Origin of the sequence: Mycobacterium asiaticum DSM 44297, from assembly GCF_000613245.1 — a bacterium.
Taxonomy (GTDB): domain Bacteria; phylum Actinomycetota; class Actinomycetes; order Mycobacteriales; family Mycobacteriaceae; genus Mycobacterium; species Mycobacterium asiaticum.
The window spans coordinates 165,395-222,426 of sequence record NZ_HG964939.1 but is presented as its reverse complement, the minus strand read 5'-3'; the positions used below and the strand labels follow the sequence as shown (position 1 = coordinate 222,426).

Genomic DNA, 57,032 nt, shown 5'->3' with positions numbered 1-57,032 from the left:
GAACGCGCCGAATTCGGAAACAACTTCCGCGACAACGTCATCGACTCCGATCAGATAGTAGGCGTGGCCAGGTGCCACTCCGAGCTGTGACGCCTCGGTGAGTTCGGCGCCCGGCGATCCGTAGAGGACGACGTCGCTCACCGGGGCCCCGCCCTGCAGCGCCAGGCTGGTGGTCAGTGAGCCGTAGGAGTGTCCGAATGCGGTGATGTGTTGTCCGGCGGCATTGCCGGTGGCTGCCAGTCCCTTGAAGAACGTGTTCAGCGGCTGCGCGGCAGCACGTGCCTGCCAGTCGTGAACCACGTCGCGCAAGCTGTCGGGTGCGTCGTAACCCAACCACGCAATGGACGCAACCGCGTCGGCTCTCCGCAGGCCCGCCGCAGCTCGGAGTTCACTGGCTTTGTTGCGTTGTGCGGCGGCTTGTTTCACCATGCCCCCGACACTGGCGCTGACTCGGGTGTTGAGCCCTCCGACGGTTACGCCGACGCGTTCGGCATTGTCGACGTCTCCAACCCCAACCGCCGCCAGCACTTTTCGGGGATCGGCGGTGGTATCGAGCAGGATCAGGCTGGTGCCCGGGGTCGTCGTCAGCGCCTGTTGGAGTGCCCGCAGATCCGCCAGCTTGTCGGGGTCGGTGCGCCAGCCGTAGGCGCCGATCCAGCCATGGTCGAGGCGGTCGATTTCGCGTTGCAGCACAGCAGCATTGAGCTGGCTGCGGACAGCGATCGGGATGCCGTCGAGGTTGCGGATGGCCTCGGGTGCCCATTGTTTGGCGCGGTCCTGTTGGGCCGGGGTCAGGTCGTGCCACCACGCGCCGACCTGGTCGGGCGTGCCGCCCGCCTGCAGCACGGGCAGCAGGGCCGCCATCTTCGGTGCCTGATGACTGAGCTGTGCGTCGACCCGATAGGCGGGAAGGTCGCCGTCGCTGGCGCGGATCGCGGCGGCGAGATCCTCGTCTGCGACTTCGGCGTCGGACAGCAACTGCTGCAGCCGTTCGGTCAGCCGCACCGCGTCGTCGAGGATTCGTTGCTGCTCAGCGGGGGAGAAAGCGGACAGGGTGGGCGGCGGCAACGCAACGCCGGTCGCTTCGTCGATCACCAGGTGGGCTTCTCGCGCAAGGTCGCGAATGGCCTTTAGTCGCTCCTTGATGGCGGTGATCTCATCCGCCGACTGTCCGGCCGCCCGCGCGACCGCCTCGCACGCGTCGGCATGCTCGTCCAGCATTCCCGTGGTGCGTGCGCCGGCCGCGTGTGCCGCCTCGGCCGCATCGCCTCCGAAAGGCACCAGCCGCATCAGCTCGGTGATGGTTGCCGACGCCGTCCGGGTTCCGTGTGCGCGTCTGAGCGCGGCATCGAACACGGCCCTGACGGCCTCGGGATCCCAATGTTCGATATCGGTCACCGTAAGCGTCATTGTCAGCGTCATCGCAGCGATGCGGCGTTGCGCTGGTCAAGCTCGGCGCACTCGGCGGCGGCGGTCCGCAAGCCGCCGGCGTATTCGGCGATGTGGTCGAGGTGGCTCGCTCCTGCGGCGGCCCACCGATCCAGCAATCTCACCAACTCCACGGCCGACGAGCCGACCCAACCGCGTTGCGCGCCGTCGGCGTCGTCGTGGCAGAGCCGCTGCACCGCCAGCAGCGACTGCCCGTGGTCCGCCAGTTGGTTACCGACGTGGGACAGCATGTCGGGGTTCGCCCGCAACTCTCGCGCCACTGCGACCCGCTTTCGCCGATGCCAATGTTCGGCGGAAGTGTGGCACCACAGGAAACGTCGGGCCACTCACTCGGAGTGGCCGGTGTTGATTACTTGCGCGGCTTGCGCGGCTTGCGCTTGATGCCGACGCCGCCCCATAGGGAGAACCCGCGGATCTTGACCTTGGGCGCGCCCGGTGAGCCCTCACCGACCACCGCGTGGTCAAAGTTGCCCATCACGCCGCGCCCCTCGATCTCGACGTTGACCTCCGGGGGCAGCAGGATCGTTTGCGCGCCCATGATCGAGTACGCGTGGATTTCGACCTGCGTCGAGGTGAAGTCGGCGTAGCGCAGATCAACCACGCCGTTGCCCCACAGCGTGAACGTCGTCAGTTTCTTCGGTACGTTCCACCGGCCGCGGCGCTCGAACCCGCTCATGATGGCCAACAGCAATGTGGACGGCGCCGGATTGCACTGGCCACCGCGGCGCGGGCTCACGGCGGCGCCGGGCAAATCGGCCCGCAGCTGGTCGAGCTCCTGGTACGTGGTCGCGGCGTAGGCCTTGGTTAGCCGATCTTCGTACTCGTTGAGCTGCAGGCGGCCCTGCTCGGCCGCGTACGCCAGCAACTGCGCAATCTGGATGCGATCAGTGTCCTCCGCGCGTGAGAGGTCGTCGCGCGCGGTTTCTACGTCACGCTGGGCTGGGTTGGTCATCTCACCCGCGAGCTTACGACTTCAAGATTTTGCTGCAAGGGGTGTTGGCTAAACTGCAACGTTCACGCGGGCCCGGCGCCAGTCCTGCGGGCGCGTCATGAAGAGGAAACCCAGCTCGGGGGCCGTTTTTGCAGGAACGCCAGCATGCCCTCGCGGGCTTCGCTTGAAACGAACAACCTCGCCGACTCCTCGGTGAGCCGCTCCGCGTCGCGGTCGAACCCGGCCAGGACGGCGGCGGTGGTCAGCGCCTTGGACGCCGCCAGGCCCTGCGGCGACCCGCGACCGACGTCGGCGACCAAACCGGCCACCGCGGCGTCCACGTCCTCCGCGGCCAGGGTGACCAATCCGATTTCGGCGGCTTCGCTGGCGCCGAACGTTTCGCCGGTGAGGTAATAGCGTGCCGCCGCGCGCGCCGACAGTTTCGGCAGCAACGTCAGCGAGATGATGGCCGGCGCGACGCCGATGCGAGCCTCGGTCAAGGCAAACGTGCTGCGCGGTCCGGCCACGACCATGTCGCAGGCGCCGACGAGGCCGAACCCGCCGGCTCGCACGTGCCCATTGATGGCACCGATCACCGGGCGCGGCGACTCGACGATGGCGCGCAGCAGCGCGGTCATCTCCCGCGCCCGCGCCACGGCCACGTTGTATGGATCACCCCCGCCCGCCTCGCTCAGGTCCGCGCCCGCACAGAAGGTGCCGCCGGTGTGGCCGAGCACCACCACCCGCACCGCCGGGTCGGCCGCGGCGTCCCGCAAACCCTGGTGCAGTTGGTTCACCAGGGTGCTCGACAACGCGTTGCGGTTGTGCGGGGAATTCAGCGTCAGACGGGCGAGCGGGCCACCGGTCTCGGTTGGGCCCGAGTAATCGACGAGGGTGTCCATCAGTAGCTTCGGGGCAGACCCAGCGACGTCTGCGAAACGAAGTTCAGCACCATCTCACGACTGATCGGTGCGATCCGCGCCAACCGCGACGCGGTCAGCATTGCGGCCACGCCGTACTCCTTGGTCAGTCCGTTGCCGCCCATCGACTGGACGGCCTGGTCGACGGCGCGGGTCGAAGCCTCACCCGCCGCGTACTTCGCCATGTTCGCGGCCTCGGCCGCGCCCCCGTCGTCGCCGTGGTCGTAGAGCGTCGCAGCCTTCTGCATCATCAACTTGGCCAACTGCACCTCGATGTGACACTGCGCCAGCGGGTGCGACAAGCCCTGGTGCGCGCCGATCGGCGTGCCCCACACCTGGCGTGTCTTGACGTATTCGACGGCCTTGCCGAGCGCGAACCGGCCCATCCCCACGGCGCTGGCCGCGCCCATGATCCGCTCGGGATTCAGCCCGGCGAACAGCTGAGCGATGGCGGCGTCCTCGGCGCCCACCAGCGCGTCCGAAGGCAGCCGAACGTCGTCCATGAACACCTGGAACTGGCGCTCGGGGCTGATCAACTCCATCTCGATCGGCGTGTAGGTGAATCCGGGCGCGTCGGTGGGCACCACGAACAACGCCGGACGCAATTTGCCGGTCTTGGCTTCCTCGGTGCGCGCCACCACCAGCACCGCCTGGGCCTGGTCGATGCCGGAGATGTACACCTTCTGGCCCTTGAGCAGCCAGTCGCTGCCGTCGCGCCGCGCGGTGGTGGTGATCTTGTGCGAGTTCGATCCCGCGTCCGGCTCGGTGATGGCGAACGCCATCGTCAAGGTCCCGTCGGCGATACCCGGGATCCAGCGCTTCTTCTGCTCCTCGGTGCCGAACTTGCTGATGATCGTGCCGTTGATGGCCGGGGAGACCACCATCAGCAGCAGCGCGCTACCCGCGGCCGCCATTTCCTCCATCACCAGCGAAAGCTCGTACATGCCGGCGCCGCCGCCCCCGTACTCTTCGGGAAGGTTCACCCCCAGAAAACCGAGTTTGCCTGCCTCGGCCCACAATTCGTCGGTGTGTTCCTGGGCGCGTGCCTTCTTGAGGTAGTACTCGGCGCCGTAGTTGGACGCCCACTCGGCAACCGCCTTGCGCAGCGCCTGACGGTCCTCGCTCTCGATGAAGCTGGTGTCGCTCATGACGGATCTCCTTCTGCTTCAGGCGCTTCCACTTTCGCGAGGATTGCACCTACTTCCACTTGCTGGCCGGTCTTGACGTTGATTTCCGCGAGCACCCCATCGGTGGGCGCGGTGATGGTGTGCTCCATTTTCATCGCCTCCAGCCAGATCAGCGGCTGGCCGGCGGTGACGGTAGCGCCCTCCTCGGCGCCGATCCGGATGACGTTGCCGGGCATGGGCGCCACCAGTGATCCCTGCTCGACGGCCGAGCCCGGTTCGGGGAAGCGGGGCAACGCGACCAGGTGCACGGGTCCCCGCGCCGAGTCGACGTAAACGTCGTCGCCGAAGCGTGCCACCGCGAAGCTGAACGCCACCCCGTTCTCGGCAAGCACCACTTCGTTCGGCGACGCCGAGACCAGTTGCACCGTCGGATCGTCCGGCAACGCCAGAGCCGTTCTGGTGAAACGGTATCGGACGTTCTGCTCGGTGTCCGCGTCGTCACGGTAGGTCTTGGTCTGGAATCCCGACGGCAGGTTTCGCCAGCCGCTAGGGACCCCACGCAGGATTCGGTCGGTGGCGCGGTTGTGTGCGGCGTCGGCCAGGGCGGCTGCGATCGCAGAGACCCGCACCGTGGCTGCGTCGGCAAGCGATGCCGAGAGTTCGGTCAGGCCGTGTGTGTCGAAAAACGCTGTGTCCGTAGCGCCGTCAAGGAAGGCCGGGTGGCGTAGCACGTTCACCAGCAGTTCGCGGTTGGTGCGCAGGCCGTGCACCTGGGTGCGGGCCAACGCGTCGGCGAGCACCAGCGCCGACTGGCGGCGGGTAGGTGCGTAGGAGATGACCTTGGCCAGCATCGGGTCATAGAAGATCGACACCACCGAGCCGTCGATGATTCCGGAATCCAGCCGAATCCCGGTCCGGTGCTCCAGCGTGCGGAACTCGGTGCGCACCGCGGGCACGTGAATCCGGTGCACCGTGCCGGCCTGGGGTTGCCAGTCGTGCGCGGGGTCCTCGGCGTAGAGCCGCACTTCGATCGAATGACCCTGTGCCGTCGGAGGTTCCGCACTAAGCCGACCGCCGCTGGCTACCTCGATCTGCAGTTCGACCAGGTCCAGGCCAGCGGTTTCTTCGGTAACCGGGTGCTCGACCTGCAACCGGGTGTTCATCTCCAGGAAGAAGAATTCGCCGTCATCGTCGGCGAGAAACTCGACCGTGCCGGCGCCGGTGTAGCCGATTGCTGAGGCGGCCAGGCGGGCGGCCTCGAACAGTTTGGCGCGCATTCCGGGAATCCGCTCCACCAACGGCGACGGCGCCTCTTCGATGACCTTTTGGTGACGGCGCTGAATGGAGCATTCCCGTTCCCCGACAGCCCAGACCGTGCCATGGGTGTCGGCCATGACCTGAACCTCGATGTGGTGACCGGTGGGCAGGTAGCGCTCACAGAACACCGTCGGGTCGCCGAACGCCGATTGCGCTTCGCGTTGGGCCGCCTCGACTTCGCCGGACAATGCGGACAACTCCCGCACGACTCGCATGCCCCGTCCGCCGCCTCCGGCGGATGCCTTGACCAGCACCGGCAGCTGCGCCGCGCTGACGGTTTCGGGGTCGAGTTCCTCGAGCACCGGCACCCCGGCCGAGGCCATCAACTTCTTGGACTCGATCTTGGAGCCCATCGCGCGCACCGCATCCACCGGCGGCCCGATCCAGGTCAAACCTGCCCGTTGGACGGCGGCGGCGAATTCGGCGTTCTCCGAGAGGAAGCCGTAACCCGGATGGATTGCGTCGGCACCTGCGGCACGGGCGGCGTTGATGATCGCCTCGGCGTTGAGGTAGTCGTTGGTCTGCGCCAACCGCACCCGCGCGTCGGCTTCAGCGACGTGGGGCGCAGCGGCATCCGGGTCGGTGTAGACGGCGACGGTGCCCAGGCCCAGCCGGCGGCAGGTGGCGAACACCCGTCGGGCGATCTCGCCTCGATTGGCGACCAGCACTCGAGTAATCATGGGACTCACATCCGGAAGACGCCGAAGTTCGACGTCCCCTTGATCGGGCCATTGGCAATGGCGGACAGGCAGATTCCCAGCACGGTGCGGGTGTCGCGCGGGTCGATCACCCCGTCGTCGTAGAGCATCCCGGACAGCACCATCGGCAGCGACTCGGCCTCGATCTGGCCTTCGACGGCGGCCCGCATCGCGGCGTCGGCCGCCTCGTCGACCTGCTGGCCGCGGGCTTCTGCCGCCGCCCGGGCCACGATCGACAGCACGCCTGACAACTGGGCGCCGCCCATCACGGCAGATTTGGCGCTGGGCCAAGCGAATAGGAACCGGGGATCGTAGGCACGCCCGCACATGCCGTAGTGGCCCGCGCCGTAAGACGCACCGATCAGCAACGAGATGTGCGGCACGGTCGAGTTCGACACGGCGTTGATCATCATCGAGCCGTGCTTGATCATGCCGCCCTCTTCGTAGTCCTTGCCCACCATGTAACCGGTGGTGTTGTGCAAGAACAACAGTGGCGTATCCGAGCGGTTGGCGAGCTGGATGAACTGGGTGGCCTTCTGGGACTCCTCGCTGAACAGCACGCCGCGAGCATTGGCCAGGATGCCGATCGGATAGCCGTGCAGCTGCGCCCAGCCGGTAACCAGCGAGGATCCGTACAGCGGCTTGAATTCGTCGAACTCGGAGCCGTCGACGATGCGGGCGATCACTTCGCGCGGATCGAATGGGATGCGCAGATCGGCGGGCACGATGCCGATCAGTTCCTCGGCGTCGAACAACGGTTCGGTCACCGGGTTGGGCACCGGTCCTTGCTTCTTCCAGTTCAGTCGAGCCACGATGCGGCGTCCGATCCGGATAGCGTCGGGCTCGTCAATGGCGAAGTAGTCCGCCAAACCCGAGATGCGGGCGTGCATTTCAGCGCCACCTAGCGACTCGTCGTCGGATTCTTCACCGGTGGCCATCTTCACCAGCGGGGGACCGGCCAGGAACACCTTGGAGCGTTCCTTGATCATCACGACGTGATCGGACATGCCGGGAACGTAGGCGCCGCCCGCGGTGGAGTTGCCGAAAACCAGTGCGATGGTGGGGATTCCGGCTGCAGACAGCCGGGTTAGGTCGCGGAACATGCGGCCACCCGGGATGAAGATCTCCTTCTGGGTGGGCAGGTCCGCGCCGCCGGATTCCACCAGCGAGATGACCGGAAGCCGGTTCTCGAAGGCGATCTGATTGGCGCGCAGAATCTTCTTCAGTGTCCAGGGATTGCTGGTGCCGCCTTTGACGGTGGGATCGTTGGCGACGATCATGCACTCGACGCCCTCTACGACGCCGATCCCGGTGACCGTGCTGGCGCCGACCTTGAACGGGCTACCCCAGGCCGCCAGCGGGCTTAACTCCAGAAACGGTGAGTCCGCGTCGACCAGCAATTCGATGCGTTCCCGTGCCGTCAGCTTGCCGCGGGCATGGTGGCGTTCCACGTATTTGGGACCGCCGCCCTCGACGGCATTGGCGAATTCGGCGGCGATCTCGTCGAGCTTGGTGGTCGCGGCGGCTGCCGCCTCGGCGAAGGTGTCCGCGTTCGGGTCCAGCGTGGAGCGCAAGACGGTCATGACCACCTCCGACGATGCAGAACGCAGTGATGCTGAGGAGGAGGTGCGATCATGACTGATACCCCAGCAGCTTGGCCGCCAGCGCGGTCAGGATCTCGCTGGTCCCGCCGCCGATGCCGATGATCCTCATATCCCGGTATTGGCGTTCGATCTCCGATTCGGCCATGTAGCCCATGCCGCCGAACAATTGGACGCCCTGGTTGGCCACCCACTCGCCCGCCTCGACGGCGGTGTTCTTCGCGAAACAGACCTCGGCGATCAGGTTGGTCTCGCCGGCCAGCTGGCGCTCCACCACGTGCCGTGAGTAGACGCGGGCGACATCGATGCGACGTGCCATCTCGGCCAGGGTGTTCTGCACGGTCTGTCGCGAGATCAGCGGACGGCCGAAGGTCTCCCGGTCGCGGCACCACTGCGCAGTGATGTCCAGGCACCGCTGTGCGCTCGAATATGCCTGTGTAGCAAGCGCGATCCGCTCGGATACGAATGCCTGGGCGATCTGAGCGAACCCGCTGTTCTCGGCGCCGATCAGGTTCTCTACCGGCACCCTGACGTCGGTATAGGACAACTCCGCGGTGTCGGAGCACCGCCAGCCCATCTTGTCCAGCTTGCGTGACACCGCAAAGCCCGGCGTTCCCTTCTCCACGACGATCAGCGAAACTCCGGCCGCACCGGGTCCGCCGGTGCGCGCCGCGGTCACGACGAAGTCGGCACGCACCCCCGACGTGATGTAGGTCTTGGCGCCGTTTATCACGTAGTGGTCGCCGTCGCGCACCGCGCTGGTCCGCAGGTGGCCGACGTCCGAGCCGCCGCCGGGTTCGGTGATGGCCAGCGCGCCGATCTTCTCGCCGGCCAACGTCGGCCGCACAAAGGTCTCGATCAGCCGCTCGTCGCCGGATGCGATCATGTGCGGCACTGCGATACCGCAGGTGAACAACGAGGCGAAAACTCCGCCAGGCGCGCCGCAGTGGTGCAACTCCTCGCAGATCACCACCGCGTCGGCGCCGTCACCACCGCCGCCCCCGACCGACTCGGGAAAGTTGGCACCCAGCAGGCCCGCCTCGCCCGCCCGCCGGTGCAACTCGCGGGGCAACTCGCCGGCGCGCTCCCACTCGTTGACGTAGGGCATGATCTCGCGCTCGGTGAACGAGCGCATGGTCTTTCGCAGCTGCTCGCGTTCGGATGTGGTCCAGATATTCATAGAAGTTGCTCCGGGATATCGACGTAGCGGCTGCGCAACCATTCGCCCAGCCCCTTGGCCTGCGGGTCGAAACGCGCCTGATAGGCGACGCCTTGCCCGAGGATTTCTTCAATCACAAAGTTCACCGCCCGCAGATTGGGCAGCACGTGCCGGGTCACCGGCAGGTCGGCCGCTTCGGGAAGCAGGTCTTTGAGCAGCTCGACGGTCAGTGTGTTGGCCAGCCAGCGCCATTGATCGTCGGTGCGCACCCAGACACCGACGTTGGCGGACCCGCCCTTGTCGCCGCTGCGGGCGCCGGCGATCAAACCGAGCGGCACTCGCCGGGTCGGTCCGGCCGGCAGCGGTTCGGGCAACGCCGGTGCCTCGGCCGGCTTCAAAGCCAAAGTCTCTGTGGCGGAGGCGATTTCGCATCTGGTTCCATCGGGGTGGACCGCGATGTGGCGGCACCAGGCCGGCCTCGACATAGCCGGGGGTGAACACGCCGTACACCTGGCCGTCGCCGGGAGGGGTGGTGGCGGTGAAACCCGGATAGCTGGCCAACGCCAATTCCACTGCGGCGCCGGAGAATTTGCGTCCCACGTTAGCGGGATCGGGATCGCGCACCACGCAACTGAGCAGCGCGCTGGCGGCCTCTTCGGTGTCGGCGTCGGGGTGGTCGGTGCGGGCCAGCGTCCATTCCAGCTCGGCGGGCTTGACCGTCAGCGTGGCTTCCAGTTGGCGCCGCACCAATTCCGCCTTGGCTTCTATGTCCAACCCCGTCAGCACAAACGTCATCGCGTTGCGGAACCCGCCGACGCTGTTCAGCGACACCTTCAGGGTGGGTGGCGGCGGTTCACCCACCACTCCGCTGATCCGGACCCGGTCGGGTCCGTCGGCTGACAGCTCGATGGTGTCCATCCGGGCCGTCACGTCGGGGTTGGCGTAACGGGCCCCGGTGATCTCGTAGAGCAGCTGCGCGGTGACGGTGTCGACACTGACCAGGCCGCCGGTGCCGGGGTGCTTGGTGATGACCGAGGAGCCGTCGGCGTTCACCTCGGCCAACGGGAAACCGGCATAGGTCAGGTCAGGTATTTCGGTGAAGAAGGAGAAGTTGCCGCCGGTGGCCTGCACACCGCACTCGATCACATGGCCGGCCACCACGGCGCCGGCCAGCTGGTTGTAGTCGGTGCGGCCCCAGCCGAAGTGCGCCGCCGCGGATCCGACGATCACCGAAGCGTCGGTGACCCGGCCGGTGACCACGACATCCGCCCCGGCGTTGAGGCAGTCCGCGATCCCCCAGCCGCCCAGATAGGCGTTGGCCGTCAGCGGCGAACCGAGTCCCAACTCGGCCGCCCGCGGCTGCAGATCGTCGCCTTCGACGTGGGCTACCCGCGCCGGCACGCCCAGCCGCTCGGCCAGGGCACGCACCGCGTCGGCCAGGCCGGCCGGGTTCAAGCCACCGGCGTTGGCCACGATTCTCACGCCACGTTCGTGAGCCAGGGCCAGGCACTCCTCGAGCTGGGTCAGGAAGGTCTTGGCATAGCCGCGGTCGGGGTTTTTCATCCGGTCCCGGCCCAGGATCAGCATGGTCAACTCGGCGAGGTAGTCACCGGTGATGAAGTCGACGTCGCCGCCGGTGAGCATCTCGCGCATTGCGGACAACCGGTCACCGTAGAAACCGGAGCAGTTCGCGATACGCACGGCACCAGACTCGGGGGCCAATGCGCGTCCTCCCTCCATTGGGATGCGCGGCGAGCGCAGCAAGGTACCAACCAACCGGTAGGTTAGCGGGTGGGTCTGGTATCCCGCCAACCGGCTCGGCCGTTGGCCATTTTGGTGACCAGCGGCTCACCGACTACCCTGGATGACAACTGTCGCCGTTCGACCGTCCAGGTCATGGAGCGCGACACACCCGTCCGTAACCCCGACCGAGGAGTTAGGCCCGACCATGGCCGTACCTAAGCGCAGAATGTCGCGCTCGAACACCCGTAGCCGGCGCTCGCAGTGGAAGGCCACCTCGACCGAGCTGGTCGGGGTCACCGTCGCCGGCCAGAAGCACAAGGTGCCTCGTCGGCTGCTCAAAGCCGCCCGCCTCGGCCTCATCGACCTCGACAAGCGTTAGTACCTCGGCGCGCCTCTCAGGCCGCTCTCAGACGTTCGTACGAAACTAGGCTCCGTGCGAATACTTGTCGTCGACGACGATCGCGCGGTGCGTGAGTCGCTGCGCAGGTCCCTTTCCTTCAACGGCTACTCGGTTGATCTGGCCCACGACGGGGTTGAAGCGCTCGAGCTGATCGCCAGTGACCGGCCCGACGCGCTGGTTCTGGACGTGATGATGCCTCGGCTGGATGGCCTGGAAGTGTGCCGTCAGTTGCGTAGTACCGGCGACGACCTGCCGATCCTGGTGCTCACCGCCCGCGACTCGGTGTCCGAGCGCGTTGCGGGGCTGGACGCCGGCGCCGATGATTACCTGCCCAAGCCGTTCGCTCTCGAAGAGCTGCTGGCGCGGATGCGGGCGTTGCTGCGGCGCACCAAGCCCGACGACGCCACCGAGTCGGTGGCGATGACGTTCTCCGATCTGAGCCTGGACCCGGTCACCCGCGAGGTGATCCGTGGGCAACGCCGCATCAGCCTGACCCGCACGGAGTTCGCCCTGCTGGAGATGCTGATCGCCAACCCGCGCCGGGTCCTGACCCGCAGCCGGATTCTGGAAGAGGTGTGGGGGTTCGACTTTCCCACCTCCGGTAATGCGCTCGAGGTCTACGTCGGGTATCTGCGCCGCAAGACCGAGGCCGACGGTGAGCCGCGGCTGATCCACACCGTCCGCGGGGTGGGTTACGTGCTACGCGAAACGCCGCCTTGATACTTCGGCTCCGCCGTCCTGGCCGGGTGCGGCGCGCGCCCTTGCGGGCCACCAGCTCGTTGTCGCTGCGCTGGCGGGTGATGCTGCTGGCGATGTCCATGGTGGCGATGGTGGTGCTGCTGATGTCGTTCGCCGTCTATGCGGTGATCTCGGCCGCGCTGTACAGCGACATCGACAACCAGCTGCAGAGCCGGGCGCAGTTGCTGATCGCCAGCGGCTCGCTGGCCGCCGACCCGGGCAAGGCGATCGAAGGCACCGCCTACTCGGATGTCAACGCGATGCTGGTGAATCCGGGTAAATCGATCTATACCGCTAACCAGCCGGGCCAGACGCTGCCGGTCGGCACCCCCGAGAAGGCGGTCATCCGCGGTGAATTGTTCATGTCCCGGCGTACCGCGTCCGATCAGCGCGTACTCGCCATTCATCTGCCCAACGGCAGCTCGCTTCTGATCTCCAAGAGTCTGAGGCCGACCGAGGCCGTAATGGGAAAACTGCGTTTTGTGCTGTTGATGGTCGGGGGCGTCGGTGTTGCGGTGGCCGCGGTGGCCGGCGGCATGGTCACCCGGGCCGGGCTGCGTCCGGTCGGTCGCCTCACCGAAGCGGCTGAGCGCGTCGCACGCACCGACGACCTGCGGCCCATCCCGGTGTTCGGCAGTGACGAACTCGCCAGGCTCACTGAGGCGTTCAATCTGATGTTGCGGGCATTGGCCGAGTCGCGGGAACGCCAGACCCGACTTGTCACCGACGCCGGACATGAATTGCGCACCCCGCTCACGTCGCTGCGCACCAACGTCGAACTGCTGATGGCCTCGATGGAGCCGGGCGCGCCGCGGTTGCCCGAGCAGGAGATGGTGGATCTGCGCGCCGACGTTTTGGCTCAGATCGAGGAATTGTCAACTCTGGTAGGCGATTTGGTGGACCTTACCCGCGGTGACGCCGGTCACGCGGTGCACGAGCCGGTCGACATGGCCGACGTCATCGACCGTAGCCTTGAACGAGTTCGTCGGCGCCGCAACGACGTTCACTTCGACGTGGATATCATTCCGTGGCAGGTCTACGGTGACACGGCCGGGTTATCGCGAGCCGCACTGAATCTCATGGACAACGCGGCCAAATGGAGTCCACCGGGCGGTCACGTGGGAGTGGTGCTGCGCCAACTGGACCCGTCACATGCCGAGCTGGTGGTGTCGGATCAGGGCCCCGGCATCCCTCCGCAGGAGCGCCGCCTCGTGTTTGAGCGCTTCTACCGCTCGACATCGGCGCGCGCGATGCCCGGGTCCGGCCTCGGTCTGGCAATCGTCAAACAGGTCGTGCTCAATCACGGTGGATCGCTGCGCGTCGAGGACACCGACCCGCGCAAACAACCGCCGGGCACATCGATTTTCGTGTTGCTTCCTGGTCGCCCGATGCCCGCCTCCACGTACCAGGCCGAGGACGGCGACGCAGCGGACGACGAGCTCGCAACATCTGATCAGCCCAACTCCGGAGACGGCGCCGACTCACGGGGTTCGGCGAACGTTATCTCAGTCGATTCTTAGTTCGCGCGCGCAAGGTGGTTGTGCAGTTAGTGTTGAAGACCAAAGCCATGCAAGCAAGGCATGCGCGAGTCGGCCTTACCAAGCCCCCGAAGTAGAGAAGAGCGTTCTAGCGTCATGACGAATCACCCGAGGTATTCGCCACCGCCGCAGCAGCCCGGTTATGGCGCCGCGCCCAACCAGCCGGTGCCCCCCGCCTACGCCCACGGGCAGCAGCACTACAACCAGCAGTTCGACTGGCGTTACCAGTCGTCGCAGCAGCCGCAGTACCGCTCCTCCTACGACCCGCTCAGCGGTACGGGCGTGGGCGCCATACCGGGCCACACCGGCTCGGGTCCGATACCGAGCAGCACGGGCTCGCACGCGATACCCACCGGCACCGGCTCGCATCCGATCCACACCGGGCCGGGACCAATTCCCGGCGGGCCCGGGCCCATCCCGGGGATGCTGCCGCCGATGGGACCGCCGCCGCGCCGGCGCCGGTCCGGCGGGCTGATCTTCGGTGCGTTGGCCATTGCGGTGGTCTCCGCCGGTATCGGCGGAGCGGCGGCGACCGTGGTGGAGTTGGGCCACAAGACCGGCGGCACCGCCGGTACGACGGTCGCTTCAGGTGGCGCGCCCAGCGTTCCGGCGGCGAACATGCCGCCCGGCTCGGTCGAGCAGGTGGCCGCCAAAGTGGTGCCCAGCGTCGTGATGCTCGAGACCGACCTGGGTCGGCAATCTGAGGAGGGCTCGGGCGTGATCTTGTCGGCGGACGGGCTGATCCTGACCAACAACCACGTCGTTGCGGCGGCCGCCAAGCCGCCCGCGGGCAGTCCTCCGCCCAAGACGACGGTGACGTTCTCCGACGGCCGCACCGCCGCGTTCTCGGTGGTCGGTGCCGATCCCACGAGCGACATTGCCGTCATCCGGGTGCAGGGTGCGTCCGGTCTGGCGCCGATCGCCATGGGCTCGTCATCCGGCCTGCGGGTCGGTCAGCCGGTGCTGGCCATCGGGTCGCCGCTGGGCCTGGCCGGCACTGTGACGACGGGGATCGTCAGCGCGCTCAACCGGCCGGTGTCCACCACCGGTGAGGCCGGCAACCAGAACACGGTCCTGGACGCGATCCAGACCGACGCAGCGATCAACCCCGGTAACTCCGGGGGCGCACTGGTCAACATGAGCGGGCAGTTGATCGGGATCAACTCGGCCATCGCCACCCTGGGCGCGGACTCCGGCGATGCCCAGAGCGGCTCGATCGGCCTGGGCTTCGCGATCCCGGTCGACCAGGCCAAACGCATCGCCGACGAGTTGATCAGCACCGGCAAGGCGTCGCACGCTTCGCTCGGCGTTCAGGTCACCACGGATAAGGGAGTACCAGGTGCCAAGGTGATGGAGGTCGTCGGCAACGGCGCGGCCGCCAACGCCGGGGTACCCAAGGGAGTCGTCGTCACCAAGGTCGACGACCGCACGATCAACAGCGCCGACGCGTTGGTGGCCGCCGTTCGTTCGAAGGCACCGGGTGACAAAGTGACGCTGACCTATCAGGATCCGGCCGGCGGTACCCGCACGGTGCAGGTGACGCTTGGGAAGGCAGAGCAGTGATGAACGCGGAGGGTCAGCTGTCTGACCTCGGATATACGGTGGCACCCATGGAACAGGGTGCGGAGTTGGTGGTGGGCCGGGCTCTGGTTGTCGTGGTCGACGACCGCACCGCGCACGGCGACGAGGACCACAGCGGCCCGCTGGTCACCGAGCTACTCACCGAGGCCGGTTTCGTGGTGGACGGCGTGGTGGCGGTCGAGGCCGACGAGGTCGAGATCCGCAACGCGCTGAACACCGCGGTGATCGGCGGGGTCGATCTGGTGGTGTCGGTCGGCGGTACGGGTGTGACGCCGCGCGACGTCACACCCGAGGCCACCCGCGACATTCTCGACCGGGAGATCCTCGGCATCGCCGAGGCCATCCGTGGCTCCGGCCTGTCCGCGGGCATCACCGACGCGGGCTTATCGCGCGGGCTGGCCGGTGTCTCGGGCAGCACGCTGGTGGTGAACCTGGCCGGTTCCCGGTACGCCGTGCGCGACGGGATGGCCACTTTGAATCCGCTAGCCGCCTACATCATCGGCCAGTTGTCCAGCTTGGAGATCTGACTCCGAACCTAGGCGTCGGCGCGGGGCCCGTAGTTGGGTGGCGGTGAAAGCTCAGCTGCCTCGTGCGAGCCATGCTTTCCGGTGGACGAATCGCCGTTGGTCTGGGCGAGCAGGTCGCGGATCTCTTTCAGCAGGACCACCTGTGCGTCATCGGCCTGTTCGACCTCGCCTTGCCTGCGCAGCTTGCTGTAGGGCAGGACGACCAGGAAGTACACCACTGCCGCGACCAGGAAGAAGTTGATTGCGGCCGACAGTACGGCGTTGAAGTCGACGTACTGATCACCGGCGATGTGTATCGACAGGATGCCGAACTTTCTCGTGTCGCCGGCGCCGATCGCGCTTACCAGTGGCTTGATGACGCTGTTGGTGAAGGCCGTGACCAACGCCGTGAACGCCGTACCGATGACCACCGCGACGGACAGGTCGACGATATTGCCCCGCGAGAGAAACTCCTTGAACCCTTTGAGCATGAGGACGTCCCTTCCTGGACTGGACCGAGTTTGCTATCGGTCACGTGCCCAACGGTGGCAACGTGCTCAGTGCAGGGTCAACGTCACCGTCTGACCCAGCGCCGAGCCCGCCACCGTGTTCGCCACGCGAGCCGGCAGCGCAACCAACACTACGCGGTCACCCTCGCTGGACTGGAGCTTTGACCTGGCCGACACGAGCACCACGATGGCGTCGGTTGCGATGACCCTGCTTGCCGCGGGTGCTAACGGCGCCGGTTCGTTGGCCGGCGCGGCAAGCACATCGACCACGTCACCCACCCGGATCAAGTCGACCAGCGCGTCGTCGGTCAGGTGCAGCGGCACGATCCTTGCGCCTGGCCCGGCGTTGGTTTCGGCCAGCCGGCTGTTGAGCAGTCGGACGTCGGTGAACACCTCGCCCCGGCGGGTCGGGCCGGCCAGCGTCGCGCCGAGCACCGTGAGCGGATCCGCTTGGGAGCCGTCGGGAACCGTTGCAGCCAAACGGCTTTCGACTCGCAGGTCAGCGGCGGTGAGTGCGGTACCGGGGCCGAGGTCGCGCGTGGCGACCAGCACGTTCACGCGATCGCCGTCCGGATTGGACCGCAGCGCGGCAATACCGGCCAAGACGACGAGCCCGCCGGCGGCCACCCGCCGGGCCAGCACGGTCCTTGTCCAGTCCGGACGCCAGACCGTCGAGATACGGCTGAGCAGCGACGGATTCAGCGTCGGTTCACGCACACGGTCACCGTAGGCACAGTGGACCGTCGGTTACTGCCGGCCAAAGCCGGTGTGTGGATAACCGCTTAGGTGGACGCGGCGGCGGTGGCGGAGGCGGCCTTCTCGGTGGAACCGGACGACTTGCTGTCACTCGAACTCGAGCTCGAGGTGGAGCCGGAGTCACCCGAGGACGAGCCGTTGGTCGAAGTGGTCTCTTTCTTCTTGCCGGACTCGCGGCTGTCGGTGCGGTAGAAACCGCTGCCCTTGAACACGACTCCGACCGAGTTGAAGAGCTTGCGCAGCCGACCGGAGCACTGCTCGCAGGTGGTCAGCGCGTCATCGGTGAAGGCCTGCACCTTGTCGAAGCGGTGGCCGCATTCGGTGCACGCGTAGCTGTACGTCGGCACAAAAACCTCCGGAATCATGAAGTCTGACTTAGCACTCTACCGTCTCAAGTGCTAGAACCGCCACGTGATGTCACTCATTCCCGATCGGCAGGGCGATTAATCCTCGTCCCGGCGTGAGTGCGTGCGTCATCGGCACATCGTGTGGCTCGCTGGGCAACTCGTCGACCAGCTCTTCGTCGCGCACCACTGCGACCAAACGGGCGCGCGGATCGCGGGCGGCCAGCGACCGGTCGTAGAACCCGCGACCCCGGCCCAGCCGCACGCCTCGGCGGTCGACCGCCAGGGCCGGTAGCAAGACCAGGCTCGCCTCGCCCAGCGCCGCTTCCGGCAGCCAGGGCGGGGCCGGCTCGAGCAGTCCCCACTGCGCTGATACCAGCCCGCCGGGTCGGTATTCCCCCCACTGCAACGGCGACGGCGTGTCGTCGACCGAGGTGCGCGCGATCGGCAGCAGCACCCGGCCCGCGCGGCGCAGCAACGCGTCGAGCATGTCGAGCGACCCGGGCTCTGAGCCCACCGGCACATAGGCGCAGACGGTGCTGTGCGGGTCTACCAGCTGCTCCAGGTGTTGAATCAGCTTGCCGGCATCGGTGGCGCGCACGTCGTCGGGCACTCGGCGCCGGGCTGCCGCGAGCGTGTCCCGCAACGCGGCCTTGCTTGCGGTGCCCATGGCGTCAACGATGACAGACCCCGGACTGACCCGGCGTTTCCAACGCCGGACAACGGTTACCCAGCCCGTGAGAGATATGGTGTGATCGATGTCAATACCCTCAGCCTCACGAGTTTCGGTCCCGTTCACGGCGATCGTCCCTGCCGCTGGCCTCGGCACGCGCTTTCTGCCCGCGACCAAGACGGTGCCCAAGGAGCTGCTGCCCGTAGTCGACACGCCTGGCATCGAACTGGTCGCCGCGGAGGCGGCCGAAGCCGGCGCCGAGCGTCTGGTGATCATCACTTCTGAGGGCAAGGACGGCGTCGTTGCGCACTTCGTCGAGGACTTGGTCCTGGAGGGCACGCTCGAGGCCCGCGGCAAGAAAGCCATGCTGGCCAAGGTCCGACGGGCCCCGGCGCTGATCAAGGTTGAATCGGTCGTGCAGGCCGAACCGCTCGGGCTGGGACACGCGATCAGCTGTGTGGAGCCCACCCTGGCCGCCGACGAAACCGCCGTGATGGTCCTGTTGCCCGACGACCTGGTGCTGCCGACCGGCGTGCTGGAGACGATGTCGCAGGTACGCGCCGAGCGCGGCGGCACGGTGTTATGTGCCATCGAGGTGTCCGCGGACGAGATCAGTGCCTACGGCGTCTTCGACGTCGAGCCAGTCCCCGACGGCGGTGACGACGTCCTGCGGGTCAAGGGCATGGTTGAAAAGCCCAAGGCCGCCGACGCCCCGTCGCCGTATGCGGCGGCCGGACGCTACGTGCTCGACCGCGCCATTTTCGACGCGCTGCGCCGCATCGACCGCGGCGCCGGTGGTGAAGTACAGCTCACCGACGCCATCGCGCTGTTGATAGCCGAGGGTCACCCGGTCCATGTGGTAGTACACCGCGGATCCCGACACGACTTGGGAAATCCCGGCGGCTACCTCAAGGCTGCGGTTGACTTTGCATTGGATCGTGACGACTACGGCCCGGAATTGCGGCGGTGGTTGGTAGCGCGATTGGGCCTGACCGAACAGTAGCCGGCACGCCGGCGTCGGGTTCGGGCCCGTACGGCAGGAAGGCGCACGGTGCGTTCTGTAGAGGAGCAACAGGCCCGGATATCGGCCGCCGCGGTGGCCCCGAGGCCGATCAAGGTTGCCATAGCCGAAGCGCAGGGACTGTTGTGCGCCGAGGAAGTCGTGACCGAACGACCACTACCCGGATTCGACCAGGCCGCAATTGACGGCTATGCGGTGCGCAGCGTCGACGTCCTGGGTGTGGGTGATGCGGGCACGCTCGAAGCGGTCGCCGACGATGGGGGTGTCGAGGGTCGCGAAGGAGTGGTCCTGCCGGTGATGGGCACCATCGAGGCCGGCGCGCGCACGCCCAGCAGGTTGCAGCCACGCCAGGCGGCCCGGGTACAGACCGGCGCGCCGCTGCCCACGCTGGCCGATGCGGTGCTACCGCTGCGCTGGACCGACGGCGGGATGAACCGAGTCAGAATCCTGCGCGGAGCGCCGTCGGGCGCCTATGTGCGACGCGCCGGTGACGACGTGCAACCCGGTGATGTCGCGGTGCGGTCCGGGACGATCATCGGCGCCGCCCAGGTAGGGCTGTTGGCCGCGGTCGGCCGGGAACGGGTGCTGGTGCATCCGCGTCCGCGGGTGTCGGTGATGGCCGTCGGCGGTGAGCTGGTGGACATCACCCGCAACCCGGGCAACGGCCAGGTGTACGACGTCAATTCCTACGCGCTGGCGGCGGCCGCGCGCGACGCCGGTGCCGAGGTAAACCGTGTCGGCATCGTCAGCAACGACCCCAGGGAACTCGGCGAGGTCGTCCAGGGACAGCTGAATCGGGCCGAAGTGCTGGTGATCGCGGGCGGGGTTGGCGGCGCGGCGGCCGAGGCGGTCCGTGCGGTGCTTTCCGAACTCGGCGATATGGAAGTGGTGCGGGTCGCGATGCACCCGGGTTCGGTTCAGGGGTTCGGGCAGCTGGGCCGCGACGGTGTGCCCACCTTCCTGTTACCGGCAAACCCTGTCAGCGCGCTGGTGGTCTTCGAGGTGATGGTCCGGCCGCTGATCCGGCTGTCGCTGGGCAAGCGTCATCCGATGCGGCGGGTCGTGCAGGCCCGCACGCTGTCGCCGATTACGTCAGTCGCCGGGCGCAAGGGCTACCTGCGCGGCCAGCTGATGCGGGATCAGGAAAGCGGCGAATATCTGGTGCAGGCCCTGGGCGGGGCGCCGGGGGCGTCGTCACATCTGTTGGCCACCCTGGCCGAGGCGAACTGTCTGGTCGTGGTTCCCAGTGGCGCGGAACAGATTCGCACGGGCGAGATCGTCGACGTTGCCTTCCTGGCTCAGCATGGCTGAGCCCGCTACGGTCTCGTGAACCTGTTGCGGTCCAGCTCCCGGCATCCCGGCTGGCCGATGAGTGTGGGACCGCTGCGTGTCGACGCCGGTGTCATCCGGTTGCGGCCGGCCCGGATGCGCGACGGGGCCCAGTGGAGCCGGATCCGGCTGGCCGACCGGGCGCTGCTGGAGCCGTGGGAGCCCAGCGCCGAGGGGGATTGGGCCATGCGGCATTCGGTGGCCGCGTGGCCGGCGGTGTGCTCGGGGCTGCGCGCCGAGGCGCGAAAGGGCCGGATGCTGCCGTTCGTGATCGAACTGGACGGCCAGTTCTGCGGGCAGTTGACCATTGGCAACGTTACGCACGGGGCGCTGCGCTCGGCGTGGATCGGCTACTGGGTGTCCAGCGAGTGCACCGGCGGCGGGGTGGCCACCGGCGCCGTAGCGCTTGGGGTCGACCACTGCTTCGGGCCGGTGATGCTGCATCGGGTCGAAGCTACGGTTCGGCCGGAGAATGCGGCCAGCCGTGCCGTACTGGCCAAGGCCGGGTTCCGCGAGGAAGGGCTGCTGCGCCGCTACCTGGAGGTGGACCGGGCCTGGCGGGACCACCTGTTGGTGGGCCTGACCGTCGAAGAGGTCTACGGGTCGGTGGCATCGTCGCTTGTCCGCGCCGGACGCGCCAGCTGGGTCTGACTCTTGGTGGCGCTCGCCTTCCTCGTCGAGCCTCGCCTCGCCTCGCCTCGCCTCGCCGAGCGTCACGCCAGCGCGACGCTCGACGTCGGCGGCCACTCTTGCGTGACGCTCGGCGGGAGCGGTGGCCCCCTGGTAGCGCCTGGGCCCTTCTGGGCCAGCCGCGCTGGTCCAAACCGAAATAAAATTGTGGCTAGCGTGACATGTGTGGCGTGTGATGCTTGGAAAAGCGAAATTACAGGTGTGTAATTGCCCTGGTCGCAGTGACCGGGCCCGCGCTGGCCACCGATGAGCCCTCGCGGGAGCCGAACGAAGAGAGCAGGTCATCATGCCCAGCATCCCGCAGTCGTTGTTGTGGATATCGCTTGTGGTGCTTTGGCTGTTCGTGCTGGTACCGATGCTGATCAGCAAACGTGACGCGGTCCGGCGCACCAGCGACGTCGCGCTGGCGACCAGGGTGCTCAACGGTGGTGCGAGCTCCCGTCTGCTCAAGCGGTCGGGGCCCGCGGCCGGGCACCGCAGCGACCCGGACTGGAAGCCCGAGGAGGAGTGGGAGACGGAGCCGATCGACGGGCCGTTCGCCGACGCCGACAAAGACCACGATCAGGACAGGCCGGTCCTGGAGGACGAGGACACCGACGTGGTGATGCGGCGCCGTTCGGTGGTCACCGCAATGGCCAAGGCGGACAAGGGCGTTGAGGTTGCCGACGAGCCCGACTACCTCGATGTCGACGTGATCGACGAGGACGCCGCTGCCCTGCCGGCAGGTGTGAGCGCGCAAGCGGAAGAGGATGAATCACGGCCTGTCGAGGTTGTTTCGGAAGAGGCCGAGCCCGAAGCTGTGGCTGACGCCGGCGACAACGAACTCGACGAGGACGAGTACGAATACGTCGAGGACTCTTCGGGTTTGGAGCCCTCGGAAGACGACGAGGAAGACGAGGACGAGCACGACGCCCCGCCGGCCTACGCGTCGGGGGTCAACCGGCGGCGCCGCTACGACAACAAGACCGCCGCGGCCGTCAGTGCCCGCAAGTACGCCTTCCGCAAGAAGGTGCTGATGGTGATGGCGGTGGTGTTGGTGGGTTCGGCCATCGCGGCCTTCGAGGTGACGCCACAGGCGTGGTGGCTATGCGGCACGGCGACGACGATCACCCTGTTCTACCTGTTCTACCTGCGTCGGCAGACGCGGATCGAGGAGAAGGTGCGCCGCCGGCGGATGCAGCGGATGGCTCGCGCGCGGCTGGGGGTGGAGAACACCGAGGACCGCGAATACGACCTGGTGCCGTCGCGGTTGCGCCGCCCGGGTGCGGTGGTGTTGGAGATCGACGACGAGGACCCCATCTTCGAGCACCTGGAGTATGCGACGTCCATGCGCCACTACGGCTGGCCGCGTGACCTGCCGCGCGCGGTCGGACAGTAGTGCGCGGTTCGGCCCTGCGGGGGTACGGCTGGTAGCCTGCTTAGCGATCAGGGGCTATGGCGCAGTTGGTAGCGCGACTCGTTCGCATCGAGTAGGTCAGGGGTTCGAATCCCCTTAGCTCCACCAATGTGATGAGTCGCGTCATCGGTTACAGATGAGTCGCGTGATGGGTTACAGATTCCCCGGCCATCGGCCGGGGTTTTTCTGTTGGTTGCGCCAGTAGTTCTTGTTGGGGTCGATGGTGTGGGTGCTTATTTCGTGGTTGCTGGTTTTGCTGAGGACTGTGACGGCGGTGGCGACCAGGATTGTTCCTATTCGGTTCGTCGGCATCGCGTCGTGCCACCGAGTGGGTGGCTGGGCGGCGATCGCCTGAGCCGAGCCCGTCGCCACGGGACTGTTGAGCAAGCCGCGGGGCAAGGACATCGCTAAAGGTGCGGGCACCGTGTTGGGTGGATGGTTGCCACGCACCAGACTGGATGCCGGAAAGGCGCGAGCGTCAACCTCATCGGGGTCGTGGCGCCAGCAGCCCAGTAACTCGCGTATGTATTCCATGCGTCGGTGGTCGCTGCGACGCAAGCGACGCCCGGCCAGCTCGTGTGAGTGTGCGGTAGTCGTGTGGTCAATCGGTGGCAATGCCGCAGAAACACACTGCCCGTACGTTCGCGTTGAGGGGATTGGCCGATTGGGGGGTGAAGTGTCAAGTCAAGCAGCAGGCGGCCGCACCTTCGCCCCGGCAACGACACGACGGTGACGGGTAATGGCGGCGGTGCCGACAAAAACACATTGCCCGTACTGCTCCTTGCAGTGCGGCATTGAACTTGACGCGTCGGGAGGGTCCGTGGCTCTCACGCCGCAGGACGACTTCCCAACGAACCGCGGGGGGCTATGCGCCAAGGGCTGGACAGCGGCCGAGCTGCTGGGCCACCCGGAACGGCTGACCACGCCGCTAGTGCGAGACCGACGCGAGTCGCCACTGCGCTCCGCGACCTGGAACGAGGCGCTGGAAAGAATCGTTGCGGCCTTCCAGCTGGCTCAGCAACAACACGGGCGCGACGCGGTCGGCTGTTTCGGGGGCGGTGGACTAACCAACGAAAAGGCTTACCAGTTCGGCAAATTCGCACGGGTGGCATTGCGGACCTCGGCGATCGATTACAACGGCCGGTTCTGCATGTCCTCGGCGGCCGCAGCGTCGAACCGCTCCTTCGGTATCGACCGGGGATTACCATTCCCACTCGCCGACGTTGCGCACGCCGACGTGCTGTTGATCGTCGGCAGCAATCCCGCCGAGACGCTGCCCCCGGCTATGTAGTTCTTTGACGAGGGTCGCGCCCGCGGCGCAAAGCACATTGTGGTGGATCCGCGACGCACCCCGACCGCGACTCGCGCCGAGCTGCACCTGCAGCCGGTGCCTGGCACCGATCTGGCGCTGGCCAATGGGTTGCTCAATGTGGTGATCCGGGAAGGCTTGCTCGACGGCGACTACATCGCTGACCGGACAACGGGATTCGAGGCGGTGCGGCGCGCGGTGCGGTTGTACTGGCCGGACCGGGTGGAGCGGATCACCGGCGTACCCGAGAACGACATCGTGGCCGCGGCCCGGATGCTGGCCAAGGCCGACCGCGCAATGATCCTGTCCGCGCGCGGCGCCGAGCAGCACAGCCGCGGAACCGACACGGTGCAGGCGCTGATCAACCTGGCCCTCGCCCTCGGGTTGCCCGGACGCGAGTACCAGGGCTTCGCGACCATCACGGGCCAGGGCAACGGGCAGGGTGGCCGTGAGCACGGCCAGAAGTGCGATCAGCTGCCCGGCTACCGCAAGCTCGACGACCCGGCCGCACGCGCTCATGTCGCGCGAGTCTGGGGAATCGACCCGGCCGACCTGCCGATGCCCGGGCGTTCGGCCTACGAAATGCTGGACGCCATCGGCACTCCCGGCGGCGTGCGCGCGATGTGGGTGATGGCGTCCAACATCGTGGTCTCGGCCCCGAATACGCGGCGCATTGCGCAAAAGATCGGCCAACTCGACTTCCTCGTTGTGTCCGACACCTTCCTGTCGGAGACCGCCGAGCTTGCCGACGTAGTGCTACCGACAGCGCAATGGGCCGAGGAGTCGGGCACCATGACCAACCTGGAAGGCCGGGTTATCCTGCGCCGCAAAGCGGTTGACGCCCCCGCAGAGGTGCGCAGCGACCTCGACGTGATGGCCGATCTGGCAAAGCGGCTGGGTGCACAGGGGTTCTCCTCGGACTCCGAGGAGGTCTTCGACGAATTGACTCGGGCCAGCGCCGGCGGCAAGGCGGACTACCGCGGAATCAGCTACGCCCGGATCACCAAGGAAGAGGGCGTGTTCTGGCCCTGCCCGTCACCGTCATATCCGGGCACCGCGCGGATGTTCACCGAGGACTTCCCGACACCGGACCGGCGGGCCCACTTCCACGCCGTGGACCAACCCGCACCCGCCGAACTGCCCGACGACGAATTCCCCTACTACCTCACCACCGGGCGATTACTGCGCCAATACCAATCGGGCACCCAGACGCGCCGCGTCGCTCAGCTCGCCAAGGCGGCAGGCGAGCCCGTGGTCGAGTTGCATCCGACGCTCGCCCAATCGGTCGGTGTGCGCACCGGCGACAAGGTCGTCCTGCGCACTCGGCGCGGCGAAGTCGTGATGACAGCGCGCACCGAAAGCGGCATCCGGCCCGACACCGTGTTCGCGCCGTTCCACTGGGGCGGTGCGGGCAGCGTTAACCGGTTGACCATCCCGACGCTGGATCCACATTCGCGGATGCCGTCGTTCAAAGTCTGCGCGGTCGCCGTGGCCCGAGCCGACACCACCGATCTGATGAAAGGAGAAGTGGCGCATGAGTGATGCCAGCACGCCACGATTCCTGCAGGGAGCGTTTACGTTTGACGGTAAGGGCTACGACGCACCGTTCCTGCTCGACTCGTCGCTACGCTATGTCGTGCCGGCAGGCGCGATCAGCCAGCCGCTGTACTTCCGCGGCGGCAACAGCAGTAACGAGCTGATCACCGTCGTCGTGATGCGCGACGGAGCGCCGATGCGGTACTTCCCAATCGGCGCGAAAGGCGCTGTGCACGTCCCGCTTCGGGTGGTCGAGGACCTGCTCGCCGACACCGTTCTCGAGGTGTTTGTGGCTGCGCCCGACGGACTCAGCGGCACGGTAGTCGTTGACATCGGGCTGGTCGAAGTCTAACCGGGGGAGTCGTGATGACAGTACTTGCCGAGGTTTCCACGAATGGTCACCACGAGACACAACTTCCTCGCTTGGTGATGGTCGGCAACGGGATGGCCGGGGCGCGGGCGCTGGAGGAAATCATCGCCCGCGGGGGCTCAGAGAAATTCGCCATCACCGTCTTCGGCGACGAACCGTATGGCAATTACAACCGTATCTTGCTCTCGAATGTGCTGGCCGGCTCCGACGATGCCGGCGAAATCTACCTCAATCCGCTGGACTGGTACAACGAGAACAATATCGACTTGCGCAGCGGCGTTCGGATTGTGCGCGTCGACACCTTCGCGCACGTGGTCTACGCCAATGACGGCACCCGGATGCGTTATGACAAGCTGATTTTGGCCACGGGAAGCCGATCGTTCTTCCCTCCAATGGAGGGTATCTGGCAGGCGGACAACAAGACACTGGTGCCCGGGGTGTTCGGGTTCCGCACGCTCGACGACTGCGAGGCGATGATCGAGTTCGCCAGACAGCGTTCCCGGGCGCTCGTGGTCGGCGGCGGTCTCCTCGGCCTGGAAGCCGCACGGGGCCTGCAGAATCGGGGGTTGCAGGCTGGCGTCGTACAGAGCGGTACCGCCCTGATGAACGCCCAGCTCGATGATCAGGGCGCGTCGATACTGCGTCGGCTGGTCGAAGACCTCGGCATCACTGTGCACATCGGCAAGAGGCCCTCCGCGGTGTTCAGTGAAAACGGCCTGCCAGTGGCGCTCGGATTCGGGGATGGCACCCAATTGCCCTGCGACATGGTGGTGTTGGCCGCCGGCATTCGCCCCAATGTGGGTCTGGCACAGCGTGCCGGACTGACCGTCGAACGCGCCATCGTCGTTGACGACCAGATGCGCTCGGTCGACGACGACGACATCTATGTCGTCGGCGAATGTGCGCAGCACCGCGGTCAGGTGTATGGCCTTGTCGCGCCGCTGTGGGAACAGGCGGGCGTGCTGGCCGATCACCTCACCGGCACCAATCCCCAAGCCGCCTACCATGGTTCGCGCACCGCTACCAAACTGAAGGTCGCCGGGGTCGATGTCGCCGCGATGGGTCTCAAGGCCCCGGAAAACGATGACGACGAATTTGTGCAGTATTTCGAACCCAAACACGGGGTGTACAAGACGCTGGTCGTGCGCGACGGCAAGCTGGTGGGCGCGACACTGGTCGGCGACGTCAGCAAGGTGGCCTTCCTGATGCAGGCTTTCGACCGCGGACTTCCGCTGCCTCCCGAACGCATATCGCTGCTGTTCGACATCGGCACACCGGACGTGGCGACCGGTGCGGCCGAACTCTCCGACGACGCGCAGGTGTGCAACTGCAACGGGGTCAGCAAGGCCGGGATCGTCAGCTGCGTCAAGGGCGGTCAGACGTCACTGGCCTCGGTGATGAACGCGACCCGCGCGGGCAAGGGTTGCGGCTCGTGCAAGGACCTGGTGGGCCAGATCGTGGATTGGGCTGTCTCCGAAACCGGTGCGGAGGTGTCCGAGGACGCCGCCACCAACTGGTATGTGCCGGGGATCCCGTACGAGAAGCCGGAACTGATGCGGATGATTCGCGAGCTGAATCTGCATTCCGTGTCGTCGGTGTTCCAGGCGCTGGCACCGGAGGGCCGCGAAGACGCCCAATCGAAGATGGGCCTGTCATCCCTGCTGGAGATGATGTGGGGCGAGGAATTTGTGGACGAACGCGCCAGCCGCTTCATCAACGACCGGGTACACGCCAACATCCAGCGCGACGGCACGTTTTCGGTGGTGCCGCAGCTCAAGGGCGGTGTGACCAACAGCGAGCAGCTACGCAAGATCGCCGATGTCGCCGACAAGTACCAGATCCCGATGATCAAGCTCACCGGCGGGCAGCGCATCGATCTGCTGGGCGTACGGAAACAAGACCTGCCTGACGTGTGGGCCGACCTCGGGATGCCGTCGGGCTATGCCTACGGCAAGAGCTTCCGCACTGTGAAAACCTGTGTCGGAACGGAATTCTGCCGCTACGGCCTCGGCGACTCCACGGCCCTGGGCATCGCCATCGAAACCCGCTACCAGGGCCTGGCAAGTCCGGCGAAGATGAAGCTGGCCGTCACGGGGTGCCCGCGCAACTGTGCCGAGGCGCTGTGCAAGGACCTCGGCGTGGTCGCGATCGACGGTGGGCAGTGGCAAATTTACGTGGGCGGTGCCGCCGGCGCGCACGTGCGCAAGGGTGACCTGCTGGCGACCGTGGCCACCCACGACGAGGTGATGACGCTGACCGGGCGGTTCCTGCAGTACTACCGGGAGAACGCCAATTGGCTTGAGCGCACGTACAGTTTCGTGCCGAGGATAGGCATCGAGCGGATCCGCGAGGTCGTGGTGGACGACACCGACGGCATCGCCGCCGACCTCGATGCGCGGATGCAGAAGTCGGTGGATGCGTACCATGATCCGTGGGCGGCGAGCCAGAAAGACCCGCAGGACAACCAATTCCGTCCCTCGCTGCCCTTGATCCCGCTGCCCCAGGTGCCCGTTCGATGACCGACATCACCGTGGGCTCGGTCGACGACCTGCCAGTGTGCGAGGGCCGCGCCTTCGCCGTCGACGGCCGCCAGATCGCAGTGTTTCGGCTGCGGAACGGCTCGCTGCGCGCGCTCGACGCCGTCTGCCCACACCAGGGCGGCCCGTTGGCGGACGGGCTGGCAGACGACCGCGTCGTCGTTTGCCCGCTGCATAGCTACACCTACGACCTCGAGACCGGCTGTGAGATCTCCAACGGCGGACCCTCGGTCGCTACGTACCCCGTGCGAGCGGACGAGGCGGGAGCGATCCACCTGAGCATTCCCGAGCGCAACGGCGCGCCAGCTTGAATCAGCCGATTACCTAGAAGATCTGGTCGATCTTCGCTGAGCACGTACATAACGCGACCAGCGACTTGGAGTTGGTCTACTTAAAGGGATTGAAGGTGCGGCCCAGGAAGCACTGAATGCGCTGTGGCACTGGGCGTATGGCGGCGGCGCTGAGCTTGTTGACGGTGCCCGGTATGCAGACGGGCTTGCCGTTGGTCACGGCTGGCATCCTTCGCGGACAACGGATCCAGGCTGTTGCCACATCGGCCACCACGGCCGAAGGTCGCCGGGCGCGCGTCTGGTGCGCTGCGGGCGTCGAGTGTCTGCGGAGTCACGCCGCCGGAACGTGGCGATTGAGGAATTCGATCTGATCGGTCACGATCCCCTCGAAGTACGGGTCCAGGTATGGCTCGAAGTGCGTGCAGTCATAGGAGCGGACTTCACCGTGGGGGATGCGCGCCACGATCTTCTTAGCCTTGGCGTAGGGGGTGACCATTCGGCCTCCATCGCCGAGTGGCATCGTAACTTCCACTTGATCACCGGCAGCATGTTCCGTTACGAATTGGAGACTGCGGGAGTCTCAACGTCGACTGTGGAAGCCGAGGTGATGATCGGCATTTTCACCGTCGAAGGACTCCTGATGCACGATCTGGATGAGATCGAGCAACGCACCATTTGCAACGCTCTGGCTTCACGCTGGACTAGATGAGCCCCGCCCTGACGGCAGCCCGGATCAGCCACGGCCGCAAAGATTCCTTACGAAATGGAACCGGCGCCGCGGGCCTAAATTGCACCGCCACAACGCATTTGGCGAGTGACAACCGCCGGCCCGGCCAGCGGCACCGGCAGCACCCCCGGCGCGGCGTCGATGACCGCGGGTATCGCGTTGACCGCCGCCATCGCCGTCGCAGCCACGCCTGGATTGGTCGCATCGTCTTCCGCCGGGTCGAGACGCAAATCGAGGGTCATACTGGGTGAGCCCTTGACGCGGAACACCATTCCGCCCTGGCCAGGTTTGGCTGGGCGCGGCCAGCTTTCGGGCCAAGGCGTGGACGTCACCGTCGCGAAGTATTGAACCGACACGACGGGTCGCCCCTCGCATATCGCGGCGAGCTGCCAGCGGTGCGCGCAAATAGTGTTCTGTGGAATCACACCGAGTGCGGTCTCGAGGTCGTCCGGGGCGAGCAGCGTCTCCCAGTCCAGCGCGACCTTTTCAACGTCGACCGACAGCGTGTCAGCGATGTAGCGCACGACTGGTTCCCAGTCGTTGTTGACCTTGCCGGACGCAATGCGAATCGGAACGTGACCGTCGGGCTTGCCGAAACCCATCGACTCGTGCAGGACTTCCCAGATGGGATAAGCCAGGTCGAGGTCGAGGGCGTACTCGTCCATGCGGTAGGCGTCGACCACGCCCGCACCCGACAGCAACGCCGTAGGCAGATTCAGGCTCACGAAGCCGGGTTCGCATCCGGTGGCGTAGAAGGTCGCGTTGCCCTTGCGAGCGGCCTGTTCGATCGGATCCCGCCATTTGGCCGGGGCCGCTTGCGGATACACCATCGGGATTGCGGAGATGGTCACGACGTTGATGCCGGCCTCCAGATATCCGACGATGTCGGCGATCACCTCATCCTCGCGTCGCACGGCGGTGGCGCAGTACGCCACGCAGTCCGGCTTGGCATCCAGGACAGCCGCCACGTCGGAGATGGCGGTGATGCCGACATCCGGCCGCCCGCACAATTGACCGGCGTCTGTGCCAACTTTCGCCGGAGTGGACACCTTGACCGCGACCAGATCCAACGCGGGGTCGTCGATGATCGCCCGCAGCGCCACACTTCCCGTCATGCCGGTGCCGACGTGGACCACGCGACGCGTCGCGCGCGAAGGCGATGAGGTCACAGGCGTTGCCTTTCAGCGATAGCGGTTGTGAGGCCTGATCCTAGGCGCACACAAACGGCACAGTCGATGCGCAAAAGGTCGCCACCTATGCCGACTCAGGGATGAGCCACCAGGTAGGTCTCGCTGTCCAAGCCCGCGGTCAAAGCCGCGACGTCGAACGGGCCCTTGAGGCGTGCCTGAAGGCTGTCTTCGTCGACGAGCAAGCTGATCTCGAAGGTCTGGCGCGCGAACAGCTTCGTGATGCGGGGGTACAACCGCCGCATGACTGCGCGCTCTGCGGCGGTGCATCGGGACGCGCAGTACCCTACGTGGCCGATCTCGTCGGTCAGGATCTCCTTGTAGAGCAGCTCGATGCGCTCAGCGACCTCGGGTTCGTCGGCGAATACTTCGACGCCGATTCGGCGCAGTTCGTCGAACATGACGCAGCCGGCCATCTCGGCGGCACCGACGAACATGAAGCTGAGCCGCTCGGGGATGAAGACTCCGGCCTTGACGAACTGGCGTAGCACGAAGGGCGGTGGCACCACCTGGAACGTCAGGTCGAAGACGTCGAGCACGTATGCCAGCAGCCGGGTGTGATAGTGCTCTTCGAGTTCGAGGTAAACCTTTTCGGGCGGCAAGTTTTCATCGCTGTTGAGGCCGTAAGTCTCGCCGAGGCCGACCCCGAAGCGTTCGGCCTGATTGAGCTTCGACGTCGCCAACAGGAACAACATCTTGCGGTCCAGGCCCGGTTCGGGTCGCCGGCGCCGCAGATTGCGCAGGAAAGTTTCCCGGTCGACCGGATGTTGCGACCGGACCGGGTTGTCTTGCAGGCTGGTGAAGAAGTCCTCCCGGTTCGCCAGGCGACGGTTGAGCAGGTCGGCCTCCCCGTCGCGGCGTTTCAAAAAGTCGCGGTAGCCGTCGATTCCGTTGCTGCTCATCGTGATTCCATTCCCTCCGCACTCGTTGCTACAAGTGCAGGCTATTACTAAGACTGACAGTCGTCAATGACAACCGTCAATGAATGTCAGTCGAGGTAAGCATCGGCCCAGGCGCCGATGATCCGTCCGGCCCGCCGCGCCTGACCACGCGCGGTGAGTAGGTGATCTGAGCCTTCGAGGGATACGAAGCTGCGCGGGTGCCGGGCCAGGTTGAAAATTTCGCTCGCGTTCTCGATGCCGACGGTGTTGTCCGTCGGCGAGTGCAGGATGAGCAGTGGCAGTTGCAGGTCTTTGATCTTGTCGTGCAGGTGCGCGGTGCGGACGTCCTCGACGAAAGCGCGCTTGAGCGTCAGCGTCCGGCCGCCGACCATCCACTCGGCCGCGCCCTCGGAAAAAACCCGGTCAAGCACTGCGTCGTAATGCTTTTCGACGTGGCTGGGATCAACTGGCGCCGCGACCGTCACGACGGCGCGTACGCCGGGTGACCGCCGCGCCGCCGCGAGAGCGGCCGCCCCACCCCACGAGTGCCCAACCAGTAGGTCGGCCGCTGTCCCACGTTCGGACATGAACTCGCATGCCCTAATGATGTCGTCGACCTTGACGGTGAAAGAGCCGTCACCCCAGTCTCCTTCGGACCCACCGAGGCCCAACGCGTCAAAACGCAGCATGCCGATGCCATCCGCGGCTAGTTGCTTACAGATCCGCGCCGCGGCCGGTGAGTCCTTGCCCAGGGTGAAGCCGTGGGCTAGAACTCCCCAACCGCGCACCGCCCCGTCCGGCACTTCGATCACGCCAGACAGGGTGGGTCCGGTGCAGCTTCGGAACGTGACACGTTCGCCCATGCTGCGATCTAACACCCCCGAGCTGTCGCGCGGGCCGGCTGCACACCGCGGAGTACCGTAACGCGGTGGCACGGCGACGCTTGGCGACGAAGTCCGGTCCGCTGGTCGTCGACGACGACGGGATGCTGGTCCGGGCACGCGGCATTCCGTATGCCAGAGCCAGCCGCTTCGGCGCCCCGGTTCCAGCTCCGCCGCACACTGACGACCTCGATGCGACCCGCCGCGGGCCGGTGTGCCCGCAGTTGCCGTCCAGACTGGAGTTCGTGACGGGCCCGGTGGTGGCCAATTTGTCGCAGCATGAACAATGCCAAGTGCTCAGTGTCACAGCACCTTCCGACGCCCAGGGCTTGCCGGTTATGGTCTGGTTCCACGGCGGCGCTTATGTCTCAGGCAGTGGTGAGGCGCCGAAGTACGACCCGGATGAGCTGGTAGCCGACGGCCGCGTCGTGGTGGTCACCGTCACCTACCGCCTCGGCATCTTCGGCTACCTCAACCCCGATGGCGACGGCGATGCGAACTTGGGCCTGCGCGATCAGATCATGGCGCTGCACTGGGTCCAGCACAACATCGCCGCGTTCGGCGGTGACCGGTCGCGGGTCACCATCTTCGGCCAGTCCGCCGGCGCAGACAGTGTCCTATCGCTGATCCTGAGCGACGGCACCGCAGGGCTGTTCCACCGCGCCATCCTGCAGAGCGCACCGCTGGGCCTGCGGTATGGCCGCGAGGCAATGACCGCCGCGATGCGGAACTCGGCGAATGAGGCATTGCGCGATGTCAGCCCTGCCGAAGCCAGCATCGGACAACTGCTGGACGCTCAAATGGCAGCTGTCGCAACGGCACAGCGATTCGGTGCGCGCGGCGGGTTCCCGTTCGCACCCATCGCGGGCATGGCGCCGCTGCCGGCCACCCCTGACGAGCGGCGCCGACTGCTGGACGCGGCATCGAACGTCGAGATACTTGCCGGCTACACCTGCGACGACGCCGCCCCGTTCGTCGCCATGGACCCGCGCGGCCGTCGGCTCGGGCGGCTCGGGCGGCTCGGAAATGCGATGACCGGGCTGGTCGTGCGATCGGTCACGAAGCGGATTTTCAGTCGCCCCGCGCTGGACCTGGCCAAGCTGTGGATCTCGGCTGGCGGCCGGGCCGCCACGTTCCGGGTGGACTGGTCACCGGCCGGGGCGCCGCTGGGCGCATGCCACTGCATCGAGCTGCCGCTACTGCTCGGCACGCCGGCGTCTTGGGCTGACGCACCGATGCTGGGCACCGGGAGCGACCCGATCGACGCGCAGCTGGCCCGCACGACGCGCGGTCGTTGGGCCGCATTCGCACATGACGGCATCCCAGCTCTGGGCGGCACAGCCCTGCGGATCTGACGCCCAGCGGTCCAGGAAACGGGATTTCAGTAGATCAGTTTGGATCACGTTTGGCCTGCTCAGTGGCGCCACTAGGGCCTCCTGGCCGCCCGGTGCCCTTACGTGTCGGCTTCGCGTGGTGGATAATGGCTGAGTCGGCTCAGCACGATGCCGTGGCCATCGTCACCTGCCCGAAAGCCGACAGATGTTTACCGTTCTTCTCGATACCAAAGACCTCGGCGTCGCCGAGGCTGTTCTGAGCGCAAATATCTCCAACGTGCGTATCAGCAAAACCTCCGGCGACGAGTCGGCGCTGCTGCGGATGGAGCGGGCGTTCGTCGGCTCGATCGGTTTCGACGCCGCGGAGTGCGGTCTCGACTTCCGCTACGAGATGGACCCGCCGGAAAAAATCCTGGTGTGCAGAGTGGTGTCCGGCGAGTTGCAAGAGCGACCGCGGGGGCGGGCCGCGGCTTCCTTCCGCCCCGGTGAGGCCGGGGCCATCGGCGCGATCCAGGGGGTGCCCAGCGAGGGATTCGTTCGGCAGGGCCATTACGACCAGCTGATGATCAGGCCCGACCTGCTGAGCAGCATTGCGGCCGAACGGCACGGTAGCGACAAGCCGGTGCGACTGACCGGCTCGGTTCCTGTCTCGCCGCAGGCGAGCAGGCAACTATTCGACACGATCGGATACGTCGGTCGGGTCGCGGCGAATCGGTACGCACAAGAAAGCCGGTTGATCACGTCGGGGCTGGAGCGTTACGTAGCAAGCACATTGCTGGCCACCTTGCCGAACACCGCGCGGTTGGAGCCGACCCGCCTGGACCGTCGCGACAGCAGCCCGCTGCTGCTCCGCAAGGCCATCACCTACATCGACGACAACGCGCACACCGACATCACCCTGACCGGTATCGCGTCAGCCATTTACGTCACTCCGCGGGCGCTGCAGTACATGTTCCGCAAGCACCGCGACTGCACACCCATGGAGTACGTCCGCCAGGTTCGGTTGCAACATGCGCATCTCGACCTGGTTGTCAGTGATCGGTCCGTGACCAGTGTCGGTGAGATCGCGCGACGTTGGGGCTTCGGCCACTTGGGCCGGTTCTCGGTTTTCTACCGGGAGATATACGGTAAGAGCCCGCACGTCACGCTGCGTGGCTAGCTGGGGCGGGAAAGCCCCGAGAACACCTCGGGTGCAACCGGTTTGGTGGCGTAGGTGCGTGCGCCGGAGGACACGGTGAGCACAATGCGCGGTGACTCGCCTTCGGCACCAGCGGCGAAACGGTAGGCGTGTTGCAGCTCGGTCAGGAAGAGGGCGCAACCACCGGGCGGTATGTCGTGCGGAACGTCTGCCCCCGCGATCGGCTTTTCCAGCGGCACCAGCGATGTGCCGTCCGGGTCAGATCGGACCGCCCACCCGGCGACGTGGAACGGTTCGCGTCCGGCGTTGACGACCTTGACCCCGATGATCAGCGGAATGTCCTCCAACTGCTCAGCAATGTCGGCCAGTGACTCGCGCACATCGCGGCTGGCGTCGTTGGTCACCAGGCCGTCCGGAGTCAACCGGCCGACGACGGGAGTCAGCTTGGGCCGCGGACGCTGCATTCGCTGCGTGACCAGCTGCCACCCCAGCGATGCCACCGCCAGAACGGTGCCGACCAGGCCAAGAACGAAGCCGGCGACACTCATCGCACACCCCGGTTATCGACCACGCCTCAACGTTACTGGTTGCGCGGGTGGCGATTTGGGACCCACCCTGATGAGTTGCCTAAATTCAGCTGAACGTTGACTAAGAGGGCGTGCCGAACCGCGGGGCCAGTCAGTGACCGCACCTAAGGTCGCGGGCATGACCACCAAGTACTACCTGCAGAAGGTTCCCGCCGAATCCGTCCAGCCCGGCTATTCGCTGGCCATCCGCGCCGACGGCAAGTTTCGTCTGTTCCAGGTGGAATGCACGGAGATCTCCCAGCGTGCCGACCAACCGGCGATGATCCGGCTGACTTCGGCCGCCGAGAATGCTGACCGACCGTGGGTGCTGGAGTACGAAGCGGGCACGCCCGTGGTTCGCCTTTTCGGGATCTGCGAGGCGGCGGCATCCTGAGTGGTTGCCGGCTCAGCCCGGCTTGGTTGCGGTGACGAATTGCAGGGCACGCTGCGTCTGCTGCTCGACGTCGATCAGTCCTGCCTCAGTGAACAGGTCGACGAAGGCGTCCCGGTCGAACATTGTCAACCCGATCAGGCGCGCCGTGGCGTGCAGCGCCAAGTTGATCGGCGGCGGTTGGCCGGCGTAACTGGTCAGGATGGCGATCCGCCCGCCCGGTTGCAGTACGCGCACCATCTCGTGTGCGATCCGAAACGGCTCGGGCATCAGGTACAGCGCCCCGAAACAGCAAACGGCGTCGAAGGTTTCGTCACCGAACGGCAGGTCGCGGGCGTCGCCGCGGACATAGCAAGTCCGCGGTCCGCTGTTGTCCTGGACGGCGCGGGTCAGCATCGGCTCGGAAATGTCGAAGCCGACCGCGAGGCTCCCGGTGGACAGCTGTTCGGCCAATGGCCCGGTGAAATTACCCGGTCCGCAAGCAACATCGAGTAACCGCTTGGCGCTGCGCAGACGCAGGGCCTCGGCTGCGCGGCGCTCCTCGGCGCGGGTGGTCATCCCGCTGGCGAAGTAAAAGGACGTCGGCCGCCACAGCCCCTCGTATACCGTCGCCACCAACGGGCTGTTCATCGCGCGCTGAGCAAACGTCGGAGCGGGTGCCGCCGTTGATTCGCCCAGCACGTCGAGGTAGCCGTGCCGCAGCACGGCCGGCTTGTTGAGCAGACTTCGCGTCAGCTCCATCCGGTCCTGGTTATCGATCACGTCGGGCCCTTTTCTGCTGTCCTGCGTCCCAGTGACGACCTGTCGTCAGGCTAGTGCGCCCGGGTGGGGACTTCTTGCAGGGGCGGCGGCGAACCCCATAACCTGGGTCGGAGCGGACCGCGACTGGACGGGGTGGCCGAATTGAGCGGCACAGAAACCGAGGGGCTCGCGGCAATGGACGTCTTCAAGGGATGTCCGACCGAAGATCTGCTGCCGTTGGCCTCCCGTCTGTCCCTGCTGCGCGCGCCGGCGGCCCAGGTCCTGATGCGCCAGGGGGAGCAGGCCGTGTCGTTCCTGCTCATCGGCTCCGGCAGCGCCGAGGTCATGCACGTTGGCGACGACAACACGGTGATCGTCGAGCAGGTGCTGCCCGGCATGATCGTCGGGGAAATCGCTCTGCTGCGCGACGTTCCCCGCACGGCCACGGTCACGACACTGGAGCCTCTGTCCGGGTGGATCGGCGGCAAGGACGCCCTGGACCAGATGATGCATATCCCAGGCATCATGGAGCAGCTGGTGCGCACGGTGCGTCAGCGCCTCGCCGCGTTCATCACGCCGATTCCGGTACGGGTCCGGGACGGAACCCACCTGCTGCTGCGCCCGGTGCTGCCCGGTGACAGCGAGCGCACGGTGCACGGGCACGTCCATTTCTCCAGCGAGACGATCTACCGGCGGTTCATGTCGGCTCGCGTGCCGAGCCTGGCGATGATGCACTACCTGGCCGAGGTTGATTACGTCGACCATTTCGTCTGGGTGATGGTCGACGGCACCGACCCTGTGGCCGACGCCCGCTTCGTCCGCGACGAGAACGACCCAACGATCGCCGAGATCGCCTTCACCGTCGCCGACGCCTATCAGGGTCGCGGCGTCGGAACCTTTCTGATCAGCGCGCTGGCCGTCGCGGCCCGGGTTGACGGTGTCGAAAGATTCTCGGCGCGAATGCTTTCCGACAACGTGCCGATGCGCACCATCATGGATCAGCACGGTGCGGTGTGGCAGCGGGAGGACATCGGAGTCATCACCACCGTCATCGACGTGCCGCGCCACTTGAGCTTCGGGCGCGATATGGAGCGACAGATCAAACGAGTGGCCCGGCAGGTCATCGAAGCGGTGAGTTGATCCGCGGGCCTGCCGGCGCGGCGTGATATCAACGATCATGCGGCCGTCACGCCTTGGCGCTGCGCTGGCCCTGCTGCTCGCCGGATGCGCTCAGTCCCCGGCGCCGGCTCCACCGTCAATCACGCAGACTTCGACGCAGCGCGGCACGGCTATCAATCCCGCCAACATCCGCCGGGTCGGGCGGGATCTGCCCCCCGGTTATGAGGTGTCCAATGTGCCGCGAGCGGCCTCACCCCGGGCGATCTGGGGCGTCGGGGGCGACGCCGGTGTCGTCCCGCCGCAATGCATTGCGCTGGCCGAACCGGCGACCGAGCCGGACCCGGCAGCGCAAGGGGTTTCTGGTTCCGGGCCGGGCGGGATCCTGGACGCGGTCGTGGTGCCCGTGGCTGCGGGGTCGCGTCCCAACCGGGAGCTGGTGAGCGCGTGTGCCCGTTGGGAGCTGAGCGCCGGGCGCACCAAGGTGAGCATCCAAAGCGCCGACGCGCCGCGCATCGACGGCGCGGAAACCATTGGCATGGTGGCCGACATCCGCGCCGCCGTCGAATCCGGAAGCGAAATCGATTCGCGGGCATACACATTCGTTGCCTACCTGGGCCAATACTGCGCATTCACCACGCTGACCACCGATCCGGGTTCGATGCTGCCTCCGCTACCGGCACAGTTCGCCGCTGATCTACTCGCCAAAACCGTGTCGACGTTACGTGGCTGAGCATTTCGACTTGGGTAGATTGGCGACGGTGTGGAAGCTGGCAGCAGCGATTGGGTCGGTTGGGTCGGTGTGCCTGCTGGTCGGCTGCTCACCCGGCGCGAACTCGTCGCAGCCCACCAAGGCCGACATCGCCAAGATCCTGGACGTCAAATCCAGCTTCGGTCCCGAGTTCAAGGTCACTGACGTCACTCCCAGAGCCATCGACCCGCAGTTCTTTGCCTCCCGCAAGCTGCCCGAGGGGCTCACTTTCGACCCGGCGAATTGCGCGAAAGCCGCAGCCGGACCGGAGCTGCCGCCCGGGCTGCAGGGCAACATGGCGGCGGTTTCCGCCGAGGGCAACGGCAACCGGTTCGTGGTGATCGGTTTGGAGACCTCTCAGGCGTTGCCCATCAACGACCCCGGCAAGGACTGTGCCAAGGTGGGATTCTCCGGTGCGCAGCTGCGCGGTGCGATCGAGGTGATCGACGCACCACATATCGACGATGTGCACACGCAGGCCGTGCACCGCGTGCTGCAGGCACTCGTCGCCGGCGCCGCCCGTACCGGCGAACTCTACGATTACTCGGCACAATTCGGCGATTACCAGGTGATTGTGATCGCCAACCCGCTGGTGGTTCCCGGCCAGCCGGTGGCCAAGGTGGACACGCAGCGTGCCCGCGACCTGCTGGTGAAGGCGGTCGGTGCGGTTCGCAGCTAACGGTGATCGAGCTAGCGCACGTTGCGCGGGCGGAACTGGAGGCTCACCCGCGGACCCGCCGAGGCGGTGGTCTTGGGCACCGCATGCTCCCAGGTGCGTTGGCAGGAACCGCCCATCACCAGCAGATCGCCATGCGCCAGCGGCAACCGCAACGACGGACCGCCGCCGCGTCGGCGCATCGCGAACGTCCGGGTGGCGCCGAGGCTGACGATGGCGACCATGGTGTCCTCGGAACTGCTGCGGCCGATGGTGTCACCATGCCAGGCCACGCTGTCCGATCCGTCCCGGTAGCAGCACAATCCAACGGTGGTGAACGGTTCGCCGAGCTCGCCCGCATAGATGTCGTTGAGCCGCCGGCGTAGCCGGGTCAATGCGGGATGCGGCGGGTCCTCGACGGTTAGGTCGTGAAAGCTGACCAGGCGGGGCACGTCGACCACCCGGTCGTACATTTGGCGACGTTCGGCCCGCCACGGAACCGTGGTGAGCAGGGCCTGTAGTAGCTCGTCGCCATCCTTTAGCCAGTTCGCGCGGACATCGATGAAGGCGCCGTCACCGAGCTGCCTGCGCTCGTTGTGCTCGAACAGCGAGCCCTGAACCGCGATCGCCACGCCCGCAATTCTATCGCACACCCGTTCGATGAATCGGCGTGTGGCGCGCCCGGCCGGTTCCGTCCCGCTACGGTTTGAGCTGTGGGTGTCGTGCTGGGGACCAATTCTGAGGTGGGTGCTTTGAGGGTCGCCATCCTGCACCGGCCCGGCGCCGAATTGCGGCGGCTCAACCCCAGCAACAGCGATCAGCTGCTTTTCGACGGGCTGCCGTGGGTGGACCGCGCACAAGACGAGCACGACCAGTTCGCCGAGCTGCTGCGCGCCAACGGTGTGGAGGTGCTGCTGCTCTCGCAGCTGCTGACCGAGGCGCTGCAGCACAGCGGAGCCGCCCGCATGCAGGGCGTGGCGGCGGCGGTCAACGCCCGGCGGCTCGGAGTGACTCTGGCGCAAGACCTTTCGGTCTATCTGCGGGGCCTCGAGCCGGCGGTGCTGGCGCAGGTGTTGACCGCAGGCATGACATTTGAGGAGCTGCCGCCAAGTATCCGCACCGATGTGTCGCTGGTGCTGCGGATGCACCACGGCTCGGATTTCGTGATCGAACCCCTACCCAACCTGGTGTTCACCCGGGACTCGTCCATCTGGATCGGGCCAAAGGTGGTGATCCCGTCACTGGCGCTGCCGGCGCGGGTGCGGGAAGCCTCGCTGACCGACATCATCTATGCCCACCACCCGCGATTCACCGGCGTGCGGCGGGCCTACGAGTCACGCACCGCCCCGGTCGAGGGCGGGGACGTGTTGTTGCTCGCCCCCGGTGTGATCGCGGTGGGCGTGGGCGAGCGGACCACACCTGCGGGCGCGGAAGCGTTGGCGCGCAGTCTGTTCGACGACGATCTCGCGCACACCGTGCTGGCGGTGCCGATCGCCCAGAAGCGGGCCCAGATGCACCTGGACACCGTGTGCACCGTGGTCGACGTCGACGCAGTGGTGATGTACGCCAACGTCGTCGACACGCTGTCGGCCTTTACGATTCGACGCACCGGTGCAGGGGTCACCATCAGCGACGCCGCCCCCTTCGTGGAGGCCGCCGCCACCGCGATGGGGATCGAGAAACTGCGGGTCATCGATACCGGACGCGATCCGGTCGTCGCCGAACGCGAACAATGGGACGACGGCAACAACACGCTGGCCCTGGCACCCGGGGTGGTCGTCGCCTACGAGCGCAACTCGCAGACCAATGCGCGCTTGCAGGACGCCGGCATAGAGGTGCTCACCATCGCCGGCTCCGAACTGGGCACCGGGCGCGGCGGGCCGCGCTGCATGTCCTGCCCCGCAGCCCGCGACGCACTCTGAGGTGTGCCGGTGTGCCGGTGTGCTCGCTACCCGTCGTCCTTGACTTCGAGCACTCGCTTGCGCAGCCCGTCGGTCGCGGCCCGCATCAACCACTGCGCCGCCTTGCGGACCAGAAAGCCCGGCACGGGCGCGGCCAGATCTACCGTCAGCTCCAGCCGCACCCGCGTGGTATCGCCCTCGGGCGTCAGGGTGTAGCGGCCCTTCTGACCACGCAATTGCTTGGCGCTCAACAAGTCCCAGCTCAAGCCGTCGTCATGCAGGCGGTACCGCACCACCTGTTCATCGGTGGCGCCCATCACCTTGACCGTCTGCCGGCATTCGCTCGGCTGGCCCCGCTCGTCGCGGGTCAGGATCTCGATCTTCTCGTGCAAGGCGGACCACTCGGGCAACGACTCGAGGTCCAGCAGCACCGCCATGATCTGGGCGGGCGTCGCGTCGACCACGACCTCACGGGAATCCGTTATGGCCATCGGGCAAGCATAGTGAGCCGCGTCCGGATGCCTGCTCGGCCAACTACCGCCAGCTGGGCAGCCAGATCTCCATGTCCCACGTCTCCTGGGAAATCGGCAGCCCGGTCAGCACCGGGAACAGCCAGGCGAAGTTCGTCACCACCAGCGCCACATAGCAGCTCACCAGGATCAGCCCCAGCGTGCGCCGTTCCTGGTTCTGCCGGGGCTGATGGAGGATGTCGCCCAGGATCAGCGCGATGGCCATCACCAGGAACGGTCCCATCGTCGCCGCGTAGAAGAAGTACATTTGCCGGTCGATCTCGGCGAACCACGGCAACCATCCGGCGCAATACCCGACCCAGACCGCGGCGTAGCGCCAGTCGCGGCGCACGAACATTCGCCACGACGCATAGAACAACACCGGCACCGCGAGCCACCACATCGCCGGAGTGCCCACCAGCATGACCGCCTTGACGCACGACTGCGCGCCACAGCCGGGCACGTTCTGCTGATCGATGGCATAAAGCACCGGCCGCAGCGACATCGGCCAGCTCCACGGCTTGGATTCCCAGGGATGGTGATTGCCCGCCGAGTTCGTCAGCGTCGCGTGGAAATGGAAGGCCTTGGTGGTGTAGTACCACAGCGAGCGGATGGCGTCGGGCAGCGGGACAACGCTGTCGGGGCCGATGGTCTGGCCGACCTGGTGACGGTCGATCGCGGTTTCCGAGGCGAACCACCCCGCATAACTGGCGAGGTAGACCCCGAACGGGATCAGCACCAGCGCGTAAGCGCTGGGCACCAAATCGCGCCAGAGTGTTCCCAGCCACGGCCGCGGGACTTGATACTGACGACGCGCGGCGATATCGAACGCCAGTGACATCACGCCGAAGAACGCAATGAAATACAGTCCGGACCACTTGGTCCCCAGCGCCAACCCCAACAGCACGCCGGCGCCGAACCGCCACCAGCGCACCCCCAGCCGCGGCCCCCACACCGTCTCGGCGATGCGGCCCTCGGCAAACGCGATGTGCATGCGCTGACGGACTTGGTCACGGTCGACCATGAGCGCGCCGAACGCCGCGACGACGAAGAACGTCAGGAAACCGTCCAGCAACGCGGTCCGCGCCGTCACAAAGCTCACGCCGTCGCAGATGACCAGGATCCCGGCGATCGCGCCCACCAGGGTGGACCGGCTGATCCGTCGCACGATGCGCGTCACCAGCGCGACCAACACCACCCCCAGCAGCGCGCCGGTGAACCGCCAGCCGAATCCGGTGTAGCCGAACAGCGCCTCGCCGGTGGCGATCAGCTGTTTACCTACCGGGGGATGCACCACTAGGCCGAACCCCGGATTGTCCTCCACCCAATGGTTGTTGAGTACCTGCCAGGCCTGCGGTGCGTAGTGCTTCTCATCGAAGATCGGTGTGCCGGCATCGGTGGGCGACCCCAGGTTCAGGAACCTGGTGAATGCGGCGAGCAGGGTGATGACTGCGGTGGTGACCCAGCCGCGCATCCGGTCCACCGGGCCGAAATCGGCGGCCGGCACCAAGGGGCCGGGGCTGATCAGCGGGGGTTGACGAGGCTCCGGGCGCTCCTCGAGCACGACTGGGGTTTCTCGGGGCGGGGCGGACATCACGTCGATCGTAGGCTGTGCGGTGTGACCATTGGGCGCCTATTGCTGGGTGCGACGCCGTTGGGCCAACCCTCGGATGCCTCGCCCCGCCTGATCGAAGCGCTGGCCGATGCCGACGTCGTGGCCGCCGAAGACACCCGTCGGGTGCGCAATCTGGCCAAGGCGCTCGACGTGCAGATCGGCGGGCGGGTGCTGAGTCTGTTCGATCGGGTCGAGGCCACCCGGGTGGCCGCGCTGCTGGAGGCCATCGGCGCGGGGGCCACCGTGCTGGTGGTCAGTGACGCGGGCATGCCGGTGATCAGTGATCCCGGCTATCGGCTCGTCACCGCGTGCGTCGCGGCGGGACTTCCGGTGCAGTGCCTGCCCGGCCCGTCGGCGGTGACGACCGCGCTGGTGGTCTCCGGTCTGCCAGCGGAGAAATTCTGCTTCGAAGGCTTCGCGCCGCGGCGTGGTTCGGCGCGCCGAACGTGGTTGGCCACGCTTGCCGACGAACGGCGCACCTGCGTGTTCTTCGAATCCCCGCGCCGGCTGGCCGCCTGCCTGCGCGATGCGGTCGAGCAACTCGGGGGTGCCCGTCAGGCCGCCGTCTGCCGTGAACTCACCAAGGTGCACGAGGAAGTGGTTCGCGGATCGCTCGACGAGTTGGCGGCGTGGTCGGACGGGGGAGTGCTGGGCGAGATCACCGTGGTACTGGCCGGCGCCACGCCTCGGACCGACGTCGCCACCCTGCTCACCGAACTGGTGGCGGAGGTGGAGAACCTGATCGCGGGCGGAATCCGCATCAAGGACGCGTGCAGCCACGTGGCGGCCGGATACCCGGAGGTGCGCTCGCGCCAGCTCTACGACGCGGTGCTCGCCTCACGGCGCGACGCGCAGCAACCCGAGCACGACCTGGACGCCTAAGCCCCGGCCGCGTCCAGTCAGGATGTCAGAAGCAGGGTCCACCCGGTATCGGGCAGATCGGCGGGTGCGGGGGCACCGGCGGGGGTCCCGGCAGGGCGGGAAGCGCGGGCAAGCCAGGCAGGCCGGGCAAGCCAGGCAGGCCGGGCAAGCCGGGCAACGCGGGCAGGCCGGGGAGGCCGGGTAGGGCGGCCGCTATCGCCGGCAGCGCTGCAGCCAGCGCGGCCGGGTCTACGCCCGGTAGCGCGGGCAGGCCCGGCACGCCCGGCAAGCTCGGCAGCCCCGGTGCTCCTCCGCCGACCAAGGCGGGCAATGCCGCGGCAACAAGTCCGGGGTCCACGCCGGGTACACCGCCGGCCAAGGCGGGTAGCGCGGCGCTCAGCATCGCCGGATTCACACCCGGGACTCCGCCAGCCAACGCCGGTAGCAGCGCGGCCACCATCGCCGGATCCACGTTGGGTATCCCACCCGGTATCGCTGTGGCCAGCGCGGGCAGGGCCGCCGACAGCATCGCTGGGTCGAGACCCGGTATCGGAGGCAACCCCGGAATGCCGGCAGCCAACGCCGGCAAGGCCGCGGCAATGATTGCCGGGTCGACGCCCGGCAACGGGGGCAGACCCGGAATGCCGCCGCTGGTAGCCAGCGCGATCAGGTCGGTGGGAGACACGCCCGGCAGACCCGGCAGGCCATTTGCCGCCAGCGGCAGCAGGCTGGCCGCTGACACGCCCGGCAGAGCCGGCAGGCCGGGCAGGCCGCCGGCGCCGGCGAGCGCGATCAGGCCCGCGGGAGACATCCCCGGCAGGCCGGGCAGGCTCGGCAGGCCAGGGAGACTCAAGCTGGGCAACGCCGCAGCCGGTAGGGCCGCGGCACCCGGTAGCAGTATGTTGCCCAGCGAGCCGAGGCCGTTGTTGATGGCGGGCAGCAGGCCCGAGCTCTGCAAGGCGTTGTAGGCGAGCACCACGTAGGTGACGGCCAGCGCACCCGAGGTCACCGCTCCGGAGACAGTGTTGCCTACCCCGATCAGACCGTTGACGATCGAAAAGGCAGCGTTGGCGCCATAGGGGATCCCGGCCAGCCCTGCTACCCCCCTGCCACGCCGTAGAGGTCCGGTACGCCTGGGATTCCGACGCCGGGGATGCCGCCGATGCCGGGAAGCGTGGGGTAGTCGTCGATGCCGGGCGGTAACGCCGCCGCGGCCGGCGGGTTGGCGGGACTGATCGCGTTGGATGCGGGCGGCAAGAAACTCGAGCCGCCGCTGGACCCGGCGGGCGGCGTGTAGGCGGCCGGCGCCGGATTTCCGGGCGTTTCGGGCCGCGGTGCGATTGCAGGCGAGGGAGCCGCCGGCGGCTCGACCGCTGACGGCACCCTCGGCGCCTGGGCTCCGGACTGTTTGCCCGCCTCGGGCATCAGGACGGACGCGAGCCGATCGCACTGCTTACCTGCGCTGCAGGTGCCGCCCGAAGGCAGCGTCCTGGATTGGTTGGAGACGGTCAACGGCGCAACCGCCAGCGCACCACCCAAAACAGCGGCCGCCGCTGCGCCGACGATGGCGACTCTCATGCCGATCCCCTCCAACCTTGCTGCCTGCAGACCCCGCCGCGTTTGCGCGCGGACAGACGAGTCGATGGCTGAAGCTTATGCGCACGCGGGAATCCGCGTGGGCGTTCGGCAAAAATCACCGGACCGGATTATCTGCTCCGGAATTTGCTGAGCTAACTCACCCGACTTGCCGCGACGGTGCTCGGCGGTCCGACGACGGGAGCCGCCTTATGTAAGCATTCCTGCCATTCGGCGTCGGGATCCGAGTCGGCGGTGATGCCGCCGCCGACCCCCAGCACCGCGGCGCCGTGGCGGTCGAACTCGACGGTGCGGATAGCTACGTTCAGCTCACATCCCGCGACTGGAGATGCTAAACCGACTGTACCGCAGTAGATTCCGCGTCGTCGCTGCTCCCACTGTGAAATCAGTTGCCGGGCACGTATTTTGGGTGTCCCGGTAACGGAAGCAGGCGGGAAGGCGGCGTCCAGCAGCGCCGTATTCGGCAGGTCGGATGGTATGTGCGCCGACACCGTCGACACCAGATGCCAGACGCCGGGTGCCCGGCGCACCACCAGTAGCTCGGGCACTTTGACGGTACCGGTAATCGCCACGCGGCCAAGGTCATTGCGCACCAGATCCACAATCATGATGTTCTCGGCGACTTCCTTGGGAGATGCCCGCAGCGCAGATGGCCAGGCGTGTAGGGGCAGGGTGCCCTTGATGGGGCTGGAAACCACGACGCCGCCCCGGCGTCGCAGAAAAAGTTCGGGTGACAGGGATGCGACGGCACCCCAGTGACCGGCGAGGTACGCCGCCCGCGCCGGTGCGGTTCGGGCCACCCCGTCGGCGAAGAATTCCAGCGGAGATCCGCTGACCGTTCCGGCGAACTGGGTGCAGACGCAAGCCTGGTACACCTCGCCCGCGGCGATGGCGTCCAAGCACGCCAGCACACCCGCGCGGTGTGCTGGGCGATCGGCGGGCCGCCAACTGATCTGGCACAGCGGTGCAGTTCTGGGCCCTGGGCCGGCGCGCGACCCCAGCGACTCGGTGAGCCAGTCCGGCATGGGCGCACCCGAGAGGCTTTCGTACCACCACTGGCCGTCCCGGTCTTGGCGCAGCACACTGTCCGTCCAGCCGCCGGCGGCCTCGGGAATCCGGGGCGCGAGTCCGTCGGCACCCGGATCCGGGTAGGACAGGTAGCCGATCCAGCCTCCGCCCACCGCGTCCACCTGCGGATTCGCCGACCGGGCGGGGCTGACATCGAAGACCTTGTCGACAGCGACCGGCTGCACGGACACGCTCGGTGCGATGACGGCCAGCGCGCCGAACCATTCTCCGGTCAGTGCGGCCGGCGGCGCCAGGCCGAGCCGACTAACGGCGCGGCCGACGGCGCGCAGCACCTGGGGCGCGCCGCCCAGGTCACCGAGCCGGTCGATTCGCACCGACCTAGCTTGACAGAACCGCGGGTATTCGCACGCCAGGGACCGCCTGGATCAAGTACGACTGATCTCACGTGCGTTCACCAGTGCGGCCAGCTTGTCGGGGTTGCGCATCACGTAGAAGTGGGTGATCTTCTCGTCCACGATCTCCACCGTGATCAACCCTTCGAGCCGTTCGTCAAGGTAGAACAGCACGGCCGGAGCGCTGTTGCAGGTCACCGTCTCCACCCGAAGTCGTGCCCGCGCCTTGCGCATCAGCCCGGCGACGGCCCTGGCTACCCGCTCTGCGCCCACCACCGGCTTGCGGGCCGCGCTGACCTTGCCGCCGCTGTCGGCCGTCCAGACCGCATCGGGTGCCAGCATGGCCAGCAGCGCATCCACGTCCCCGCTCGCGGCGGAGGCCAGGAACTGCTGGGTGATCTGGGCATTGCGCTCGGGGTCGATGTCATCGAAACGTTTGCGGCGGGCGTGCACGTGTTCCCGGGCCCGGTGGGCGACCTGCCGCACGGCGGCTTCCGACTTGTTCACGGCCTCGGAGATCTCGCCGTAGTCGAACCCGAACACCTCGCGCAGCACGAACACGGCCCGTTCGTCCGGAGTCAGCGTCTCCAGCAGCACCAGCATGGCCATTGAAACCGATTCCGCCAGAACGACATCGGCCGACGCGTCCTGGTCCTCGAGCAGTAGCGGCTCGGGCAGCCAGGGTCCTACGTACTCCTCACGGCGGCGCGCCTGAGCGCGTAAGGCGTTTAGCGCCTGACGGGTGACGAGGCGGGCCAGATAGGACTTGGTGTCGCGCACCGTCGAGAGGTCGACATCGGCCCAGCGAAGGTAGCTGTCCTGCAGGACGTCGTCGGCTTCGGTGGCCGAGCCGAGGATCTCGTAGGCGATGGTGAACAGCAGCGGGCGCAGCAGAGAGAACCGGTCTGCATGCCCGCCGCTGTCCGTCATCGAGCTCACCGCAGCGCAGCCTGCTTGTCCGCCGGCAGCTGCGCGGGGCGCTTGCCGCCTTTGATCCACCGGTACCAGCCGGGTTTGGCCGCTTCCTTACGCAGACCCCAGAGCGTTCCCTTGCAGACCAGTTCCTTGATGGTGGCGGCCGTCCGGCCGCCGATGTAGAGCCTGATCGGGGTGTCATCAAGGCGGGCCAGCTGCACGGTGCCGTAGCTGCGGCCGACGCTGATGCATTGGCCGGTGAACGCCTGGTTCAGCTTGGCCGGGGTGGTCCCGGCGATGCGGGCCAGCACGGTATTGGCGGCCTGGGCGGCCATCGGGTTGGCGGCCTGGCAGCTCATCCGCAGCGGCTGGTTGGACGGCGCGGCCGCGTCCCCGGCGGCGACGATGCGCTCATCGCTGATGCTGGTCAGCGTCTCGTCGGTGAGCAGGCGGCCGATCGAGTCGGTGCGCAACCCGCTGCGGGTGGCCAGGTCGGGGACACCGAAGCCGGCCGTCCAGACGGTCACCGCGCTGGGCAGCACCTCGCCGTCGTTGAGCACTACCGAATCCCAGCGCACCTCGTTGACCGTGGCGGTTTCCAGGATGGTGACCCCAAGCTTGCGCAGCTGCTTTGCCACCGAGCGCCGCCCCGGGCCGCTCAGCGACGGACCCAAGATGCCGCCGCACACCAGGGTGACGGCCCGGCCCTCCTCGCCCAGCTCTCCGGCGGCCTCGATGCCGGTCAGGCCGCCGCCGACCACGGTGACCGGAGCGTTCGGCGGCAGGTCGGCCAGCGCGTACCGCAGCCGTTGCGCGCCTTCGAGTTCGGCGAGCACGAACGCATACTCGGCGGCGCCGGGCACCGCCACGGGTGTCGCGCCGGTGCTGCCGACGGCGTAGATCAGGTAGTCGTATTCCAGTTCGGCGCCCGAGGCCAGCCGCACGCGGCGGGCGGCGGCGTCGATGTGCTCGGCCTTGTCGACAACCAGCTCGATGCCGTTACCCAGCAGCGTGCCGTAGTCGGCGGTGGCGGTGCCGGTACCGGCCGCCAGCTGGTGCAGGCGGATGCGTTCGACGAATTGCGGCCGAGTGTTCACCAGGGTGATGTCGACGTCGGCCCGCAGCCGCAGATGGTTGGCCGCCATGGTGCCGGCATAGCCGCCGCCGATGACGACGACGCGTTTGCGGGTCCCGGTCGGTTGTAGCTCAGACATCTTTGTCTCCTTTGGTCGCGAGCGTTACGACCTTCAGACACCGCAAGCCGGCCATCCGTGACAGGGCAGACCCCAATTGTGATTTGTTTCACGCCGCTACGGCGTTGGCCCCTGCGCGGGCTCGAAGACGAAGTTGTTGACGTACACGCCGGTCGCGGCCCAGTCGTCCTCCGCTCCGCCGATGTTGGCGGCGTTCTGATGGGCGGTGGCGTCGAATTCCTCGATAGGCCGGCGCTGCCCGTCCAAGGTGAAATGACCGCGGAAGCCCAGGCTGCTCAACAGCTCGGTGATGTCGGCGACCGCATTGGCATGGTGACGTTCTTCGGCCTCGACGACGATCGATGGCCGATTGCGACGCAACGTATCGAGGGCACCGCGAAGGACGGCCAGCTCATGGCCCTCGACGTCGATTTTGATCAGCCCGACATTCGTCAGCCGGTAGTCGTCGAGGCACTTGACCGGGACCTCGATCGACTGGACGGCGCCGCCGATCGCGGTGTCCAGGACGTTCTCCCCGTCGATGGTGCTTCGCCCCGGATCGGATTCGACCACCCGCATCGTGGTCACGCCGGGCGTGTCCGACAACGCCACCGCCTCGACGCGCACGTTTGCGCCGACTGCCTCGAACATTGCCGCCAGGTCGCGGGCCTGAGCCGGACGCGGCTCGAACGCGATCACCGATTGCGACTTACTCAGCATGGCAATTGCGAATTCGCCGACGTCGGCGCCGATGTCGAGGGAGACGCGGCCTGGGTCGCACAGGGATTGCACCAGCGCGACGTCCGGGCGGGATTCACCGAGACGCTGCAAGATCCGGTATTTGCGCCGCCAGAACAAGCGGGGCGTGAGCGTCTTTGCCGCCGGCGCGAGCAACCGTTTGGCGGACGCTGCGACTGACACAAGCCGACCCTAGCCGACCCTGGCCGACGACACCGCCGGCCACGGTGGAGTAGCGGAGTTAGCACAGGGCACCAGGGGCTCTGCGTGATAGTCTTCGCTGACCACTAATCCATCCGTGACCTGCGTCGGTCCGGGTACTGCCCAGGGCTTCCAGGCGACTTTTGAGGCCGCTTCGATGCGCATCGGCAGGCATTGAGATACGGCGGCCGCCAAGATTGTCTGATGACTGGTAGTCGCCCGTAGCCGGCGCAGTCGACTTGGGACGTGCACGAATCGGAGGACCCGTTGCCGCGCAGCTTGGACCTCGTCGTCACTTCCGTAGCTACCCAGCTGATGGAGGCGACCGCGTCCACCGCTACACAGGTCAGTGAACGGGTTTTAGCCCAGCTCGTCGAGCAGTTCGACGTGGACGCCAGCTTCCTGCGCCATCACGACCACGACATCCGCGCCTCGGTACTGGTCGCCGAATGGCCGCCGCGGGTGAATGTTCCGGACCCCGACCCGGAGGCGGTGGTGCACTTCACCAGTGCGGACCCGGTGCTGGCGCAGTGCGAGCACGGCAGGAAGCCGGTGGTGATCCGGCCCGAGCAGAACAATCGGTCATTTCAGCGCTGGGGCAGCGGTGCCAAGCACGTGGCTTCGCCGTCGGTCGCGGCCGCCCCGCTGGTGTCGGGGGAGAAGACCACCGGCGTGCTGGGATTCGTCAAATTCGGCGCCAGAAAGTGGAAGCAAGAGGAGATCAACACCCTCGAAGCGGTGGCCGCGCTGTTCGCGCAGCTACAGGCACGGATCGCGGCGGAGGAGAAGCTCCGTTACCTGGCCGAGCATGACGACCTGACCGGGCTCTACAACCGTCGGGCACTGGTCGCGCATCTGACCGAGCGGCTGGCGTCGGGCAACCCCGGGCCGGTGGCGGTGCTGTACATGGATCTGGACCGCCTCAAGTCGATCAACGACTACCTGGGGCATACCGCCGGCGACTGGTTCATCCGCGTCTTCGCGCAGCGCCTGCGGGTGTGCGCGGGCAGCCAGAGCATGATCGCCCGCCTCGGCGGTGACGAGTTCGTGGTGATCCCGGATCAGACGATGTCCAGCGCAGCCGCCGAATCGTTCGCCCGCCGTCTGGGCACCATGTTGCGCGAACGCCTGGCGATCGGCGGCCACCAGATCACCCGCACCGTGAGCATCGGCTTGGCTGTGGGCATGCCCGGCCGGGATAACAGCACCGACCTGCTGCGTCGTGCAGACGAAGCGGTCCTGTCGGCCAAGCGCGCCGGCGGTAATCAGGTCGCCCTGTCCACCGACGACATGTCGCTAAAGAGCGCATTCCGCAACGACATCGAGTTGCACCTGCAGGGCGACATCGACAGCGAAGCCCTGCTGCTGCACTACCTGCCTGAGGTCGACCTGTGGACCGGCGCGATCGTCGCGGCCGAAGCGCTGGTGCGCTGGCGGCACCCGATCTGGGGCCTGCTGCTGCCGGATTCGTTCATCGGGGTCGCCGAGTCGACGAACCTGGCCGGTGAACTGGGCCGCTGGGTGATGCGAAGCGCCTGTTCGGAATTCAGCCGGTGGCGCGCGAACGGGGTGGGCCAGAGCGCGATTCTGCGCATCAACGTCTCACCGGTGCAGCTGATCACCCGCGGCTTCGTCCGCACCGTCGCGGACACCATCGAGGAATTCGGCATCGACGGCGGCTCGGTCTGCCTCGAGATCACCGAGCGCGCGGTGGTGCACGACATCGAAACCACCCGCAAGACCCTGCACGAGCTCAAAGAGGTCGGCGTCCAGATCGCCATCGACGACTTCGGCACCGGGTACGCGGTGCTGTCGCACCTGAAGTCCCTGCCGGTCGACATGCTGAAGATCGACACCGGGTTCGTCCGGGACCTGGGAACCAACGCCGGCGACCTGGCCATCGTGCGCGCCATAATCGGCCTGGCCGAGGCGTTCGGTTTGCAACTGGTCGCCGAAGGCGTCGAAACTCCGGCCGCCGCACTGACTTTGATGCAACACGGTTGCCACCGGGCGCAGGGTTTCCTGCTGTCCCGTCCCGTTCCGGGCAACGCCATGGAGGCGTTGCTGTCCGCGCGCTGGATGCCGATGCCGTTCCTCGCCGACCGCGAGGCGCTGACGCTCGGCGCAATCTAGCTCACCAGTGAGAATGGCTCGAACAATCAGAAAAGTCACGTTGACCGTCGTTGCCTGCGCGACCGTGGTGGTCGCCGGGGCGGCACTGCTGATCGGCGGCTGCAGCCGTAACCACAACGATCCCGGCCCGCTGGCCGCAATGGTGAATCCGGCCATCCCGCCGGCCGCGCAGGAGATACCCAACCCACTACGGGGGCAGTACGAAGACCTGATGGTGCCGCTCTTCCCGCAGGGCGCACCGGCCCAGCAGCGGTATCCGGCGTGGCCGGCCTCCTACGACGCCAGCCTGCGGGTGACCTGGCGGCAGCTGCAACCGGTCGATCCAGCGACCTTGCCCCCGGACGCCCCGGACGATCGCAAGTACGACTTCAGCATCATCGACGACGCGCTGAACAAGATGGCCGAGCGCCGGATGCGGCTCACACTGCGGGTGCAGGCCTACAACTCCTGCTGCAATACGTCCTACCCCGACAACACCAATATCGAGATACCCGACTGGGAGCGCGCTCGGCCGGGCACCAGCACCAGCTATCCCGGCCCGCGAACCGGATCGGCTCCCGGGGTGACGCAGGTGGTGCCGAACTTCAACGACCCCACCTATCTCAGCGACTTCAGCCAGTTGCTGGCCGCGCTGGGACGCCGCTACGACAACGACGAACGGCTCAGCGTCTTCGAATTCTCCGGCTACGGCGACTTCAGCGAGAACCATGTCGCCTACCTGAAGGACGCGCTGGGCGCCCCGGGCCCCGGGCCGGAACAGAGCGAGGCCGCTTTGGGCTACTACAGCCAGTACGGCGACCAGAACATCACCAAATCGTCCATCCAGCAGTTGGTCGCGGCGAACGTCAACGCCTTCCCGCACACGCAGCTGGTGACCGCGCCCAATAACCCGGAAATCGTGCGGCAGTTGCTGTCCGACGACGTCAGCAAGAAACTGGTCGCACCGGTCGGTATCCGTTCGGACTGCCTCGGGGTGTATGCGCCGTTGCCGACGTGGGCCGAGTCCAGCGCCTCGCACTATGTGCAGACCCAGGATCCGCTGGTCGCTGCTCTAAAAGACCGACTGGCGAAGGCGCCGGTGATCACCGAGTGGTGTCAGTTGCCCAAGGACACCTCGCCGCAGCAGTACTACGACAAGGGTCTGCACGACGTCATCCGGTACCACGTGTCAATGACGTCCAGCATCAACTTCCCCGATCAGGATGCGACCTCGCCCATGGACCCGAAGCTGTACGTGTTGTGGGCACAGGCCAACGCGACCGCCGGCTATCGGTACTCGGTGGAAGCCCGGCCGGGTTCGCAATCCCTGCAGGACAAGGTGGCTTCGATAGCGGTCACGTGGACCAACTACGGCGCCGCGGCGACCACCGAGAAATGGGTCCCGGCTTATCGTCTGGTGGATTTTGCCGGACAGACGGTTCGAACGCTGCCAGCCTCCGTTGACCTGCGGGGTCTGGTGCCGGACGCGTCGGGTGACCGCAGCATCGACCAGCCGCCACCGGCCTCGACGACCGAGACGGTCCGCGTCGAGCTCAAAGGCCTGGCGCCGGGCCACTACACCTTGCGGGCTGCCGTGGAGTGGCAGCAGCACAAGCCCGACGGCTCACATGTGGTGACCTACCCGCCAATGCGGCTGGCCCGAGACGGGCGGGATGACGCGGGCTTCTATCCCATCGCCACGCTGGATGTATCGCGTGAAGTTCTGGCCACCCCGGCCGCCTCCTGAGCGGCGTTGTCACCGCCAAAACATTACATTAGTATGAAACTCGGGTAGTTGCTATGCTATCGGTATGCGGGGGCAAACTGACGCTATGAGATGGCGTCCATGCAGGGGGGTTAGTGGATGGATTTCCGCACTTTTGTCCGGACGCTGCTGCTGCATTGGAAGCTGGTCCTGTGCGCGCTGCTGGCCTGCTTAGCGGGCGCCGCAGCCATTACGGCGTTCCAGACCAAGAGTTACGAGTCCTCCGCGACCGTGCTCATCTCGTTCACCGGTGAAACCGATCTCATGCAGGTCTACCAGGGAACCCAGGCCGCCCAGGAGCGGTTGTCGTCGTACGCGGCCATAGCCGGTGGGCACGCCGTCGCGGATCGCGCCGTCAGCCAGTTCCACCTCCCGGTCTCCGCGGATGCCCTGGCCAGCCAGACGAAGGTGGCATTCACCCCCAAGACGACCCTGTTCACCATCACCGTCACCGACACCGACCCGAAACGTGCGGCAACGTTGGCGAAGGCGGTCGCCGACGAGTTCACCATGATGGTGGGCACGCTCGGCGGAAACCCGCCCCCGCCGAACGCATCGGCCGCCACCCCGACGGTTCGGCCGGTCCCAACCCCGTCGCCCGCGGTGTCGGACGGCGAGCAGCCCTCTATCCAGCCGCAGGCCAGCGAGACCACGCTGCCCACCGAGGCGCAGCCTGCACCGCCGCCGGCGCAGGCGTCACCGTCCGCGGCGCCGCTGCCGATCGCCAGGGCCACTGTGGTCGAGCAACCCGGTATACCTGACAACCCGGTCAAGCCGGTACCCGTGCGCAACATGGCGATGGGGTTGGTAGCCGGTTTGCTGCTGGGTACCGGGGTGGCGTTGACCCGCGACGCCGCCGACCGCACGGTGCGCGACCGGGTGAAATTGGAGAGCTTGTCCGGCCTGCCGACGCTGGCCGAGTTGCCCGGGCACCGGGGCAATGCACCGCGATTCGGCACCGACATCTCGTTCGACGACGCGGTGCGCGGCTTGCGTGCCCGGCTGCTGCGCGCGATGGGCACGGGTGCGAACCGGGTGTTGCTGACCGCACCGTTCGGCGGTGAGGGCACCACGACGACCGCGATCAACCTGTCCCGCGCGTTCGCCGAACTCGGTGAAGACGTGCTGCTCATCGAGGGCGACACCCGCCGGCCGGTCATTGCCGGATTGCTGAAAGTCGAGTCGGGGGAAGGTCTTTCCAACGCGCTGTCGAATCCCGAGATCGCCACCGAAGCCACCAAGCCGACGTCGATTCCGAAGCTGTTCGTGCTCGCGGCGCGCTCGGTCCGCCGCGAGACACTGCCCACCAGCGCCTACCTACCCGAGGTGCTGGACACGGTACTCACCGACGTGGCAAGGACTTTCGAGCGGACGGTGGTCGACGGGCCACCGGTGCTGGCGACGGCGGATTCGGGTTTGCTCGGTGGTGCCGTGGACGCGACGGTGTTGGTGTTGCGAGCCGGTCGCACCACCGAGGACGAACTCGAGGACGCGCTGACGGCGCTGCGCGCGGCGGGTGCGAATGTGGTGGGTACCGTGCTGACCGACGCCCGCATTGCGCGGCATACCAGGGCCGCCACTCGGACATACCGCGCCAAGGTCAGTGGGCCGGCGTGATTCGGTACCTGCGGAGTCGCCACCGTTTGGCGATGGCCGCAGTGGCGTTGGCGGTCTTTTTGTCGGGATGCTTTCTCTACGGGGCACTCTCGGTGCGTAACACCACCCAGGGCATCCTGCTGGTCGGCCTGACGTTCTTCCTGATCGTGTACTGGGCCAAGCCGGAACTTATGATCGGGTTGGCGCTTTTTTTGGGGTGCGCCGCCCTGCCGCAGGGGCTGCACGTGGGCAAAGTGATCGGTCCGGTGTCGATCTACGCCTCACACGTGGTGTTGGTGCTGGCCATCTGCTTCGTGCTGCCGGCGGTGCGGTTACGCATGTCTGAGTACCTATTGCCGGGAATGTTTGCGGCGACGGTGCTTTACTTTGCCGCCGTTGGGTTTTCGATGGGACACAATCCTGCGGTGGTGGTGCGCGAGGCGACGTTCCTGCTCGAGATGATCGCCGGGTTCGTGCTGGCGTTGGTGGTGGTGTACGGCGAGCACATCATGTTGTCGATCCACGCGACGGTGGTAACGCTGTGGTTCTCGGCGGGGATGGCCATCCTTGGCTCCTCGGGCGGTGTCCGGCTGGCGGGCCGCACGGAAAGCCTGCAGATGGACACCGGGGACGCCGCAAACCGCGTCATCACCTCGACGCTGATACCGGCGATCGCCGTATTGACCGCATTGGTCGCAGCGCAGATCGCCGGTCGCGTCAAGCCGATCGCCTACCTCGCGCTCGGCTTGCCCGCCTTGGTCATTGCGGTGCTGGCGTTCTCGCGCAACACCATCATCTCGGTGGGCGTCGCTGCCGTCGTCGCCTTCTTCGCCAGCATGGGCTGGTCGGCGGTCCGGCGGGCCGCGCGACTGACCCTCACCGGGTTGGGCATCCTGGCGGTGACCATTCCGGGTGCGCTCTTCCTGCTGGGGGATTCGTCGGCCGGAGTGTGGCTGGCCAACCAGATCACCGGTTTCAGCCACCGGGTACTCGGCAGGACGTCCGGCGCGGCTTTGTCCGCCGATCCTTCGACCCTGGCCCGGTTTGCCGAGGACCGGCATCTCAACGAGGCGATCGAGGCGGCACCGATCTTCGGCCACGGTCTGGGCTATGCGTATCAACTGCCCTTCGGGGGTGATGATCCAACCGAATTCACCCAGACGCTGGGTACCACCTACGCACACAACTTCTACCTATGGTGGCTGGCCAAGTCCGGTGCGGTCGGGATGACCGGGTTTGCGGTGTTTGCTCTCACCCCGCTGGTGCGCGCCCTGCGCAGCGCTTCGGTACCGGCCAAGATCAGCGCGGCGGTCAGCACCGGGCTGCTGGTGATGTGCATCATCGACCCGTTGCCCGAGGACCCTGCGAATGCGATGACGCTGGGCATCGCGCTGGGATCGGCGCTGGCGTTCGCCACGCGGGAACGCCGTCGCGCTGAGCTGACGGAAGTGCAGGATTCAGAGCGCGAATTGGTGCCTGTCCAGTGACAGCGTCGTTGCGGGTTGTGGTGGTGGGTCCGGCCCCGGCCCAAGCGGCCAGCCGGGGTGGCATGGCCACGGTCAGCAGCCTCATGGCCGCGCACCCCGACGATCGGTTCGATATCGTGATGGTGCCGACGTATATCGAAGGCTCCCTTGGGTATCGGCTCTGGGTCGGCGTCTCCGGGATGTTGCGCGCGACTTGGCTCGTGTTGGGTGGACGGGCCGACATCCTGCACGTTCACCTCGCGCATGGGGGGAGCGTGCTGCGCAAGGCATTGCCGATGGCCGCGGC

At 66.9% G+C, this 57,032-nt stretch carries 53 protein-coding genes, 1 tRNA gene and 5 pseudogenes (2 of these 59 running past the window's edge); 29 read left to right on the top strand and 30 right to left on the bottom strand.

Translation table 11 applies throughout. The features are described from left to right. From BN972_RS28985 to BN972_RS24965, 9 genes and pseudogenes are all read right to left on the bottom strand, one after another. Window positions 1–1,410, bottom strand: the 5' portion of a protein-coding gene (locus tag BN972_RS28985; RefSeq protein WP_099051234.1) for an alpha/beta hydrolase. 255 nt of this gene lie to the left of the window's left edge; the window shows 1,410 of its 1,665 coding nt (coding positions 1–1,410); its start codon is at window positions 1,408–1,410; its stop codon lies off the left edge, out of view. Between the two features lie 8 nt (window positions 1,411–1,418). Continuing rightward, complete coding sequence (locus tag BN972_RS25000; protein ID WP_051545801.1) at window positions 1,419–1,709, bottom strand: hypothetical protein; 291 nt, start codon at window positions 1,707–1,709, stop codon at window positions 1,419–1,421. 89 nt (window positions 1,710–1,798) lie between these two features. After that, window positions 1,799–2,401: a DUF1707 SHOCT-like domain-containing protein gene (locus BN972_RS24995; protein WP_036364364.1), complete on the bottom strand. Its 603-nt coding sequence runs from the start codon at window positions 2,399–2,401 to the stop codon at window positions 1,799–1,801. A 95-nt stretch (window positions 2,402–2,496) separates the two neighbouring features. Continuing rightward, window positions 2,497–3,282: an enoyl-CoA hydratase family protein gene (locus BN972_RS24990; protein ID WP_036364362.1), complete on the bottom strand. Its 786-nt coding sequence runs from the start codon at window positions 3,280–3,282 to the stop codon at window positions 2,497–2,499. After that, entirely contained in the window at window positions 3,282–4,448 is a 1,167-nt protein-coding gene (locus BN972_RS24985; RefSeq protein ID WP_036364360.1) for an acyl-CoA dehydrogenase family protein, read from the bottom strand. The genes BN972_RS24990 and BN972_RS24985 overlap by 1 nt, the downstream gene beginning before the upstream one ends. Continuing rightward, window positions 4,445–6,424 carry an ATP-binding protein gene (locus BN972_RS24980; protein ID WP_036364359.1) on the bottom strand — a complete coding sequence of 660 codons (1,980 nt, stop codon included), beginning with the start codon at window positions 6,422–6,424 and terminating at the stop codon, window positions 4,445–4,447. Before BN972_RS24980 ends, BN972_RS24985 begins: the two co-directional genes overlap by 4 nt. 5 nt (window positions 6,425–6,429) lie before the next feature. Further along, on the bottom strand, window positions 6,430–8,025 hold the full coding sequence (locus BN972_RS24975) for an acyl-CoA carboxylase subunit beta (RefSeq protein WP_036365807.1): 1,596 nt from the start codon (window positions 8,023–8,025) through the stop codon (window positions 6,430–6,432). Window positions 8,026–8,074: 49 nt separating this feature from the next. Next, entirely contained in the window at window positions 8,075–9,223 is a 1,149-nt protein-coding gene (locus BN972_RS24970) for an acyl-CoA dehydrogenase family protein (protein ID WP_036364357.1), read from the bottom strand. Further along, a pseudogene (locus BN972_RS24965) lies at window positions 9,220–10,903 on the bottom strand (acyclic terpene utilization AtuA family protein). Before BN972_RS24965 ends, BN972_RS24970 begins: the two are co-directional and overlap by 4 nt. A 247-nt stretch (window positions 10,904–11,150) precedes the next feature. Here BN972_RS24965 and rpmF point away from each other — a divergent pair. The 5 genes and pseudogenes from rpmF (at window position 11,151) to BN972_RS24940 (ending at window position 15,729) form a co-directional block, all read left to right on the top strand. Then, the gene (rpmF, locus tag BN972_RS24960) at window positions 11,151–11,324 is read left to right on the top strand and encodes a 50S ribosomal protein L32 (protein ID WP_036364355.1); all 174 of its coding nucleotides are present in this window, start codon (window positions 11,151–11,153) and stop codon (window positions 11,322–11,324) included. A gap of 54 nt (window positions 11,325–11,378) precedes the next feature. Beyond that, entirely contained in the window at window positions 11,379–12,065 is a 687-nt protein-coding gene (mprA, locus tag BN972_RS24955) for a two-component system response regulator MprA (RefSeq protein WP_036364352.1), read from the top strand. Window positions 12,066–12,145: 80 nt separating this feature from the next. Continuing rightward, complete coding sequence (locus BN972_RS24950) at window positions 12,146–13,603, top strand: HAMP domain-containing sensor histidine kinase (RefSeq protein WP_235192601.1); 1,458 nt, start codon at window positions 12,146–12,148, stop codon at window positions 13,601–13,603. A 361-nt stretch (window positions 13,604–13,964) separates the two neighbouring features. Then, a pseudogene (locus BN972_RS24945) lies at window positions 13,965–15,184 on the top strand (S1C family serine protease); the annotation flags it as partial. After that, window positions 15,184–15,729: a MogA/MoaB family molybdenum cofactor biosynthesis protein gene (locus BN972_RS24940; protein WP_036364346.1), complete on the top strand. Its 546-nt coding sequence runs from the start codon at window positions 15,184–15,186 to the stop codon at window positions 15,727–15,729. The pseudogene BN972_RS24945 and the gene BN972_RS24940, both read left to right, overlap by 1 nt. Before the next feature lie 8 nt (window positions 15,730–15,737). Here the strand turns inward: BN972_RS24940 and mscL are convergent, their stop codons facing one another. From mscL to BN972_RS24920, 4 genes are all read right to left on the bottom strand, one after another. After that, complete coding sequence (mscL, locus tag BN972_RS24935) at window positions 15,738–16,199, bottom strand: large-conductance mechanosensitive channel protein MscL (protein WP_036364343.1); 462 nt, start codon at window positions 16,197–16,199, stop codon at window positions 15,738–15,740. Between the two features lie 66 nt (window positions 16,200–16,265). Next, window positions 16,266–16,934, bottom strand: coding sequence for an SAF domain-containing protein (locus BN972_RS24930; RefSeq protein ID WP_036364341.1), 669 nt, complete (start codon window positions 16,932–16,934; stop codon window positions 16,266–16,268). A gap of 65 nt (window positions 16,935–16,999) precedes the next feature. Next, window positions 17,000–17,320 (bottom strand): FmdB family zinc ribbon protein, encoded by a 321-nt coding sequence (locus BN972_RS24925; protein WP_036365801.1) that lies wholly within the window; start codon window positions 17,318–17,320, stop codon window positions 17,000–17,002. 70 nt (window positions 17,321–17,390) lie between these two features. Then, window positions 17,391–17,987 carry a 5-formyltetrahydrofolate cyclo-ligase gene (locus BN972_RS24920; protein WP_036364337.1) on the bottom strand — a complete coding sequence of 199 codons (597 nt, stop codon included), beginning with the start codon at window positions 17,985–17,987 and terminating at the stop codon, window positions 17,391–17,393. Window positions 17,988–18,075: 88 nt separating this feature from the next. On the opposite strand from BN972_RS24920, the gene BN972_RS24915 reads away from it, so the two are divergent. The 5 genes from BN972_RS24915 to BN972_RS24895 all read left to right on the top strand — a co-directional run bounded on the left by BN972_RS24915 (window position 18,076) and on the right by BN972_RS24895 (window position 22,534). Continuing rightward, window positions 18,076–18,993 carry a UTP--glucose-1-phosphate uridylyltransferase gene (locus BN972_RS24915; RefSeq protein WP_036364335.1) on the top strand — a complete coding sequence of 306 codons (918 nt, stop codon included), beginning with the start codon at window positions 18,076–18,078 and terminating at the stop codon, window positions 18,991–18,993. A 48-nt stretch (window positions 18,994–19,041) separates the two neighbouring features. Next, the gene (glp, locus tag BN972_RS24910) at window positions 19,042–20,322 is read left to right on the top strand and encodes a molybdotransferase-like divisome protein Glp (RefSeq protein ID WP_036364332.1); all 1,281 of its coding nucleotides are present in this window, start codon (window positions 19,042–19,044) and stop codon (window positions 20,320–20,322) included. A 15-nt stretch (window positions 20,323–20,337) separates the two neighbouring features. Next, window positions 20,338–20,991 (top strand): GNAT family N-acetyltransferase, encoded by a 654-nt coding sequence (locus BN972_RS24905; protein ID WP_036364329.1) that lies wholly within the window; start codon window positions 20,338–20,340, stop codon window positions 20,989–20,991. A 325-nt stretch (window positions 20,992–21,316) separates the two neighbouring features. Then, window positions 21,317–22,408, top strand: coding sequence for a divisome protein SepX/GlpR (gene sepX / locus BN972_RS24900; protein ID WP_036364326.1), 1,092 nt, complete (start codon window positions 21,317–21,319; stop codon window positions 22,406–22,408). Between the two features lie 50 nt (window positions 22,409–22,458). Continuing rightward, window positions 22,459–22,534 (top strand) — tRNA-Ala (locus tag BN972_RS24895). Between the two features lie 45 nt (window positions 22,535–22,579). Here the strand turns inward: BN972_RS24895 and BN972_RS30010 are convergent. Beyond that, a complete protein-coding gene (locus tag BN972_RS30010; protein WP_036364323.1) occupies window positions 22,580–22,960 on the bottom strand; it encodes a hypothetical protein in 381 nt (126 codons plus the stop codon). Window positions 22,961–23,165: 205 nt separating this feature from the next. Between BN972_RS30010 and BN972_RS24885 the strand changes: the two are divergent. From BN972_RS24885 to BN972_RS24870, 5 genes and pseudogenes are all read left to right on the top strand, one after another. Next, window positions 23,166–24,617 (top strand): annotated as a pseudogene (locus tag BN972_RS24885) (molybdopterin oxidoreductase family protein); the annotation flags it as partial. Further along, a complete protein-coding gene (locus BN972_RS30645) occupies window positions 24,609–25,277 on the top strand; it encodes a molybdopterin oxidoreductase family protein (RefSeq protein ID WP_315968816.1) in 669 nt (222 codons plus the stop codon). The pseudogene BN972_RS24885 and the gene BN972_RS30645, both read left to right, overlap by 9 nt. Then, on the top strand, window positions 25,270–25,623 hold the full coding sequence (locus tag BN972_RS30005; protein WP_036364320.1) for a hypothetical protein: 354 nt from the start codon (window positions 25,270–25,272) through the stop codon (window positions 25,621–25,623). Before BN972_RS30645 ends, BN972_RS30005 begins: the two co-directional genes overlap by 8 nt. A gap of 14 nt (window positions 25,624–25,637) precedes the next feature. Next, the gene (gene nirB, locus BN972_RS24875) at window positions 25,638–28,160 is read left to right on the top strand and encodes a nitrite reductase large subunit NirB (RefSeq protein ID WP_051545800.1); all 2,523 of its coding nucleotides are present in this window, start codon (window positions 25,638–25,640) and stop codon (window positions 28,158–28,160) included. Beyond that, window positions 28,157–28,489: a Rieske (2Fe-2S) protein gene (locus BN972_RS24870; protein WP_036364315.1), complete on the top strand. Its 333-nt coding sequence runs from the start codon at window positions 28,157–28,159 to the stop codon at window positions 28,487–28,489. The genes nirB and BN972_RS24870 overlap by 4 nt, the downstream gene beginning before the upstream one ends. Before the next feature lie 76 nt (window positions 28,490–28,565). Here BN972_RS24870 and BN972_RS31410 read toward each other — a convergent pair. Then, window positions 28,566–28,732, bottom strand: a pseudogene (locus BN972_RS31410) (SDR family NAD(P)-dependent oxidoreductase); the annotation flags it as partial. Window positions 28,733–28,799: 67 nt separating this feature from the next. After that, window positions 28,800–28,964: a hypothetical protein gene (locus BN972_RS28585; RefSeq protein ID WP_235192615.1), complete on the bottom strand. Its 165-nt coding sequence runs from the start codon at window positions 28,962–28,964 to the stop codon at window positions 28,800–28,802. Between BN972_RS28585 and BN972_RS30635 the strand changes: the two are divergent. Continuing rightward, window positions 28,962–29,177 (top strand): annotated as a pseudogene (locus BN972_RS30635) (TetR/AcrR family transcriptional regulator); the annotation flags it as partial. The gene BN972_RS28585 and the pseudogene BN972_RS30635 overlap by 3 nt on opposite strands. 74 nt (window positions 29,178–29,251) lie before the next feature. Here BN972_RS30635 and BN972_RS24860 read toward each other — a convergent pair. The 3 genes from BN972_RS24860 to BN972_RS24850 form a co-directional block, all read right to left on the bottom strand. After that, window positions 29,252–30,181: a dihydrodipicolinate reductase gene (locus BN972_RS24860; RefSeq protein WP_036365795.1), complete on the bottom strand. Its 930-nt coding sequence runs from the start codon at window positions 30,179–30,181 to the stop codon at window positions 29,252–29,254. A gap of 278 nt (window positions 30,182–30,459) precedes the next feature. Next, window positions 30,460–31,284: a hypothetical protein gene (locus BN972_RS24855; RefSeq protein WP_036364313.1), complete on the bottom strand. Its 825-nt coding sequence runs from the start codon at window positions 31,282–31,284 to the stop codon at window positions 30,460–30,462. A gap of 86 nt (window positions 31,285–31,370) precedes the next feature. Continuing rightward, a complete protein-coding gene (locus tag BN972_RS24850; protein WP_036364309.1) occupies window positions 31,371–32,126 on the bottom strand; it encodes an alpha/beta hydrolase family protein in 756 nt (251 codons plus the stop codon). A 65-nt stretch (window positions 32,127–32,191) separates the two neighbouring features. On the opposite strand from BN972_RS24850, the gene BN972_RS24845 reads away from it, so the two are divergent. Beyond that, window positions 32,192–33,499 (top strand): carboxylesterase family protein, encoded by a 1,308-nt coding sequence (locus BN972_RS24845; protein ID WP_036364306.1) that lies wholly within the window; start codon window positions 32,192–32,194, stop codon window positions 33,497–33,499. Window positions 33,500–33,683: 184 nt separating this feature from the next. Then, the gene (locus BN972_RS24840) at window positions 33,684–34,637 is read left to right on the top strand and encodes a helix-turn-helix transcriptional regulator (RefSeq protein ID WP_036364303.1); all 954 of its coding nucleotides are present in this window, start codon (window positions 33,684–33,686) and stop codon (window positions 34,635–34,637) included. On the opposite strand, the gene BN972_RS24835 is transcribed toward BN972_RS24840, so the two are convergent. Further along, window positions 34,634–35,164, bottom strand: a complete 531-nt coding sequence (locus BN972_RS24835) for a hypothetical protein (protein WP_036364301.1) — start codon at window positions 35,162–35,164, stop codon at window positions 34,634–34,636. The genes BN972_RS24840 and BN972_RS24835 overlap by 4 nt on opposite strands. A 157-nt stretch (window positions 35,165–35,321) precedes the next feature. Here BN972_RS24835 and BN972_RS24830 point away from each other — a divergent pair, with 157 nt between their 5' ends. Next, window positions 35,322–35,576 (top strand): hypothetical protein, encoded by a 255-nt coding sequence (locus BN972_RS24830; RefSeq protein WP_036365793.1) that lies wholly within the window; start codon window positions 35,322–35,324, stop codon window positions 35,574–35,576. Between the two features lie 12 nt (window positions 35,577–35,588). Here BN972_RS24830 and BN972_RS24825 read toward each other — a convergent pair whose 3' ends face one another. Then, the gene (locus BN972_RS24825; RefSeq protein ID WP_235192583.1) at window positions 35,589–36,335 is read right to left on the bottom strand and encodes a class I SAM-dependent methyltransferase; all 747 of its coding nucleotides are present in this window, start codon (window positions 36,333–36,335) and stop codon (window positions 35,589–35,591) included. Between the two features lie 123 nt (window positions 36,336–36,458). Between BN972_RS24825 and BN972_RS24820 the strand changes: the two genes are divergently transcribed. From BN972_RS24820 to BN972_RS24810, 3 genes are read left to right on the top strand one after another with little or no spacing between them, the layout of a single operon-like run. Then, window positions 36,459–37,454 carry a GNAT family N-acetyltransferase gene (locus BN972_RS24820; protein ID WP_099051232.1) on the top strand — a complete coding sequence of 332 codons (996 nt, stop codon included), beginning with the start codon at window positions 36,459–36,461 and terminating at the stop codon, window positions 37,452–37,454. 37 nt (window positions 37,455–37,491) lie between these two features. Then, the gene (locus BN972_RS24815; RefSeq protein ID WP_036364293.1) at window positions 37,492–38,163 is read left to right on the top strand and encodes a DUF5642 family protein; all 672 of its coding nucleotides are present in this window, start codon (window positions 37,492–37,494) and stop codon (window positions 38,161–38,163) included. A gap of 19 nt (window positions 38,164–38,182) precedes the next feature. Beyond that, complete coding sequence (locus tag BN972_RS24810) at window positions 38,183–38,860, top strand: DUF5642 family protein (protein WP_390176240.1); 678 nt, start codon at window positions 38,183–38,185, stop codon at window positions 38,858–38,860. 11 nt (window positions 38,861–38,871) lie between these two features. Here BN972_RS24810 and BN972_RS24805 read toward each other — a convergent pair whose 3' ends face one another. Next, window positions 38,872–39,468 carry an alpha-ketoglutarate-dependent dioxygenase AlkB family protein gene (locus BN972_RS24805; protein WP_200869766.1) on the bottom strand — a complete coding sequence of 199 codons (597 nt, stop codon included), beginning with the start codon at window positions 39,466–39,468 and terminating at the stop codon, window positions 38,872–38,874. 81 nt (window positions 39,469–39,549) lie between these two features. Between BN972_RS24805 and arcA the strand changes: the two genes are divergently transcribed. Continuing rightward, window positions 39,550–40,758, top strand: a complete 1,209-nt coding sequence (gene arcA / locus BN972_RS24800; protein ID WP_036364287.1) for an arginine deiminase — start codon at window positions 39,550–39,552, stop codon at window positions 40,756–40,758. A gap of 26 nt (window positions 40,759–40,784) precedes the next feature. On the opposite strand, the gene BN972_RS24795 is transcribed toward arcA, so the two are convergent. Continuing rightward, window positions 40,785–41,228, bottom strand: a complete 444-nt coding sequence (locus BN972_RS24795) for an SRPBCC family protein (protein ID WP_036364285.1) — start codon at window positions 41,226–41,228, stop codon at window positions 40,785–40,787. Between the two features lie 43 nt (window positions 41,229–41,271). Further along, window positions 41,272–42,840 (bottom strand): dolichyl-phosphate-mannose--protein mannosyltransferase, encoded by a 1,569-nt coding sequence (locus BN972_RS24790; protein WP_036364282.1) that lies wholly within the window; start codon window positions 42,838–42,840, stop codon window positions 41,272–41,274. A 24-nt stretch (window positions 42,841–42,864) separates the two neighbouring features. On the opposite strand from BN972_RS24790, the gene rsmI reads away from it, so the two are divergent. Then, the gene (gene rsmI, locus BN972_RS24785; protein ID WP_036364280.1) at window positions 42,865–43,743 is read left to right on the top strand and encodes a 16S rRNA (cytidine(1402)-2'-O)-methyltransferase; all 879 of its coding nucleotides are present in this window, start codon (window positions 42,865–42,867) and stop codon (window positions 43,741–43,743) included. Window positions 43,744–43,768: 25 nt separating this feature from the next. On the opposite strand, the gene BN972_RS30000 is transcribed toward rsmI, so the two are convergent. From BN972_RS30000 to BN972_RS24760, 6 genes are all read right to left on the bottom strand, one after another. Further along, on the bottom strand, window positions 43,769–44,731 hold the full coding sequence (locus BN972_RS30000; protein ID WP_051545799.1) for a hypothetical protein: 963 nt from the start codon (window positions 44,729–44,731) through the stop codon (window positions 43,769–43,771). An 89-nt stretch (window positions 44,732–44,820) separates the two neighbouring features. Beyond that, the gene (locus BN972_RS29995) at window positions 44,821–45,300 is read right to left on the bottom strand and encodes a hypothetical protein (RefSeq protein WP_051545798.1); all 480 of its coding nucleotides are present in this window, start codon (window positions 45,298–45,300) and stop codon (window positions 44,821–44,823) included. A 152-nt stretch (window positions 45,301–45,452) separates the two neighbouring features. Further along, entirely contained in the window at window positions 45,453–46,721 is a 1,269-nt protein-coding gene (locus BN972_RS24775) for an aminodeoxychorismate synthase component I (RefSeq protein ID WP_036364277.1), read from the bottom strand. Window positions 46,722–46,772: 51 nt separating this feature from the next. Then, on the bottom strand, window positions 46,773–47,669 hold the full coding sequence (locus BN972_RS24770) for an RNA polymerase sigma-70 factor (RefSeq protein WP_036365786.1): 897 nt from the start codon (window positions 47,667–47,669) through the stop codon (window positions 46,773–46,775). Between the two features lie 5 nt (window positions 47,670–47,674). Further along, complete coding sequence (locus BN972_RS24765; RefSeq protein WP_036364274.1) at window positions 47,675–48,868, bottom strand: NAD(P)/FAD-dependent oxidoreductase; 1,194 nt, start codon at window positions 48,866–48,868, stop codon at window positions 47,675–47,677. Window positions 48,869–48,964: 96 nt separating this feature from the next. Continuing rightward, window positions 48,965–49,768, bottom strand: a complete 804-nt coding sequence (locus tag BN972_RS24760; RefSeq protein ID WP_036364272.1) for an FkbM family methyltransferase — start codon at window positions 49,766–49,768, stop codon at window positions 48,965–48,967. Window positions 49,769–50,053: 285 nt separating this feature from the next. Between BN972_RS24760 and BN972_RS24755 the strand changes: the two genes are divergently transcribed. The 5 genes from BN972_RS24755 to BN972_RS31045 form a co-directional block, all read left to right on the top strand. Next, on the top strand, window positions 50,054–51,919 hold the full coding sequence (locus BN972_RS24755; protein ID WP_036365784.1) for a putative bifunctional diguanylate cyclase/phosphodiesterase: 1,866 nt from the start codon (window positions 50,054–50,056) through the stop codon (window positions 51,917–51,919). 13 nt (window positions 51,920–51,932) lie between these two features. Further along, window positions 51,933–53,645, top strand: coding sequence for a copper resistance CopC family protein (locus BN972_RS24750; protein ID WP_036364269.1), 1,713 nt, complete (start codon window positions 51,933–51,935; stop codon window positions 53,643–53,645). A 117-nt stretch (window positions 53,646–53,762) separates the two neighbouring features. Next, window positions 53,763–55,280 (top strand): polysaccharide biosynthesis tyrosine autokinase, encoded by a 1,518-nt coding sequence (locus tag BN972_RS24745; protein ID WP_036364266.1) that lies wholly within the window; start codon window positions 53,763–53,765, stop codon window positions 55,278–55,280. 32 nt (window positions 55,281–55,312) lie between these two features. Further along, the gene (locus BN972_RS24740; protein ID WP_235192582.1) at window positions 55,313–56,746 is read left to right on the top strand and encodes an O-antigen ligase family protein; all 1,434 of its coding nucleotides are present in this window, start codon (window positions 55,313–55,315) and stop codon (window positions 56,744–56,746) included. Further along, window positions 56,743–57,032, top strand: the beginning of a protein-coding gene (locus BN972_RS31045) for an FkbM family methyltransferase (RefSeq protein WP_080697182.1). It continues 1,672 nt past the right edge of the window; the window shows 290 of its 1,962 coding nt (coding positions 1–290); the start codon lies at window positions 56,743–56,745; its stop codon lies beyond the right edge, outside the window. Before BN972_RS24740 ends, BN972_RS31045 begins: the two co-directional genes overlap by 4 nt.

Coding starts and splice junctions, on each gene's coding strand:
- BN972_RS24995 (WP_036364364.1), bottom strand. CDS start 2,401: ATGACCAACCCAGCCCAGCGTGACGTAGAAACCGCGCGCGACGACCTC.
- BN972_RS24990 (WP_036364362.1), bottom strand. CDS start 3,282: ATGGACACCCTCGTCGATTACTCGGGCCCAACCGAGACCGGTGGCCCG.
- BN972_RS24985 (WP_036364360.1), bottom strand. CDS start 4,448: ATGAGCGACACCAGCTTCATCGAGAGCGAGGACCGTCAGGCGCTGCGC.
- BN972_RS24980 (WP_036364359.1), bottom strand. CDS start 6,424: ATGATTACTCGAGTGCTGGTCGCCAATCGAGGCGAGATCGCCCGACGG.
- BN972_RS24975 (WP_036365807.1), bottom strand. CDS start 8,025: ATGACCGTCTTGCGCTCCACGCTGGACCCGAACGCGGACACCTTCGCC.
- BN972_RS24970 (WP_036364357.1), bottom strand. CDS start 9,223: ATGAATATCTGGACCACATCCGAACGCGAGCAGCTGCGAAAGACCATG.
- rpmF (WP_036364355.1), top strand. CDS start 11,151: ATGGCCGTACCTAAGCGCAGAATGTCGCGCTCGAACACCCGTAGCCGG.
- BN972_RS24950 (WP_235192601.1), top strand. CDS start 12,146: ATGCTGCTGGCGATGTCCATGGTGGCGATGGTGGTGCTGCTGATGTCG.
- BN972_RS24940 (WP_036364346.1), top strand. CDS start 15,184: ATGAACGCGGAGGGTCAGCTGTCTGACCTCGGATATACGGTGGCACCC.
- mscL (WP_036364343.1), bottom strand. CDS start 16,199: ATGCTCAAAGGGTTCAAGGAGTTTCTCTCGCGGGGCAATATCGTCGAC.
- BN972_RS24920 (WP_036364337.1), bottom strand. CDS start 17,987: ATGGGCACCGCAAGCAAGGCCGCGTTGCGGGACACGCTCGCGGCAGCC.
- BN972_RS24915 (WP_036364335.1), top strand. CDS start 18,076: ATGTCAATACCCTCAGCCTCACGAGTTTCGGTCCCGTTCACGGCGATC.
- sepX (WP_036364326.1), top strand. CDS start 21,317: ATGCCCAGCATCCCGCAGTCGTTGTTGTGGATATCGCTTGTGGTGCTT.
- BN972_RS30010 (WP_036364323.1), bottom strand. CDS start 22,960: ATGGAATACATACGCGAGTTACTGGGCTGCTGGCGCCACGACCCCGAT.
- BN972_RS30645 (WP_315968816.1), top strand. CDS start 24,609: ATGGCCGATCTGGCAAAGCGGCTGGGTGCACAGGGGTTCTCCTCGGAC.
- BN972_RS30005 (WP_036364320.1), top strand. CDS start 25,270: ATGAGTGATGCCAGCACGCCACGATTCCTGCAGGGAGCGTTTACGTTT.
- nirB (WP_051545800.1), top strand. CDS start 25,638: ATGACAGTACTTGCCGAGGTTTCCACGAATGGTCACCACGAGACACAA.
- BN972_RS24870 (WP_036364315.1), top strand. CDS start 28,157: ATGACCGACATCACCGTGGGCTCGGTCGACGACCTGCCAGTGTGCGAG.
- BN972_RS28585 (WP_235192615.1), bottom strand. CDS start 28,964: ATGGTCACCCCCTACGCCAAGGCTAAGAAGATCGTGGCGCGCATCCCC.
- BN972_RS24855 (WP_036364313.1), bottom strand. CDS start 31,284: ATGAGCAGCAACGGAATCGACGGCTACCGCGACTTTTTGAAACGCCGC.
- BN972_RS24850 (WP_036364309.1), bottom strand. CDS start 32,126: ATGGGCGAACGTGTCACGTTCCGAAGCTGCACCGGACCCACCCTGTCT.
- BN972_RS24840 (WP_036364303.1), top strand. CDS start 33,684: ATGTTTACCGTTCTTCTCGATACCAAAGACCTCGGCGTCGCCGAGGCT.
- BN972_RS24835 (WP_036364301.1), bottom strand. CDS start 35,164: ATGAGTGTCGCCGGCTTCGTTCTTGGCCTGGTCGGCACCGTTCTGGCG.
- BN972_RS24830 (WP_036365793.1), top strand. CDS start 35,322: ATGACCACCAAGTACTACCTGCAGAAGGTTCCCGCCGAATCCGTCCAG.
- BN972_RS24815 (WP_036364293.1), top strand. CDS start 37,492: ATGCGGCCGTCACGCCTTGGCGCTGCGCTGGCCCTGCTGCTCGCCGGA.
- BN972_RS24795 (WP_036364285.1), bottom strand. CDS start 41,228: ATGGCCATAACGGATTCCCGTGAGGTCGTGGTCGACGCGACGCCCGCC.
- BN972_RS24790 (WP_036364282.1), bottom strand. CDS start 42,840: ATGTCCGCCCCGCCCCGAGAAACCCCAGTCGTGCTCGAGGAGCGCCCG.
- BN972_RS29995 (WP_051545798.1), bottom strand. CDS start 45,300: ATGAGAGTCGCCATCGTCGGCGCAGCGGCGGCCGCTGTTTTGGGTGGT.
- BN972_RS24770 (WP_036365786.1), bottom strand. CDS start 47,669: ATGACGGACAGCGGCGGGCATGCAGACCGGTTCTCTCTGCTGCGCCCG.
- BN972_RS24765 (WP_036364274.1), bottom strand. CDS start 48,868: ATGTCTGAGCTACAACCGACCGGGACCCGCAAACGCGTCGTCGTCATC.
- BN972_RS24750 (WP_036364269.1), top strand. CDS start 51,933: ATGGCTCGAACAATCAGAAAAGTCACGTTGACCGTCGTTGCCTGCGCG.
- BN972_RS24745 (WP_036364266.1), top strand. CDS start 53,763: ATGGATTTCCGCACTTTTGTCCGGACGCTGCTGCTGCATTGGAAGCTG.
- BN972_RS24740 (WP_235192582.1), top strand. CDS start 55,313: ATGGCCGCAGTGGCGTTGGCGGTCTTTTTGTCGGGATGCTTTCTCTAC.